This window comes from Tabrizicola caldifontis (assembly GCF_004762095.1).
Lineage (GTDB): Bacteria > Pseudomonadota > Alphaproteobacteria > Rhodobacterales > Rhodobacteraceae > Tabrizicola > Tabrizicola caldifontis.
Genome location: NZ_SIJH01000007.1, coordinates 54781 through 110432 on the forward strand (window position 1 = coordinate 54781; position 55652 = coordinate 110432).

Annotated in this window: 56 protein-coding genes (2 of these 56 only partly in view); 37 read left to right on the forward strand and 19 right to left on the reverse strand. The window is 66.0% G+C overall.

Features of this window, described 5'->3' with window-relative positions:
- The 3 genes from EYB42_RS07280 to EYB42_RS07290 all read right to left on the reverse strand — a co-directional run.
- Positions 1–328, reverse strand: partial view of a thymidine phosphorylase gene (locus EYB42_RS07280; protein WP_135449213.1) — the start only. It extends 983 nt beyond the left edge of the window; 328 of the gene's 1311 nt are visible here — the first part of the coding sequence; the start codon lies at positions 326–328; its stop codon lies off the left edge, out of view.
- On the reverse strand, positions 325–738 hold the full coding sequence (locus EYB42_RS07285) for a cytidine deaminase (protein ID WP_205909965.1): 414 nt from the start codon (positions 736–738) through the stop codon (positions 325–327). Before EYB42_RS07285 ends, EYB42_RS07280 begins: the two co-directional genes overlap by 4 nt.
- Before the next feature lie 114 nt (positions 739–852).
- Positions 853–1935 (reverse strand): cupin domain-containing protein, encoded by a 1083-nt coding sequence (locus EYB42_RS07290; RefSeq protein WP_135449214.1) that lies wholly within the window; start codon positions 1933–1935, stop codon positions 853–855.
- Between the two features lie 139 nt (positions 1936–2074).
- Between EYB42_RS07290 and EYB42_RS07295 the strand changes: the two genes are divergently transcribed.
- The 4 genes from EYB42_RS07295 to EYB42_RS07310 all read left to right on the forward strand — a co-directional run bounded on the left by EYB42_RS07295 (position 2075) and on the right by EYB42_RS07310 (position 8350).
- Positions 2075–4354, forward strand: a complete 2280-nt coding sequence (locus EYB42_RS07295) for an NADP-dependent malic enzyme (RefSeq protein WP_135449215.1) — start codon at positions 2075–2077, stop codon at positions 4352–4354.
- Positions 4355–4619: 265 nt separating this feature from the next.
- Entirely contained in the window at positions 4620–6506 is a 1887-nt protein-coding gene (locus EYB42_RS07300; RefSeq protein WP_135449216.1) for a propionyl-CoA synthetase, read from the forward strand.
- Between the two features lie 39 nt (positions 6507–6545).
- Positions 6546–6938, forward strand: a complete 393-nt coding sequence (locus tag EYB42_RS07305) for an Hpt domain-containing protein (protein ID WP_135449217.1) — start codon at positions 6546–6548, stop codon at positions 6936–6938.
- On the forward strand, positions 6935–8350 hold the full coding sequence (locus EYB42_RS07310) for a sigma-54-dependent transcriptional regulator (RefSeq protein ID WP_135449218.1): 1416 nt from the start codon (positions 6935–6937) through the stop codon (positions 8348–8350). The genes EYB42_RS07305 and EYB42_RS07310 overlap by 4 nt, the downstream gene beginning before the upstream one ends.
- Before the next feature lie 72 nt (positions 8351–8422).
- Here EYB42_RS07310 and EYB42_RS07315 read toward each other — a convergent pair whose 3' ends face one another.
- Positions 8423–9181 carry an NAD kinase gene (locus EYB42_RS07315; RefSeq protein ID WP_240784021.1) on the reverse strand — a complete coding sequence of 253 codons (759 nt, stop codon included), beginning with the start codon at positions 9179–9181 and terminating at the stop codon, positions 8423–8425.
- Between the two features lie 206 nt (positions 9182–9387).
- Between EYB42_RS07315 and glyA the strand changes: the two genes are divergently transcribed.
- Positions 9388–10683 carry a serine hydroxymethyltransferase gene (glyA, locus tag EYB42_RS07320; RefSeq protein WP_135449220.1) on the forward strand — a complete coding sequence of 432 codons (1296 nt, stop codon included), beginning with the start codon at positions 9388–9390 and terminating at the stop codon, positions 10681–10683.
- Between the two features lie 210 nt (positions 10684–10893).
- Here the strand turns inward: glyA and EYB42_RS07325 are convergent, their stop codons facing one another.
- Together EYB42_RS07325 and EYB42_RS07330 are read right to left on the reverse strand one after the other, a co-directional pair.
- The gene (locus EYB42_RS07325) at positions 10894–11385 is read right to left on the reverse strand and encodes a GNAT family N-acetyltransferase (protein ID WP_135449221.1); all 492 of its coding nucleotides are present in this window, start codon (positions 11383–11385) and stop codon (positions 10894–10896) included.
- A gap of 1 nt (position 11386) precedes the next feature.
- Positions 11387–11650: a YjhX family toxin gene (locus EYB42_RS07330; protein ID WP_135449222.1), complete on the reverse strand. Its 264-nt coding sequence runs from the start codon at positions 11648–11650 to the stop codon at positions 11387–11389.
- A 464-nt stretch (positions 11651–12114) separates the two neighbouring features.
- On the opposite strand from EYB42_RS07330, the gene hrpB reads away from it, so the two are divergent.
- Together hrpB and EYB42_RS07340 are read left to right on the forward strand one after the other, a co-directional pair.
- Complete coding sequence (gene hrpB, locus EYB42_RS07335; protein ID WP_135449223.1) at positions 12115–14649, forward strand: ATP-dependent helicase HrpB; 2535 nt, start codon at positions 12115–12117, stop codon at positions 14647–14649.
- Positions 14646–14918: a DUF167 domain-containing protein gene (locus tag EYB42_RS07340; RefSeq protein WP_135449224.1), complete on the forward strand. Its 273-nt coding sequence runs from the start codon at positions 14646–14648 to the stop codon at positions 14916–14918. Before hrpB ends, EYB42_RS07340 begins: the two co-directional genes overlap by 4 nt.
- Here EYB42_RS07340 and EYB42_RS07345 read toward each other — a convergent pair.
- On the reverse strand, positions 14891–15133 hold the full coding sequence (locus EYB42_RS07345; RefSeq protein ID WP_135449225.1) for a hypothetical protein: 243 nt from the start codon (positions 15131–15133) through the stop codon (positions 14891–14893). The genes EYB42_RS07340 and EYB42_RS07345 overlap by 28 nt on opposite strands.
- A 137-nt stretch (positions 15134–15270) precedes the next feature.
- Here EYB42_RS07345 and EYB42_RS07350 point away from each other — a divergent pair, with 137 nt between their 5' ends.
- From EYB42_RS07350 to EYB42_RS07365, 4 genes are all read left to right on the forward strand, one after another.
- Positions 15271–15978: a M48 family metallopeptidase gene (locus tag EYB42_RS07350; RefSeq protein ID WP_135449226.1), complete on the forward strand. Its 708-nt coding sequence runs from the start codon at positions 15271–15273 to the stop codon at positions 15976–15978.
- 66 nt (positions 15979–16044) lie between these two features.
- Positions 16045–16296: a DUF6455 family protein gene (locus tag EYB42_RS07355; RefSeq protein WP_135449227.1), complete on the forward strand. Its 252-nt coding sequence runs from the start codon at positions 16045–16047 to the stop codon at positions 16294–16296.
- A 132-nt stretch (positions 16297–16428) separates the two neighbouring features.
- Entirely contained in the window at positions 16429–16812 is a 384-nt protein-coding gene (locus tag EYB42_RS07360; RefSeq protein WP_135449228.1) for a YigZ family protein, read from the forward strand.
- A 29-nt stretch (positions 16813–16841) separates the two neighbouring features.
- A complete protein-coding gene (locus EYB42_RS07365) occupies positions 16842–17558 on the forward strand; it encodes a GNAT family N-acetyltransferase (RefSeq protein ID WP_135449229.1) in 717 nt (238 codons plus the stop codon).
- A 139-nt stretch (positions 17559–17697) separates the two neighbouring features.
- Here the strand turns inward: EYB42_RS07365 and EYB42_RS07370 are convergent, their stop codons facing one another.
- Positions 17698–17916, reverse strand: a complete 219-nt coding sequence (locus EYB42_RS07370; protein WP_167850956.1) for a hypothetical protein — start codon at positions 17914–17916, stop codon at positions 17698–17700.
- Positions 17917–18431: 515 nt separating this feature from the next.
- On the opposite strand from EYB42_RS07370, the gene mce reads away from it, so the two are divergent.
- Both mce and EYB42_RS07380 read left to right on the forward strand, forming a co-directional pair.
- The gene (mce, locus tag EYB42_RS07375) at positions 18432–18836 is read left to right on the forward strand and encodes a methylmalonyl-CoA epimerase (protein ID WP_135449231.1); all 405 of its coding nucleotides are present in this window, start codon (positions 18432–18434) and stop codon (positions 18834–18836) included.
- Positions 18833–19102 carry a DUF1467 family protein gene (locus EYB42_RS07380; RefSeq protein ID WP_135449232.1) on the forward strand — a complete coding sequence of 90 codons (270 nt, stop codon included), beginning with the start codon at positions 18833–18835 and terminating at the stop codon, positions 19100–19102. The genes mce and EYB42_RS07380 overlap by 4 nt, the downstream gene beginning before the upstream one ends.
- 53 nt (positions 19103–19155) lie before the next feature.
- On the opposite strand, the gene EYB42_RS07385 is transcribed toward EYB42_RS07380, so the two are convergent.
- Complete coding sequence (locus EYB42_RS07385; protein WP_135449233.1) at positions 19156–19752, reverse strand: GcrA family cell cycle regulator; 597 nt, start codon at positions 19750–19752, stop codon at positions 19156–19158.
- 77 nt (positions 19753–19829) lie between these two features.
- The gene (locus EYB42_RS07390; protein WP_167850957.1) at positions 19830–20927 is read right to left on the reverse strand and encodes a Hint domain-containing protein; all 1098 of its coding nucleotides are present in this window, start codon (positions 20925–20927) and stop codon (positions 19830–19832) included.
- Between the two features lie 386 nt (positions 20928–21313).
- Here EYB42_RS07390 and EYB42_RS07395 point away from each other — a divergent pair, with 386 nt between their 5' ends.
- From EYB42_RS07395 to EYB42_RS07405, 3 genes are all read left to right on the forward strand, one after another.
- Positions 21314–22504, forward strand: a complete 1191-nt coding sequence (locus tag EYB42_RS07395) for an aspartate aminotransferase family protein (protein WP_135449235.1) — start codon at positions 21314–21316, stop codon at positions 22502–22504.
- Positions 22505–22581: 77 nt separating this feature from the next.
- Entirely contained in the window at positions 22582–23508 is a 927-nt protein-coding gene (gene argF, locus EYB42_RS07400; protein WP_135449236.1) for an ornithine carbamoyltransferase, read from the forward strand.
- Positions 23509–23649: 141 nt separating this feature from the next.
- Positions 23650–24144, forward strand: coding sequence for a DUF1993 domain-containing protein (locus tag EYB42_RS07405; protein ID WP_135449237.1), 495 nt, complete (start codon positions 23650–23652; stop codon positions 24142–24144).
- Positions 24145–24240: 96 nt separating this feature from the next.
- On the opposite strand, the gene EYB42_RS07410 is transcribed toward EYB42_RS07405, so the two are convergent.
- The 4 genes from EYB42_RS07410 to EYB42_RS07425 form a co-directional block, all read right to left on the reverse strand.
- Entirely contained in the window at positions 24241–25437 is a 1197-nt protein-coding gene (locus tag EYB42_RS07410) for an MFS transporter (RefSeq protein WP_135449238.1), read from the reverse strand.
- Positions 25438–25542: 105 nt separating this feature from the next.
- Positions 25543–26256: a sirohydrochlorin chelatase gene (locus EYB42_RS07415; RefSeq protein ID WP_135449239.1), complete on the reverse strand. Its 714-nt coding sequence runs from the start codon at positions 26254–26256 to the stop codon at positions 25543–25545.
- Between the two features lie 93 nt (positions 26257–26349).
- Positions 26350–27498 (reverse strand): aromatic ring-hydroxylating oxygenase subunit alpha, encoded by a 1149-nt coding sequence (locus EYB42_RS07420; RefSeq protein ID WP_135449240.1) that lies wholly within the window; start codon positions 27496–27498, stop codon positions 26350–26352.
- Between the two features lie 61 nt (positions 27499–27559).
- Positions 27560–28201 carry an SGNH/GDSL hydrolase family protein gene (locus EYB42_RS07425; protein ID WP_135449241.1) on the reverse strand — a complete coding sequence of 214 codons (642 nt, stop codon included), beginning with the start codon at positions 28199–28201 and terminating at the stop codon, positions 27560–27562.
- A 149-nt stretch (positions 28202–28350) separates the two neighbouring features.
- On the opposite strand from EYB42_RS07425, the gene EYB42_RS07430 reads away from it, so the two are divergent.
- The 10 genes from EYB42_RS07430 (at position 28351) to EYB42_RS07475 (ending at position 38369) form a co-directional block, all read left to right on the forward strand.
- Positions 28351–29418: a LacI family DNA-binding transcriptional regulator gene (locus EYB42_RS07430; protein ID WP_135449242.1), complete on the forward strand. Its 1068-nt coding sequence runs from the start codon at positions 28351–28353 to the stop codon at positions 29416–29418.
- Between the two features lie 159 nt (positions 29419–29577).
- On the forward strand, positions 29578–30894 hold the full coding sequence (locus tag EYB42_RS07435) for an ABC transporter substrate-binding protein (protein ID WP_135449243.1): 1317 nt from the start codon (positions 29578–29580) through the stop codon (positions 30892–30894).
- 159 nt (positions 30895–31053) lie between these two features.
- Positions 31054–31998 carry a carbohydrate ABC transporter permease gene (locus EYB42_RS07440; protein WP_135449244.1) on the forward strand — a complete coding sequence of 315 codons (945 nt, stop codon included), beginning with the start codon at positions 31054–31056 and terminating at the stop codon, positions 31996–31998.
- Between the two features lie 175 nt (positions 31999–32173).
- Complete coding sequence (locus EYB42_RS07445; RefSeq protein WP_135449245.1) at positions 32174–33115, forward strand: carbohydrate ABC transporter permease; 942 nt, start codon at positions 32174–32176, stop codon at positions 33113–33115.
- Entirely contained in the window at positions 33112–33300 is a 189-nt protein-coding gene (locus EYB42_RS07450) for a hypothetical protein (protein WP_135449246.1), read from the forward strand. The genes EYB42_RS07445 and EYB42_RS07450 overlap by 4 nt, the downstream gene beginning before the upstream one ends.
- 3 nt (positions 33301–33303) lie before the next feature.
- Entirely contained in the window at positions 33304–34398 is a 1095-nt protein-coding gene (locus EYB42_RS07455; protein ID WP_135449247.1) for an ABC transporter ATP-binding protein, read from the forward strand.
- Entirely contained in the window at positions 34391–35383 is a 993-nt protein-coding gene (locus tag EYB42_RS07460; protein WP_135449248.1) for an ABC transporter ATP-binding protein, read from the forward strand. Before EYB42_RS07455 ends, EYB42_RS07460 begins: the two co-directional genes overlap by 8 nt.
- A 12-nt stretch (positions 35384–35395) precedes the next feature.
- Positions 35396–37018, forward strand: a complete 1623-nt coding sequence (locus EYB42_RS07465; protein ID WP_135449249.1) for a dihydroxyacetone kinase subunit DhaK — start codon at positions 35396–35398, stop codon at positions 37016–37018.
- 57 nt (positions 37019–37075) lie between these two features.
- Complete coding sequence (locus tag EYB42_RS07470) at positions 37076–37351, forward strand: hypothetical protein (protein ID WP_135449250.1); 276 nt, start codon at positions 37076–37078, stop codon at positions 37349–37351.
- A gap of 49 nt (positions 37352–37400) precedes the next feature.
- A complete protein-coding gene (locus tag EYB42_RS07475) occupies positions 37401–38369 on the forward strand; it encodes a phosphoribosylaminoimidazolesuccinocarboxamide synthase (RefSeq protein ID WP_135449251.1) in 969 nt (322 codons plus the stop codon).
- On the opposite strand, the gene EYB42_RS07480 is transcribed toward EYB42_RS07475, so the two are convergent.
- Positions 38356–38769, reverse strand: a complete 414-nt coding sequence (locus EYB42_RS07480) for an Hsp20/alpha crystallin family protein (RefSeq protein ID WP_135449252.1) — start codon at positions 38767–38769, stop codon at positions 38356–38358. The genes EYB42_RS07475 and EYB42_RS07480 overlap by 14 nt on opposite strands.
- A gap of 190 nt (positions 38770–38959) precedes the next feature.
- Here EYB42_RS07480 and EYB42_RS07485 point away from each other — a divergent pair, with 190 nt between their 5' ends.
- Positions 38960–39883 carry a carbohydrate kinase family protein gene (locus tag EYB42_RS07485; RefSeq protein ID WP_135449253.1) on the forward strand — a complete coding sequence of 308 codons (924 nt, stop codon included), beginning with the start codon at positions 38960–38962 and terminating at the stop codon, positions 39881–39883.
- Entirely contained in the window at positions 39880–40323 is a 444-nt protein-coding gene (gene dtd, locus EYB42_RS07490) for a D-aminoacyl-tRNA deacylase (RefSeq protein WP_135449254.1), read from the forward strand. The genes EYB42_RS07485 and dtd overlap by 4 nt, the downstream gene beginning before the upstream one ends.
- Before the next feature lie 4 nt (positions 40324–40327).
- On the opposite strand, the gene EYB42_RS07495 is transcribed toward dtd, so the two are convergent.
- From EYB42_RS07495 to EYB42_RS07510, 4 genes are all read right to left on the reverse strand, one after another.
- The gene (locus EYB42_RS07495; protein ID WP_135449255.1) at positions 40328–40852 is read right to left on the reverse strand and encodes a DUF1176 domain-containing protein; all 525 of its coding nucleotides are present in this window, start codon (positions 40850–40852) and stop codon (positions 40328–40330) included.
- A 132-nt stretch (positions 40853–40984) separates the two neighbouring features.
- On the reverse strand, positions 40985–42877 hold the full coding sequence (locus EYB42_RS07500) for an acyl-CoA synthetase (RefSeq protein ID WP_135449256.1): 1893 nt from the start codon (positions 42875–42877) through the stop codon (positions 40985–40987).
- A 114-nt stretch (positions 42878–42991) separates the two neighbouring features.
- Positions 42992–44776: an ABC transporter transmembrane domain-containing protein gene (locus EYB42_RS07505; RefSeq protein WP_167850958.1), complete on the reverse strand. Its 1785-nt coding sequence runs from the start codon at positions 44774–44776 to the stop codon at positions 42992–42994.
- Positions 44777–44846: 70 nt separating this feature from the next.
- Complete coding sequence (locus EYB42_RS07510; protein ID WP_135449258.1) at positions 44847–45608, reverse strand: DeoR/GlpR family DNA-binding transcription regulator; 762 nt, start codon at positions 45606–45608, stop codon at positions 44847–44849.
- A 246-nt stretch (positions 45609–45854) separates the two neighbouring features.
- On the opposite strand from EYB42_RS07510, the gene glpD reads away from it, so the two are divergent.
- The 9 genes from glpD to EYB42_RS07555 all read left to right on the forward strand — a co-directional run.
- Positions 45855–47459, forward strand: a complete 1605-nt coding sequence (gene glpD, locus EYB42_RS07515; RefSeq protein ID WP_135449260.1) for a glycerol-3-phosphate dehydrogenase — start codon at positions 45855–45857, stop codon at positions 47457–47459.
- Between the two features lie 9 nt (positions 47460–47468).
- The gene (locus EYB42_RS07520; RefSeq protein ID WP_135449262.1) at positions 47469–48557 is read left to right on the forward strand and encodes an ABC transporter ATP-binding protein; all 1089 of its coding nucleotides are present in this window, start codon (positions 47469–47471) and stop codon (positions 48555–48557) included.
- 1 nt (position 48558) lies between these two features.
- Positions 48559–49629 carry an ABC transporter ATP-binding protein gene (locus EYB42_RS07525; protein ID WP_135449264.1) on the forward strand — a complete coding sequence of 357 codons (1071 nt, stop codon included), beginning with the start codon at positions 48559–48561 and terminating at the stop codon, positions 49627–49629.
- A gap of 3 nt (positions 49630–49632) precedes the next feature.
- Complete coding sequence (locus tag EYB42_RS07530; protein WP_135449267.1) at positions 49633–50505, forward strand: carbohydrate ABC transporter permease; 873 nt, start codon at positions 49633–49635, stop codon at positions 50503–50505.
- Positions 50505–51308, forward strand: a complete 804-nt coding sequence (locus EYB42_RS07535) for a carbohydrate ABC transporter permease (protein ID WP_135449269.1) — start codon at positions 50505–50507, stop codon at positions 51306–51308. Before EYB42_RS07530 ends, EYB42_RS07535 begins: the two co-directional genes overlap by 1 nt.
- A 2-nt stretch (positions 51309–51310) precedes the next feature.
- The gene (locus EYB42_RS07540) at positions 51311–51715 is read left to right on the forward strand and encodes a DUF2160 domain-containing protein (protein ID WP_205909966.1); all 405 of its coding nucleotides are present in this window, start codon (positions 51311–51313) and stop codon (positions 51713–51715) included.
- 85 nt (positions 51716–51800) lie between these two features.
- Entirely contained in the window at positions 51801–53522 is a 1722-nt protein-coding gene (locus tag EYB42_RS07545) for an ABC transporter substrate-binding protein (RefSeq protein WP_135449271.1), read from the forward strand.
- A 211-nt stretch (positions 53523–53733) separates the two neighbouring features.
- On the forward strand, positions 53734–55218 hold the full coding sequence (gene glpK / locus EYB42_RS07550; protein ID WP_135449273.1) for a glycerol kinase GlpK: 1485 nt from the start codon (positions 53734–53736) through the stop codon (positions 55216–55218).
- Positions 55215–55652, forward strand: partial view of an iron-containing alcohol dehydrogenase gene (locus tag EYB42_RS07555; RefSeq protein ID WP_135449275.1) — the start only. It continues 690 nt past the right edge of the window; only the first 438 of its 1128 coding nucleotides appear in the window; its start codon is at positions 55215–55217; its stop codon lies off the right edge, out of view. Before glpK ends, EYB42_RS07555 begins: the two co-directional genes overlap by 4 nt.

Consider the following 55652-nt stretch of genomic DNA (forward strand, 5'->3'; position numbering starts at 1 on the left):
AGATCATCGGCACATAGGCCCCGCAGGCCGCCAGCGCCGGGGCGAGCAGAAGCGAGGTGCAATCGCCGATCCCGCCGGTAGAATGCTTGTCCACCACCGGGCCGGGCAGGTGCCAGGACAGAACCTTTCCGCTGTCGCGCATGCCCAGGGTCAGCGCGACCCGGCCTTGCTCTGACAGCCCCTTCAGAAGTACCGCCATAGCGAAGGCCCCGGCCTGGGCATCCGTCACCTCGCCCGAGGCAAGCCCCGCCGCGAACCAGCGCAGGTCGTCGGCCGAAGGCTCACCCCCGTCGCGGACCTTTGCGATGATCGAACGCGCGTCTGTCACGTCCGCTCCATGTGCGCGGCGGTAAACAGGCCAGGCAGAAGTTCGGCCACGGTCATCACTTTCTGCTTTCCATCGGTCGTGCACATTGTAACCCTCACTTCGGGGGCCGCGAATTCGGCAATCTTCTGCCGGCAGCCGCCGCAGGGGGGCACCGGGTCGGGGCTGTCGGCGATGACCAGAATCTCGGCGATCCGGTTATCCCCCGCCGCGACCATCGCGGCGATGGCGCCAGCCTCGGCACAGGTGCCTTCGGGATAGGCTACGTTCTCGACATTGCAGCCGACATGCACCGCGCCGCTTGTCGCGCGCAGCGCCGCCCCCACCTTGAAGCGCGAATAGGGCGCATAGGCCCTTTCCCGCACCGCCGTTGCGGCCTCAAGCAGCGTCATCGCCATCCCCTGTTTGACCATTTGGTCAGAGTGTGAGCCGAAGGCGCGCTTTCCGCAAGCGGGGTGTGCTTCGCATACGTCTCTGGCGTCTCGTCGCGGGTCGGCGATGGGAAGCCGAAGGCGCACGCAGAGGCGTCACATCGCCACCACCCGCGTCGGCGGATTGCCGGGCAGCGTTACCTCCAGGAGTTCCAGGTCCGGTGTCGGGTCGGCATAGCGCGTGGCCATGCCCGGCGGGATCACGAAGGCATCGCCCGGCTCCAGCCGGTAGGGGTCTTTCCCTTCGCCCTCCAGGGTCATGGCCCCCTTCATGACGAAGCTGAACAGGATGTCACCGTCATGCACCGTCCACGGCGTGGGCTCTCCTGCAGGCCGCGCCACCATGACCGAGGCCACGCCCTTCGTCGCCGCGTGGATCGTCGTGTCACGCGCCTCGAAGCCCGGGATCCGGAAGGGACGGAAGATGCCCTCTGCCCCGATGTTGTGAACGAAACGCTGCCCCTCCCATTCCCGCTCGGGCCGGTAATGCGGGGTGGGCAGGGTCATCTCGTGGTCGATCTCGGTGATGTGTTCGGCCGGGACGCCGATCTCCACCACCTGCACCCCCTCGGAATGCAGCACCTTGTGGCGGATGCCCGGCGGCTGGATGAAGCAGTCGCCGGCATGGATACGGCGAACATCCCCCTGATCTTCATACAGAACATCCACCCAGCCCGCGACGCAGAAGATCAGCTGGAAGCCGACCTTGTGGAAATGCACCATGTCGGGCACCGGGCCGTCCGGGACGCGGATGTGGCTGGCGATCATCGCCCCGCCGAGGCGCGAGGGAATCAAGTCGCGATATTCCATCCCGGCCCGCCCGATCACCCAGGGCGCCTGATCGGCCAGGCGGCGCACCACGAAGGCATGTTCCGTTGCCGGCGTGACAACCGGGGGGTTCAGCTCGTCGATCTCCACCCGCGTGCCGTTTGGCGCGACCAGTTCCTTCGCGCCCCCGGCAAAGGTCGGATCGTCGGTCAGGATGCGGATCGTGCCTGGCGCCTCGGGCGCGCCCTTCTGGATGCGGATGCGCAGGCCATGGCCCGACAGAACCGCCACCTCGGGGTTGTCGGCGGGAAAGATCATGTCCAGCCGCATGCCCAGGGTCTTTGTGTAGAAGGGCAGATCCTCCCGCAGTTCATGCGTTGGCAGCCTGACTTCGGCGCGTATTTCCGTCATGGTCATCCCCGTGCTATGGCGGCATCGTGTCTGGCGCGGCTGTGATTTGCAAGCCGGGCGCGAATGGGCTTCAACCGATGCCGCATTGGCGAAAGCATAAAGATGGTTTAACGCTGAACCATCTTCGCGGGAGGAACGGATGGACGAGGCACGGCACGACGGCGCGCGACAGGCGGCACTGGACTACCATGAATTTCCCAAGCCCGGAAAACTGGAAATCCGTGCGACCAAGCCCCTTGCCAACGGCCGCGACCTGGCCCGCGCCTATTCCCCGGGCGTGGCCGAGGCCTGCCTCGAGATCAAGGGCGATCCGGCGACGGCCAGCCGTTACACCTCCAAGGGCAACCTCGTCGCCGTGATTTCGAACGGCACTGCGGTCCTTGGCCTCGGCAACATCGGGGCGCTCGCGTCCAAGCCGGTGATGGAGGGCAAGGCGGTCCTGTTCAAGAAGTTCGCCAACATCGACTGCTTCGACATCGAGGTGAACGAACCCGACCCGGTGAAGCTGGCCGAAATCGTCTGCGCGCTGGAACCCACCTTCGGTGCGGTGAACCTGGAGGACATCAAGGCGCCCGACTGCTTCATCGTGGAAAAGCTGTGTCGCGAGAGGATGAAAATTCCGGTCTTCCACGACGACCAGCATGGCACGGCGATCGTGGTTGGCGCTGCAGCAACGAATGCGATGATCGTCGCGGGCAAGCGGTTCCAGGACATCAAGGTGGTTTCCACCGGCGGCGGCGCGGCGGGCATTGCCTGCCTGGAAATGCTGGTAAAACTGGGGGTCCGTCGCGAGAACATCTGGCTTTGCGATCTGGAGGGTCTGGTCTATCGCGGCCGCGAGGCGCAGATGACCCCGCAGAAAGAGGCCTTCGCCCAGGGCGACCGTCCGGCAACCCTTTCCGATGTGATCGCGGGCGCCGACCTGTTCCTCGGTCTGTCCGGCCCCGGCGTGCTGACTCCCGAGATGGTGGCGAAGATGGCGCCGAACCCGATCATCTTCGCGCTTGCCAACCCCACCCCGGAAATCCTGCCAGACGAGGCTCGCAAGGTCGCCCCCGGCGCTATCATCGCCACCGGGCGCAGCGACTTCCCGAACCAGGTCAACAATGTCCTGTGCTTCCCGTTCATCTTCCGGGGCGCACTGGACGTGGGCGCGACCACGATCAACGCCGCGATGGAACTGGCCTGCATCGAGGGCATCGCCGCGCTGGCCCGCGCCACCACCTCGGCCGAGGCCGCCGCCGCCTACCGGGGCGAGACCATGGCCTTCGGCCCCGACTATCTGATCCCGAAGCCCTTCGATCCCCGTCTGATCGGCACCGTGGCAAGTGCCGTGGCCCGTGCGGCGATGGAAACCGGCGTTGCAACACGGCCCATCGAGGATCTCGACGCCTACAAGCGCAAGCTTGATGGTTCGGTGTTCAAGTCGGCCCTTCTGATGCGGCCGGTGTTCGAGGCCGCCCGCACTGCCGCCCGCCGCATAGTCTTTGCCGAAGGCGAGGACGAGCGCGTGCTGCGCGCGGCCAATGCGATCCTGGAAGAGACGACCGAGGTGCCAATCCTGATCGGACGGCCCGAGGTGGTAGAGGCGCGCTGCGAACGTTTCGGCCTGCCGATCCGGCCGGGGCGCGACTTCCACCTGGTCAACCCGGAAAACGACCACCGCTACCGCGATTACTGGGGCACCTATCACGAATTGATGGCCCGCCGCGGCGTCACACCCGACATCGCCCGCGCGGTGATGCGCACCAACACCACTGCAATCGCCGCGATCATGGTGCACCGCGAGGAAGCCGACAGCATGATTTGCGGCACCTTCGGCCAGTACAACTGGCACCTCGGCTATGTGCGCCAGATCCTCGCGCGCGGCGGCCTGCACCCGGTAGGCGCCCTGTCGATGATGATCCTGGAAGACGGTCCACTTTTCATCGCCGACACCCATGTGCATTCGGAACCCACCCCGCAGCAGATCATGGAAACCGTGATCGGCGCGGCTCGCCATGTCCGCCGGTTCGGCATCACCCCGAAGATCGCGCTCTGCACCCAGTCGCAGTTCGGCAACATGGACAATGCCTCTGCCCGCCGGATGCGCGAGGCGCTGGAACTGCTGGACGTCCGCGAGCCCGATTTCGCATATGAGGGCGAAATGAATATCGACGCCGCGCTGGACCAGTCGATCCGCGACCGGCTTCTGCCCAATTCGCGCTATGACGGAGCGGCAAACGTGCTGGTCTTCGCCTCGTCGGAAGTGGCCTCGGGCGTGCGCAACATCCTGAAGGTCAAGGCAGGCGGGCTGGAGGTCGGGCCGATCCTGATGGGCATGGGCAACAAGGCGCATGTGGTGACCCCGGCGATCACCGCGCGGGGCCTTCTGAACATGTCGGCGATCGCCGGCACACCGGTCGCGCATTACGGCTGACCGTTCGCCGATTTCTTCGAAGAAGTCGGCCCGAAGCCTTCAAGGGCTCCGGTGCGGAGCTTTCGAAAACTCCGCCCCCTTTGCAAATCTTTCGCGCAACGGATCAGGTGATTTGCAGGCGGCCATTGGTTTGCAAATATTTGTCCCGTTACGCCGCAAATTCTGCAAATCTGTCGCACTCCGCTAACGGTAACACCGTTGCGCCCCGGGCATCCCATGGCATACCACCATCACGAGGAGACATCGGCAGGGGGGGGAGATCGCGATGGGCTATGCGCAGGTTTATGACCAGTGGCGGAACGACCCGGAGGGGTTCTGGCTCTCGGCAGCGGGGGGCATCGACTGGGTGAAGAAGCCCGCAAAGGCGCTGGATGACAGCCGCGCCCCCCTTTTCGAATGGTTCACCGACGCCGAGGTAAACACCTGCTGGAATGCCGTCGATCGCCACGTTGCCGCCGGCCGTGGCAAGCAGCCCGCGATCATTCACGACAGCCCCGTCACCGGAACGAAACACGTCATCACCTATGCCGAATTGCAGGACCGCGTCGCCCGTCTTGCGGGCGCGCTGAAGGCCCGCGGCATCGAAAAGGGCGACCGGGTCATCATCTACATGCCCATGGTCCCCGAGGCGCTGGAGGCGATGCTTGCCTGCGGGCGGATCGGCGCGATCCATTCGGTGGTCTTCGGCGGCTTCGCGGCACATGAACTTGCCGTCCGCATCGACGACTGCACGCCCAAGGCGATCATCGCCGCCTCCTGTGGGATCGAGCCCTCTCGAGTGGTCCACTACAAGCCGCTCCTCGACGCGGCCATCGACCAGGCCGCCCACAAGCCCGACTTCTGCGTGATCTTCCAGCGCGAGCAGGAGGTGGCCGCCCTCACCCCCGGCCGCGATCTAGACTGGCACGCCTTCCAGCACGGGGTGACGCCCGCCGACTGCGTGCCCGTCGCGGGCAACCATCCGGCCTATATCCTCTACACCTCGGGTACCACGGGGGCGCCGAAGGGCGTGGTGCGGCCCACCGCCGGGCATCTCGTGGCGCTGAACTGGACCATGCGCGCGATCTACAACGTCGGCGCGGGCGACGTGTTCTGGGCCGCCTCGGACGTGGGCTGGGTCGTCGGCCACAGCTACATCTGCTACGGCCCCCTGATCGCCGGCTGCACCACCGTCGTCTACGAAGGCAAGCCCGTCGGCACCCCAGACGCCGCCGCCTTCTGGCGCGTCATCAACGAACACAAGGTGCGCAGCTTCTTCACCGCGCCCACCGCCCTTCGCGCCATCAAGCGCGACGACCCGGACGGCAAGCTGGTCCCCCCGCTGCCGACGCTCCAGGCGCTCTATCTGGCGGGCGAACGCGCGGACCCCGACACGATCCACTGGGCGCAGACCCACCTGAAGGTGCCGGTGATCGACCACTGGTGGCAGACAGAGACCGGCTATGCCATCGCCGCCAACCCGCTTGGCATCGAACATCTGCCGGTCAAGATCGGCAGCCCTTCCGTGCCCATGCCCGGATTCGACGTGCAGGTGCTGGACGAGGGCGGCCACCCGGTTTCCCCCGGCACGCTCGGCGCCATCGCAATCAAGTTGCCACTACCGCCCGGCACCCTTCCGACGCTGTGGAATGCCGAGGACCGCTTCCGCAAGAGCTACCTCGACCACTTCCCCGGCTACTACGAGACCGGCGACGCGGGCTATGTCGATGAGGACGGCTATCTCTACATCATGGCCCGCACCGACGATGTCATCAACGTCGCCGGCCACCGACTGTCCACCGGCGCGATGGAGGAGGTGCTTGCATCGCACAAGGACGTGGCCGAATGCGCCGTGATCGGCGTGGCCGACGAGCTGAAGGGTCAGTCGCCGCTGGGCTTCCTCTGCCTCAACAAGGGTTCGAACCGCCCGCATGACGAGGTGGTGAAGGAATGCGTGCAACTGGTCCGCGACCAGATCGGCCCCGTCGCCGATTTCAAGCGCGCCGTGGTGGTGGACCGCCTGCCCAAGACCCGCTCGGGCAAGATCCTGCGCGGCACCATGGTCAAGATCGCCGACGGCCAGCCTTGGAAGATGCCCGCCACCATCGACGACCCCGCGATCCTGGACGAGATCACGCTGGCGCTGCGCTCGATCGGCCTGGCCAAGGACTGAGACTGGACAGACCTGCCGTGCTCGGGCAATCTTTGCATTATGCAAAGACCCCTGCACCCCCGCCCTGAGGTTCCGGCCCTGCCCGGCGGCTTTGACGCAGCCCGGCTGCGGCACCTTCTGCGCCTGGTCGGCCCGGAAGAGGCCCCGGCGCTGCTGGCACAGCTTCGGCTTGATCTCGCAGGCTGCGCCGAGGGCATCGCGCGGGCTGCTGCTGGCCCTGACTGGGACAACCTGCGCGAGGCCAGCCATGTGCTGATCTCGCTGGCCGGTTCGGCGGGCGCTGTGACCCTGCACGAACAGGCGCAGGCACTGAACGTGGCAGCGCATGCCCGTGACCCGGCGACGCTTGCCGACCTTCTGCCCCTGCTTCAGGCCGACCTCGCCGCCCTGATCGCCGTGGTCGATACCACCGCCGCCGAGGCACAGGAATGAAGACCCCGACAACTTCTCGCCCGCCGCTGCTGCTGATCGAGGATACCAGCTCGCTTCAGATGGTCTATCGCTCGATCCTTTCCGGGGCGGGGTTCCGCGTCTCGGTCGCGGGATCGGCTGCAGAAGGGCTTGCCCAGTTCCAGGCCCTGCGTCCCTCGGTGGTGCTGCTGGACCTGGTGCTGCCGGACCGTGACGGTTTGCAGCTGATGCAGGAATTCCTTGCCATGCAACCCGAAACCGCAATCATTGCCATTACCGCCAACGGATCGGTCAACCGCGCGGTCGAGGCGATGCGGGCGGGTGCGCATGACTTCCTTGTGAAACCATTCGATGAAAACCGCCTGCTCGGCGCGGTGCAGAACCTGCTCAAAGAACGCGGAGAGCGCCGGGCCGAAGAGTCAGGCATCGTGCCCTCGGTCGAGAGCGCAACCTTGCCCGATACCTCCGGCTTCATCGGCTCTTCCGAGGCGATGAAACGCATCCATGCCACCATCGCCTCGGTCGCGCGCTCCATGGCCACCGTTTTCATCACCGGCGAAAGTGGCACCGGGAAAGAACTTTGCGCTCTGGCCGTCCATGCCAATTCGGCCCGCGCCTCGGGCCCCTTCATCGCACTCAACTGCGGCGCCATCCCGCAGGACCTGCTGGAAAGTGAAGTATTCGGTCACATGAAGGGCAGCTTCACCGGCGCAATCTCTGACAAGCCGGGCGCGGCGGCGGCGGCCGACGGGGGAACGCTGTTCCTCGACGAGATCTGCGAAATGGCGCCCGCGCTGCAGACCAAGCTCCTGCGTTTCCTGCAGACCTCTACCGTCCAGCCCGTGGGGGCCACCCGGCCCCGCAAGGTGAACGTCCGCATCGTCTGTGCCACCAACCGCGACCCGCTGGATGCCGTCCGCCGCGGCCAGTTCCGCGAGGATCTATACTACCGCCTGTTCGTCGTGCCGATCCACATGCCGCCTCTGCGCGAGCGCGGCCATGACGTGATCGAAATCGCCGAGGCCGCGCTCCAGCGCTTTGCCGAGGAAGAAGGGCGACGGTTTCATGGCCTGACCCCGGAGACCCGCGCGTTGCTGCTGCAACTGCCTTGGCCGGGGAACGTGCGGCAACTGCTGAACGTGATCCGCAACGTCGTCGTGCTGAACAGGGGGGGCTGGGTGACGCCCGAGATGCTGCCTCCCGGACTGGCCGACGACCTTCCTGCCCGCGCGACATCCGGTCCGCAGCCGGACCCCGACCTGCCCACGACCGACAGCCTGGTCGGCTTGACCCTGGCCGAGGCAGAGCGGCTGCTGATCGAGGCAACACTTGCCCGCCACGGCAATTCGATCCCGCGGGCCGCGCGCGTGCTGGATGTCTCGCCCTCCACGCTATACCGGAAGATCGAGGGCTGGAAGGCGCGCGCCTCCTGACGACTGCCTGGCACGTCTTTGGCACACGGGCAGCCAAGATCCGGTCACACAAGCAACGCGCGTGCTACGGCGTCAGGTGAACTGCTCGCCGATCAGGCGTTCCTCCAGTCCGTGGCCCGGATCGAACAGCAGCCTGTGCGTGACCGAAGGCTCGGTCCTGACCTCGACGCTTGCGACATTGCGCACCGAGGACCGGCTGTCGGCATCCGCCATCACCGGCCGCTTTTCGGCCTCCAGCACCTCGAACCGCACCACGGCGGATGACGGCAAGAGCGCCCCCCGCCAGCGTCGGGGCCGGAAGGCCGACATCGCCGTCAGCGCCAGCACGTCCGATCCGATGGGCAGGATCGGCCCATGCGCCGAATAATTGTAGGCGGTGGATCCCGCGGGCGTTGCCACCAACGCCCCGTCGCAGACCAGTTCTTCCAGTCGCACCCGCCCGTCGACCGAGATGCGCAGCTTTGCCGCCTGCGGCCCCTGGCGCAGAAGCGAGACCTCGTTGATCGCAAGCGCCTCGGTCACCCTGCCCTTTGCATTCACTGCCCGCATCGCCAGAGGATGGATCACCGTCTCTTCGGCCGCGCGCAGGCGCTCGATCAGGCCGTCTTCGGCATAGGCGTTCATCAGAAAGCCGATCGTGCCACAGTTCATGCCATAGACCGGCAGCCGGCGCCCATGCGCCGCGTGCAGCGTTTCCAGCATGAAGCCGTCACCGCCCAGCGCCACGATCACCTCGGCCGTCCGGGGCTCGGCCTGGCCATAGCGCGCGGTCAGCGCCGCCAGCGCCGCCACGGCGGCAGGGGCCCTCGATGCCGTGAACCTGATGCGCACCCTCGCCCCCCTTCCCGCCCGGCTGTTTCGAACCTTGACCCCGCGTGCCGGGAAACTCAAGCCTGCGCCAGCGGAGGCGATGGCCCTTCCTGTTCCGTGCGGCAAGAATATTTCGCCCCCGATCCGGATCATGTCGGATTCTTGCCTTTCCCGATGTGCCGCCATGCTCTAGATAGCGCGCACATCCACGCCCGGAGGACCTGACGATGAATGCACCCCACCGCGATACCGGCTTCTTCACCGAACCCCTGTCCTCCCGCGACCCGGAGCTGTTCGGGGCCATCACCCAGGAACTGGGCCGCCAGCGGCACGAGATCGAGCTGATCGCCTCGGAAAACATCGTGTCCCGCGCGGTGATGGAGGCGCAGGGCTCGGTGATGACCAACAAGTATGCCGAAGGCTACCCGGGCAAGCGTTATTACGGCGGCTGCCAGTATGTGGACATCGCTGAAAACCTGGCGATCGAGCGCGCCTGCAAGCTGTTCGGGTGCAGCTTCGCCAATGTTCAGCCGAATTCGGGCAGCCAGGCCAATCAGGGCGTCTTCCAGGCGCTGATCAAGCCCGGTGACACCATCCTCGGCATGTCGCTCGACGCCGGCGGCCACCTCACCCATGGCGCTGCGCCGAACCAGTCGGGCAAATGGTTCCACGCCGTCCAGTATGGCGTGCGCAAGCAGGACCTCGAACTGAACTACGACCAGGTTCAGGAACTGGCCACCGAACACAAGCCGAAGCTCATCATCGCCGGCGGCTCGGCCATTCCCCGCATCATCGACTTCAGGCGGATGCGCGAGATCGCCGACAGCGTGGGCGCCTACCTTCTGGTGGACATGGCGCATTTCGCGGGCCTCGTGGCGGCGGGCCTCTACCCCAGCCCCTTCCCGCATGCCCATGTGGCGACCACGACGACGCACAAGACCCTGCGCGGCCCCCGTGGCGGCATGATCCTCACGAACGACGAGGACATCGCGAAGAAGGTCAACTCGGCGATCTTCCCCGGCATCCAGGGCGGCCCGCTGATGCATGTCATCGCCGCCAAGGCCGTCGCCTTCGGCGAGGCGCTGCGGCCCGAGTTCAAGACCTACCAGCAGCAGGTGATCGCCAACGCCAAGGCGCTCGCGGACGAGCTGATGAAGGGCGGGCTCGACATCGTGACGGGCGGCACCGACACGCATCTGATGCTCGTGGACCTGCGCCCCAAGGGCGTGAAGGGTAACGCCACCGAAAAGGCCTTGGGCCGCGCCCACATCACCTGCAACAAGAACGGCATCCCCTTCGACACCGAAAAGCCGACGATCACCTCCGGCGTCCGCCTTGGCACCCCCGCAGGCACCACCCGCGGCTTCGGTGAGCCCGAGTTCCGCCAGATCGCCCGCTGGATCATCGAGGTTGTGGATGGTCTGGCAGCCAACGGCGAAGACGGCAACGCGGCGGTGGAGGCCAAGGTGAAAGCCGAAGTCGAGGCCCTCTGCCAGCGCTTCCCGATCTACCCGGAGCTTTGAACGGCGCAGGGTGCGCTACAGCGCACCACGCCGGGCACGCCACCGGGGGGCACCCGAGTGCGGGTTCAACCCGGTGGCCCCCTCCCCTTCAGTGCAGGGCTTGAGTGACAACGCCGAACCTCAGGTCATGGCCCTTGACGACCAGCAGCAGGCGAGACGGTTGTCCCGCCGGTCCTGGCGGCCGTGACAAGGGGGCCTCGGTCACTCCGATCACTGCAGGCCGAACGCGGGATGATGGATCAGATCGCCTTGGGGGTAACTGTCATCGAACGGCAGGGCCTGCACGAACCGTGGCGGGACAACGCCCAGCCGCAAGCCTGGAAAAGCCCTGAACGCGAGCCGGGCATTGTAGTCGGGATCGCCGACAAGGGCCGCCCCCCTGCAGCGTCTCCGCAACAGGAGGATCGCTTCGGCCATGAGGGCGCTTCCGATCCCCTGGCCGCGCCGCATGGGCAGGACGGTAACAGGACCGATCAGGCCACAGCCCGACACCGCACCGATCCGCGCATCCGAGGCGGCCAGATAACCCACGACCTGGCCCCGGTCCTCGGCTACGAGCGACAGGCTCAGGGCATTGTCTGCCCTGAGCCTGTCCACGATCGCAGCCTCTGTTCCGGTGGATTGTGGCAATAGCTTCATGGCCTCGGTCACGACCGCACGGATCGCCGGGGCATCACTGTCGATTTCATTGCGGATCAACATGTCATGCTCCCTGATTGTCGAGCTGCGCCCTTACGGAAAGGCGACCGCGTTTCGAGATGAGATAGGGCCCGCCGGACCGCGATTCGATCAGCCGCTTACGTCGAAGCTTGTTGAAGACAGTCATGTCCAGGTCGGACAGGATCATGCCTTCGCGCGTGATGCACATGACAGAGGTGATCTTGGGGCCATTCTCCCGCTCGTGCAGGATACGGCCGCCCAGCGCCAGAACGTGCAGCGCACGTTGTTCGTTTCTTGAGATGTTCATGGAAGTCTCGTGTGACAATGCAAACCAGGTCAGGCGCAAAGGCACCCGGCGGCCTTGGCCTCACGCGGCTCTCTGAAACTCAGAGAGCCGTGTCACACAAGCTCTGACATCCAGTCTCCATTGTCCGGGTGAAGAATGTTCTTCGCACCCCGTGTCTCGGGATAGACCATTCAGCATCTCATCTCAACCCCGCACGACGGCGCCCGTGCAGGGGTCTGCTGCGCCTGCCGCCAGCCCGGCCAATCGCCGGACCGCCCCAGCCCCGGCAAACCACCCGCCCCCCGGCGGCCTGCCGACTGCCGCAGCGTTGCGCGAGGTTGGCGCGTCACGGGCCCGGGAGCACCCGGCTGCTGGGAAGTCGTGCCACGCCTTCCCGACGAGGTCACAGGACAGGATTCCAACCCCATCCCCTCTCCCGCACAAATGCCCTTCCGGAGACGCCACCCGCGCGCCATAAGCGGGGCATGTCGGACCTGCCCGTGACATCGATCCTGCCAGACCTGGCCAACGCCCTTGCCACCCGGGGCATGGCCGTCCTCCAGGCCCCGCCCGGCGCGGGAAAGACCACGGTCGTGCCGCTTGATCTTCTGGCGCGGGGGCTGGTCACGGGCCGGATGATCATGCTGGAACCCCGTCGCCTGGCCGCCCGGGCAGCGGCCGAGCGGATGGCGGAAACCCTTGGCGAACGGGTCGGCCAGACGGTTGGCTACCGTATCCGGGGCGAAGCGAAGATTTCGTCCGCCACCCGGATCGAGGTGGTGACCGAAGGCATCCTGACCCGGATGATCCAATCGGATCCGGAACTTGCAGGCACGGGCCTCGTCATCTTCGACGAGTTTCACGAACGCAGCCTGAATGCCGATCTCGGCCTGGCGCTGTGCCTCGAAGTGCGGGGCGCATTGCGCGAGGATCTGAAGCTTCTGGTCATGTCGGCGACGCTGGACGCCGCGCCGGTGGCAGCCCTGATGGGCGGGGCCCCGGTGGTGACATCCGAGGGGCGCGCCTTTCCGGTGGATACGCGCTGGCTGCCCCGACCGCCCGACCCCTCGATGCGGCTGGAGGCGGTCGTCGCGGACGCCGTGAAGGCGGCGCTGGCTGAAACGGAAGGCGGGATGCTGGTCTTCCTTCCCGGCGAGGCAGAGATCCGGCGGGTCGAAGCGATGCTTGCGGGCCTTCCCGGCGTGGCAGTGCGCCCCCTTTTCGGGGCCATGGACTTCACCGCGCAGCGGGCTGCCCTGGCGCCGGTCGAGGGGCGCAAGGTGGTGTTGGCCACCTCGATCGCCGAAACCTCGCTCACACTGCCCGACATCCGGGTGGTGGTGGACTCGGGGCGCGCGCGCCGGGCGCGGTTCGACCCGAATTCCGGCATGTCGCGTCTGGTGACCGAGCGGGTGACCAGGGCCGAGGCAGAACAGCGCCGGGGCCGTGCCGGGCGGGTCTGGCCGGGGGTATGCTACCGACTGTGGACGAAGGGCGAAGAGGGCGGGCTGGCCCCCTTCCCCCCGGCCGAGATCGAGGTGGCCGACCTTGCCGGGCTGGCGTTGGAACTGGCGCTCTGGGGCGGGGCCGACCTGCCCTTCCTCACCCCGCCGCCCGCGGGGCCTCTGGCCGAGGCGCGCAGCCTGCTGATGGGGCTGGGGGCGCTGGACGAACGGGGGCACATTACCGCGCACGGTCGGACGCTGGCCGGCCTGCCCCTGCATCCGCGGTTGGCGCACATGCTGGCAGTGGCAGGGCCGGAGGCGGCTACGCTGGCCGCCCTGCTGGCCGAACGCGACCCCTTGCGCGGGGCGCCGCCCGATCTGACCTTGCGCATGCAGGCGGTGGCGCGACCGGGGCCCGAAGCCGACCGGGGCGTGATCGAGCGCATCCGGGCCGAGGCAAGGCGCCTGGCGGCAGCGGCGCGCTCGATAGAGGGCGCGCCCCCTCGCCCATCCCTTCCTCACGAGGGGGAGGGGAGGCGCGCAATGGAACGGGGCGGGACAGCGGATCCGGGTGCCTCTCTCCCCCCGCGTGGGGGAGGGACGGAGAGGGGTGGCGATGCCGCAGGCTACAGCCTGGCCGAGATGGCTGCGCTGGCCTACCCCGACCGCATAGGCCTGCGCCGCAAGGGCGAGGCTCCGCGCTGGGTGCTGTCGGGCGGCAAGGGGGCGGCGATGGCGCCCGGCTTGCCCCTGTCGGGCGCGCGGCTGATCGTGGCAACCGATCTTGGCGGCGACGCGCGCGAGACAACGATCCGCCAGGCCGTGGCAATTTCCGAGGCCGAGGTCCGCAGACTTCATGGCGACCGCATCCGATGGGTCGAGGTCTGCGAATGGTCGCGCCGCGAAGGTCGGGTTCTGGCGCGGCGTCAGGAACGACTGGGTGCGCTGGTGCTGGACGACCGGCCCTGGGATGCGCCCCCCGAAGCCGTGGCAAGGGCGGCGCTCGATGGGGTGCGGCTTCTGGGTCTGCCCTGGACACCGGCCGCACGGCGGCTTCGGGCACGCGCCAGGCTTGCCCGCGGTGCCGACTGGCCAGGGGTGGAGGATGCCGACCTACTGGCCAGCGCCGAGGATTGGCTTCTTCCGCATCTGACCGGCATCAGGACCGAGGCCGATCTCCGGGGGTTCGACCTTCTGCCCGCGCTTCAGGCCCATCTTGGCTGGGACCGGCTGGCCGAGATGGACCGGCTGGTTCCCGGTCATTTCGAGACACCTCTGGGGCGGAAGATCCCGATCGACTATGAAGGGGAGGTGCCGTCGATCGAGGTCCGGTTGCAGGAAATGTTCGGGGTGACGGTTCACCCCGCGGTCGGGCAGGACCGGATGCCGCTTCGCATCACGCTTCTGTCCCCGGCGCAGCGCCCGGTGCAAGTGACGACCGACCTGCCACGCTTCTGGGCAACATCCTATGCCGATGTCAGAAAGGACATGCGCGGCGCCTACCCGCGCCACCCCTGGCCCGAGGATCCGACACAGGCGGAACCCACGCTGCGCGCCAAGCCGAGGGGGACATGACCGATCTTTCGCACCTCGCCCAACCGGGGGCGACCTTTGCCGTCCGTGTCACGCCGGGTGCCCGTCGTGCGGCGCTGGAACTGGCCGAAGGCGTCATCCGCATCAGCGTCACCGCCCCGCCCGAGGATGGCCGGGCAACCGAGGCAGCCCGTGCCGCACTTGCTGACGCGCTTGGCGTCGCCAAGACGCGGCTCACACTGATCCGGGGAGCGAAGTCGCGCGACAAGCTGTTCCGGCTGGATCAGCCGGGCGAACGCTCCAGCCGGTAGCTGCCTTCCGGCAGGTTCAGCGCGGCGGCGAGGTCACGCACCTGCCCCATCGACAGGGTGATGCGCATCACCTCGTCGGTGCGGGGATCGAGCTGATCGATCGTCACGCAATCCTCGAAGGCGGTAATGGTGACGTCCTCGGTCAGGGGCAGATCCTCACCCTCATCGACAAGGGTGATGACGGTCGAGTCGAATTCGTGCTCGATGGTGAACATACGCTCAGCCTATCCGCAGCCATCGCCCCCGGCAACGGGATTTGCGGCCTGACACATGCGTGATCCGGCCCCAGGGCAGGCTTTCCCCTGCCCTGCGTTTTGCTACCCTTCGCGGAACCACCCAGCGAGGACCTTCGATGCGCCTGCCCCTTCTTGCCGCCCTGATCCTGTCGCTTGGCGGGTGCGTCGCGACTGCGCCCACGCCACCACCGGTGCAGACGGTGGCGGCCTCCCCGGCGCAGCCGCCACACGCAGCTGCCGAAACCTTCCTGCGCGTCGTCGCCGCGGTAGAGCCGGTGGCGGAACAGGTCTGTCGCACGCGGGGCTTCGTTCCGAATTGCGACTTCCGGATCGTGGTGGACGACCGACCGCGCCAGCCGCCGAATGCCTTCCAGACGCTTGACCGCCAGGGGCGGCCGGTGGTGGGTTTCACGCTGGCACTGATCGCCGATGCCCGCAATGCCGACGAGCTGGCCTTCGTCCTTGGGCACGAGGCCGCGCATCATATCGCGGGCCACATCCCCCGGCGGCAGGATCAGGCCCTGACCGGGGCCCTGGTGGCCGGCGTGCTGGCCCAGGCCAGTGGCCTGCCGCCAGATGAGGTGCGCGCCGCACAGAACCTGGGGGCAGAAGTCGCCGCCCGCAGCTACAGCCGAGAGTTCGAATTGGAGGCCGATGCCCTGGGCGCCGAGATCGCATTGCTTGCCGGCTTCGACCCGATGCTCGGCGCGGGCTTCTTCGATCGCCTTCCCGACCCGGGCGACCGCTTCCTGGGCAGTCACCCGCCGAACGCACAGCGCAAGGCTGTCGTTGCCGCGACGGTACGGCGCCTGCGCGGCTATTGATCTGCGTCAAGGCAGTTGATCGGAGGCTTCTGCATTCTGATTGTGATGGGTCAGGAGGGCCTGGCGATGATCGGATATGCGGATTCCCCGAAGGCATGGTGGCTGACACGCGGCATGGCGCGTATCAGCGGGGTGAACCTGCCGCGGGCTGTGGTCGAGGGCTGGTTGCAGCGATCCGAGCTTGAAAGGCTGGTCGCGCGCTGCGCCGCCTGCACCCGTGGCGAACTTTGCGAGACCTGGCTGATGAAGTCAGGAAACGCCAGGTCGATGCCGGATTTCTGCCCGAACAAGGCCGAGATCGAGGCCCTGAGCGCCTGAGCCTTCCCGCGCGCGGAGATCTGGCCTCTTCCCCTTGGCCCCGCGCTTTCCTGCGGCGCCTGACCATCCTCCCGGTCGGGCGCCGTCTTTTTTTCGCTGCCAAGGGCGCCCGGTCCGTGCGATGCTGGCGCCATGATCGTTCTGGAAGATGTGCTGCGCGACCGTGGCTCGCGCTATGCTGCCTCGGCCGGCCCGGTGACCACCCGCGCCGGCATCGAGAGCTTTCTCGCCGAATTGCGCCAGCGCCGCCGCTTTGCCAAGGCCACCCATCACAGCTGGGCTGCCGTGCTTTCGAATGGTGGCCCCCTGAAGGGCGACGATGGCGAGGCGGGTGCCGGAGCGGTGATTCTGAAGATGCTCGAACGCGAGGGGCTGACTGATCACATCGTTGTCGTCACACGCTGGTATGGCGGAGTGAACCTTGGGGGTGACCGCTTTGCGCATGTGGTCACCTGCACGCGTGCGGCCCTTGCCGCGCTGCGCGACAGCTTGCAGGCAAAGGGTGCCCGGACATAGCCTCGCATGACATCGGCAGGGGGGCAGAAGTGAACGATCGGAAACTTGGCAGACCGGTGCCGGACTGGACCCCACCGCCCCGGCCAGACCGCGAAAGGCTGGAAGGCCGGCTGGTGCGACTGGAACCGCTTGTGGCCGATGCCCATGCCCTGGCGCTGCATGATGCTTTCGAGGGCCACGATGACCTGTGGGATTACATGCCCTACGGGCCTTTCACCTCGGGCACGGCTTATCATCGCTGGGCCAGGCAGCGCGAAGCGGGCGATGATCCGCAGTTCCTTGTTCTTGTCGATCAGGCAAGCGGGCTGCCGGGCGGCATCGCCAGCTATCTGCGGATCACGCCAGAGGCCGGTTCGATCGAGGCGGGGCACATCTGCATCGCGCCCCGGATGCAGCGTGGTGCAGCGGCGACAGAAGCCATGTTCCTGATGATGGACTGGGCATTCCACGCAGGCTATCGGCGCTACGAATGGAAATGCAACGCGCTGAATCTTGCCTCGCGCCGGGCGGCACAGCGGCTGGGCTTCAGCTTCGAGGGTGTGTTCCGCAACCACCTGATCGTCAAGGGCCGGAACCGCGACACGGCCTGGTTCAGCGTGATCGACAGCGAATGGCCCGCCCTGCAAGAGGCCTTCCGTGTCTGGCTGGACCCCACGAATTTCGATGCCATGGGACGGCAGCGCGAACGGCTTTCCGATCTGACGCGGCTGGTGCGTGCCGCAAGCGACCCCGCGCTGGAGAGATGAGGGCTGCAAATGCCTGCACATGGCCACCGCCGGCTGCGCAATCAGACCACCCGGTGCAGGGCACGAAACCGTTCCCCCAGCGTCGCAGCATCGCCGCATGTGCCCGGCGCCCGACCCTGGTTGCTGCAATCGGCGCAGGCTACTCCATCACCTCGTCGCCAGCCGTCCGGGCAAGACTGCGGGCAAAACCCGTTTCATGGGCAGGATCGGCCACGCCGGCTCTGATCAGGGCTGCCGCCCGGGCCAGATCGTCGCAATGCGCGATCGGATCACTGCATACGATGGCCGGTTCCGCGCCTTGGGGTTCGGGCCCGACCCCGGCCAGATGTTGCCCGATCCGGTTGCACAATGCCGGCAATCGACGGGATCAGTTTATCGAACCGGGCCGGTGCACTGGCACCCGGCGCCGCATCGCCCCCGCAGGATCGTTGCCGATTGCCAGAACCGGCAGGCCCCGGGCGGCCACTGCCGCAATCAGCGCCTGACCGCGGCCGTCCGGCAGGCCAGCGATCCACGATCACCAGGTTCCGCCGATGGCAGGCCGGAAAAAAAGGCGCGGGGGCAAGGGTTTCTGCCCGGCGCAGCCGCGCGCCAAAGCGCTGGCAGCTCAGCCTTGGCACCTCGCACACCAGACGGCTGTCTTCCGCCGCAAACCGGGTAAGCCCGCGCCAGGGCTATGCAGTGCCCTCCGCAACATCGGCAGTCGCCGGGCAGCCATCAGGGAAAGGGCAGGATCGCTCTCCTTCAGCATGGGGCGAACTGCGCCCGCTCCGGCAAGCGCGCGGCAAACGCCGCTGCGACCGACTGACGCTTGCATGGGGCGCCCCGCCCCCGCATAAGCCGGGTCAGAGAGCTTGCGAGGGATGAAGCCCCATGATCGGACGCCTGAACCATGTCGCCATCGCCGTGCCCGACCTGACGGCTGCGGCAGAGCAGTATCGCCATGCCCTTGGCGCCAAGGTCGGAGAGCCCCAACCCGAGCCCGACCACGGCGTGACGGTGGTCTTCATCGAGCTGCCGAACACGAAGATCGAACTTCTGCACCCCTTGGGCGAAAACTCCCCCATTGCCGGATTCCTGGAAAAGAACCCGGCCGGCGGCATCCACCACATCTGTTATGAGGTTGACGACATCCTTGCCGCACGCGACCACCTGAAGGCGACCGGTGCGCGTGTCCTGGGAACGGGCGAACCGAAGATCGGTGCGCATGGCAAGCCGGTTCTGTTCCTGCACCCAAAGGATTTCAACGGCTGTCTCGTGGAGCTTGAACAGGCATGAACATCACCGCCGCCATCGTGATGTATGCAGTCACCTGGTTCATGACCTTCTTTGTCGTGCTGCCGATCCGTACGGTAAGCCAGGCAGAAAGCAGAAAGGTCGAGCCCGGCACCCCCCCAGGCGCTCCGGCCCAGGAAATCGTCGGTCGCAAGGCCTGGCTGACCACCCTGATCGCCACACCCATCTGGGCGGTGATCTGCGGCATCATCCTGTCGGGCTGGATCACGGTGGCCGACCTTGACTGGTTCGGCCGGATGGGGCGCTGACAAAGAAGGGGGCCCTGCCCCCCACCTTGTCTTGTCGGACCGTTTGTCCCGCCTCAGCGGCGGCGGTCGCGACGGGCGCTCATCGGCTGGAAAGCCACGCCGACATGGGCCTCGCAATAGGGTTTGCCGGGCAGAGACGGCAGGCCGCAGAACCAGAAGTCGTCCGTCGCCGGGTCGCCGATCGGCCATTTGCAGGTGCGTTCGGTCAGCTCCATCAGGGTCAGCTTGCGGGCGCGCTTTTCCACCTCGCGCACCGAAGCCAGGGCCTCGGGGCTGATCTCGTTCAGGCTGGGCTGCGGCGGCAGCGGCTGACCAGCCGGGATGATCGCCTTGCGCACCGGAAGGGGCGTCACGTTCGTCGCCGGCGCCGCACCGGCCGGTGCGGCAGGACGCTGCGCCTCGCTCCGCGGTGCGGCGGGTGCGGGTTCGGGGCGGGCGGCAGGTTCGGCGCGGGGCGGGGCAGCAGCCGGCGCGGGTGCCTCGTCCTCGTCATCCTTGCCGCCGACACGGTTTGACAGACCCAGCCGATGGACCTTGCCGATCACCGCGTTACGGGTGACCCCGCCCAGCTCCTTGGCGATCTGGCTGGCCGACTGGCCCTCGCTCCACATGCGCTTGAGCGTTTCGACGCGCTCGTCGGTCCAGGACATCCCGTTCTCCACCTGTCATGTTGACGGGCCATTCTATCCGCGCCAGGCCGGTGGCTGCAAGGGCAGCCACGCAAGGCTCATCCGGGAAGGGCAAGCATACGTGCTTCTGCCGGCCCAACGATCGGGAAGGCCGCCCTTCGGCGTTCCAGGGGCATGTGCGGAAAGAGCGCCGCGATCTCCTGCCGCTGGGCAGCATCCAGCGCCAAAAGGCCGGCCTTGCCCGGATGGAAGCTTTCGAACAGCGCACCCTCGGCCAGGATCACCTCATGCCGGTCGAACAGCAGGTGGCAGAAGGTCACCTGCGCCTGCGCCTGCGGCACCACCTGGCGGATCGTATTGCCGTTCACCAGCGCCTTCGCTGCAATCAGGACCTGTTCCTCGCCGAAGAAGACTTCGGCCCGCCAGTCGTGCAACAGCATCCGGTGGCCCGGCAAGACCAGAAGCGGCCGGATGTTGCCGCAGGCCGCGGCCTCGAAAAGCACGGGCCGAAGTTCGGGCCGGTGCAGGAAGACCTCCCTCGGGATGGCACGGCTTCCGATCCAGCGCAGCGGCTGCGAGCCGTTGTCCAGCGTCGTGACCAGATCGCCCACCCGCAGCTCCTCGATCTTGCGCGGGCCGTCCGGCGTGTCGATCAGCGTGCCCTGGGCGAGACCGAACAGGCTTGCCCAGCCAGCCGGGCCGACGGGCGCATCATCTGGCGCGATCGGGCCGTTCAATCCAAGAAGCCGCAGGGCATCGCCGGGCAGCGGGTCGATGGCCGCGACGATCGTGTAGTGCAGGTCCGGGTCGGGCGGGATCTCGCCGATCACGCCGACCTTCACATCGTCGATGCTGACCATGTGGAAGACATGGTCCTGATCCGGCACCCGGTTCGACCGCGCGATGATCCGGCAGTCCAGACCGACGCGGGCGCCCGACGTGCCGAACGGGCTTGCGGCAGCGACCACCGGCTGCACCCGGCCATCGTCGGCCGCGGCATGGGTCATGGCGGGCTCACCATGCCGCACCCAGACGGTCGTTGTTGCCGGGCCTCCGGGGTTAAGCCAGAACCGCGCGCCCGGGACGCAGAAGCCCCGGGCCGCGCCAGCCCCGACCCGTTCAACCCCGGACTGACCTGTGTCGTCGGCAAAACTGAACTGGTCGAAGGCAAGGAATCCGAACTGGTAGACCGGCACTGCTGCTCTGTCCTTGTCTTCCCGGGCATTCGGCACGCACCGCGGCCTTCTTGAAGGTTCCATAGAAGATCGCACAAGCGGTTCACAAGCGCGATGCCAAACCTTCCGGCACGGGTGGCACCCGATCTCTGCTGCGAATCCGGCAGCAGGGCGAACGCACCGGGCAGATTCCGGTTTACCCGGATGCGCCTGCGCGCTAATCGGGCAACCATGACCGCAGGAACACGCCCGCTTCTCGCCACGCACCGACGCCGCTGCGTCTGAACCCATCCTGCCGTCGCCGGATGGCCTTTCTGCATGTGCGCCCTCCGGTCAAACCTCCAGAGACGTTGACTAGGCCACCGCCCTCGGGCACCCATTGGCCTTGCATTGCAAAGGACCCTGCCATGATCCCGTCCGTTCTGCCGACCTACAACCGCGCTCCCCTGGCCTTTGTCCGGGGTGCGGGAAGCTGGCTCGAGGCCGAGGACGGGCGCCGATATCTCGATCTCGGCGCCGGGATTGCGGTGAACGCCCTGGGCCACGCCCATCCCGACCTTGTCAGGACGCTGACGGACCAGGCCGCCAGGCTCTGGCACGTCTCGAACGTCTACCGCATCCCGGAACAGGAACGGCTGGCCGATCTTCTGGTGGAGCGCACCTTCGCCGATACCGTCTTCTTCACCAATTCCGGCACCGAGACGACCGAGCTTGCCATCAAGATGGCACGCAAGTTCCATTACGAGAACGGCCACCCGGAACGGGTGGAGATCGTGGCCTTCGAAGGTGCCTTCCACGGCCGGTCGACCGGCGCGATCGCGGCGGCCGGATCGGAAAAGATGGTCAAGGGCTACGGTCCGCTGATGCCCGGCTTCGTCCACCTCAAATGGCCTGCGGGCGAGGCCGACCACGCTGCCATCCGCGCCGCCATCACCGAACGGACCTGCGCCGTCATCATCGAACCGATCCAGGGCGAGGGCGGCATCCGTGTCGTGCCCGATCAGTGCCTCAAGGGCCTGCGCGACCTGTGCGACGCGACCGGCACGCTTCTTGTCTTCGACGAGGTACAGTGCGGCATGGGTCGCACCGGGCGCCTTTTCGCACATGAATGGGCCGGCATGACCCCGGACATCATGCTCGTCGCCAAAGGCATCGGTGGCGGCTTCCCGCTGGGCGCGGTGCTGGCCACCGAACGCGCGGCCAGCGGAATGACCGCAGGCACGCACGGCTCTACCTACGGCGGCAATCCGCTGGCCTGTGCGGTGGGAGCAAAGGTCGTTGAGCTGGTCTCCGACCCTGCCTTCCTTTCCGAGGTCGCCCGCAAGGGCGCCATGTTCCGGCAGGGTCTCGAAAGCCTGGTCGCGTGCCATCCGTCCGTGTTCGAGGCCGTCCGCGGCGAGGGCCTGATGCTTGGCCTCAAGTGCAGGGTTGCGCCTGCGGACGTGGTGAAGGCGGGCTACGATGCAGGCGTCCTGACGGTAGCTGCGGCCGATAATGTCCTGCGCATCCTGCCAGCGCTGAACATCCCCGATGAAGACATCGCCGAGGCGCTCATCCGCCTCGACCAGGCGGCCGGCTATTTCGAGAAAGCCGCCTGACTTACTCTTTTCCCAAATACTCACGGGGGTCCGGGGGTGTGAACCCTCCGGCACCCGGGTCCAACAAGCGAAATGACATGAACCACTTCCTCGACATCCACAAGACCTCCCCCGCCGATCTGCGGGCAATGATCGACAACGCGCGGGCGATGAAGGCCGCCAGGAACGGACGCCCGAAAGGGGCGCCCGACGACCATCAGCCGCTGAAAGGCCACATGGTTGCGCTGATCTTCGAGAAACCTTCGACCCGCACCCGCGTCTCTTTCGACGTGGGTGTGCGGCAGATGGGCGGCGAGACCATGGTGCTGTCGGGCAAGGAAATGCAGCTTGGCCATGGCGAGACCATCGCCGATACGGCCCGGGTTCTCAGCCGCTATGTCGATCTCATCATGATCCGCACCTTCGAGGAGGCGACGCTCCTCGAGATGGCCGAACATGCCACCGTTCCGGTGATCAACGGGCTTACGAACCGCACCCATCCCTGTCAGATCATGGCCGACGTGATGACCTACGAGGAACACCGCGGGCCCATCGCCGGAAAGAAGGTCGTCTGGTGCGGCGACGGCAACAACGTGTGCGCCAGTTTCCTTCATGCCGCGGGACAGTTCGGCTTCGACTTCACCTTCACCGGGCCGGAAACACTGGACCCGGAAGAGAAGTTCATCCAGTTCGCCCGTGACAAGGGATCCAGGGTCACCATCCAGCGCGACCCCTTCACCGCGGTCGAGGGTGCCGATCTGGTGGTGACGGATACCTGGGTCAGCATGCACGATCCCGAATCCGCCAAGGAGCGCCGCCACAACCAGTTGCGACCATATCAGGTCAACGAACAGCTGATGTCGCGCGCCAAGCCCGACGCACTGTTCATGCACTGCCTGCCCGCGCACCGCAACGACGAGGCAACCAGCGCGGTGATGGACGGCCCGCATTCGGTGATCTTCGACGAGGCCGAGAACCGCCTGCACGCCCAGAAGGCCATCATGCGCTGGTGCCTTGGCGTATGACTTTGGGCGCGCCATGGCGCGTTCCGGTCTGCGTTGCGGCAAAGGGGCCGGGATTCCTTCCGAATTCCGGTGCCCTGCCCCGGCCCGTGGCTTGACAGTCTGCCCGCGCCGCCCGACCCTGAATCCGAAAGGAGACCCGCCATGCATCGCCGTTCCGTCGCTGTCTTCGACCGCTTCCTTGCCGCCCTGTCCGCCATCCTCGCCAAGGCCGAGGCGCATTGCGAGGCGCGGAAGATCAAGCCCGAAGTCATCCTGTCGGCCCGCCTGTTTCCCGACATGTTCCCGCTTGTGAAACAGGTGCAGCTGGCGTGCGACTTCGCTGCCCGCGGCACCGCCCGCCTTGCCGGAGCCGAGCCGAAGTGCTTCCCCGACACCGAGACCACCTTCCCCGAACTGAAGGACCGCATCGCCGCTGCGCGGGGCTACATGGGCGGCTTCCAGCCCGAGGACTTCGCCCATGCCGCCGAGCGGGAGATTCACTTCAAGGCCGGGGGCCATGACATGGTGCTGAAGGGCGAGGATTTCCTGTCCTTCTACGCCCTGCCGCAATTCTTTTTCCACGTCGCCACCGCCTACGACATCCTGCGCCATAACGGAGTGGAACTGGGCAAACGCGACTACATGGGTGGGCCCTGATCGGCAGCGCCCGCGCGATTCGGATCTGGCCGCGCGGATCGGACCACAGCGGCACCTCGATGGAGCGCATTGTGCCCCGTGCCGCCGCGCTGAATTTCAGGCGGGCCTGGCTTCGGCGGGCGGTAGGCGGCGCGCACCGTCGGCATCGGCCGCCCGCGCGGCCAGAAGGGCCACGATCACCAACAGAACCGACAGGCCCGCATAGGTCGGTCTGAAGCCTGCATGTTCGGCCAGGAAGCCGATCGTCGAGGGCGCGACCAGGATGCCGCAATAGCCGACCATGGTGACGATGGAAATCGCACTGGCCGAGGGCAGTCGCGGATGATTGCCGGCGGCCGAAAACAGGATCGGCACCATGTTGGCGATGCCCAAACCTGTCACCGCGAAGCTGGCGATCGCCAGCCAGTCCCAGGGCGCCAGGGCCCCGCCCATCATCCCGGCCGCGCCCAGCAGGCCGGAAACCCGCAGGGTCCGCACCGCGCCGAAACGGTTGCGTACGCCGTCGCCGGCAAAGCGCATCACCGCCATCGCGCCTGCGAAGAAGGCGAAGCCCAGTCCCGAGACGAAGACATCGGAACCCAGCTCCTTCTGCAGATAGATTGCCGCCCAATCCAGCACCGCGCCCTCCGGCACCATGGCGAACAGCGCAAGGAAGCCCAACAGCCAGACATGGACATCCTTCGGAAACAGCCGCGGACCTTTCGGCGCGTTCGCAGGAATCCGCGCAGCCCGATCAGAGGGCAGCAGGAAGGGCATCGCACCGAATACGATCACCGCAACCACGGCGGCCGTCAGCAACGACTGCTCATCGGACCCGCGATGCGCGATGACCCAGGCCCCGGCCGAGCCGCCGAAGAAACCGCCAAGGCTCCAGAATCCGTGGCTGGACGACATGATCGCGCGGTTCAGGCGGCGTTCTATCTCGACCGCCTGGGCGTTCATCGCCACATCCATGCAGCCGACCATCGCGCCGAAGATCGCCATGAAGGCGGCCAGCAGCCAAAGATTTGGCGAAAAGACCACCATCGGCAGAACCGGGATCAGTGCGAGCGAAAAGACCGATAGCACCAGCCGCCCCCCGAAACGCGCAATAAGCCTGCCGGCGAACAGCATCGCTGTGACAGCCCCCAGGCCAAGGACCAGAATCAGCAGGCCCAGAACCGATTCAGTCACATTATGGCGCGGCATCAGCAGTGGAATCTGTGGTGCCCAGGCGCCCATGACGAAGCCGTTCGCCAGGAACATCGCCGCCACCGCCCAGCGCGCCCGCGCCGCCTGCCTGTCTGTCCGCATGACCTGCCCCTTCGGATGTTAGCGCCTGTCATATGCCTGCGCACATCCGGGCGTAAGGGGTGCCGGGTCACATCGGGTTACAGGGTTGCAACGGAAGGCAGGCGATCAGCCCGCCGGACGCGCCCATCGGCAGGATCGGGCGCAGACCGGGGTGCAGCGCATCAGCGCCGCAGCAATGATGCCCGGAACGCGCGGATCGACCCCCACGGGTGGAAGGATACGGCCTCGGAACCCGGCGGCATCAAGCGCGGCGGGAATGTCATCGGCAACATGCCCGCCTTCGGCGGCAAAGAAGGGCAGGCAGATGTCGCCGAAGCCGGCAAGCGTGGACAGCTGCGGCGCCTGGTCGATGAAACCGGCGCGGACCCGAGCGCCGGTTTCCTGTGCGATGCGGTCAGCCACGTGACAGGCGATGTCGGATGGCGCCGAGGACTTGAACGACCCGTGTGCGGCAAGGATCACCTCTTCCCCGCCGGCCTCCTGCACCAGCCGGACGCAAAGATCGTGGACCGCCGGATCGCAACCGAAGGGCTCCAGCACCGTCCAGCCCCCCGGACCGACCTTCGCGCCAGCCTCGGCCAGCTTTCCCGGAATGTTGACCCGGGTGAACCACCCCCCGGCCATGAACAGCGGGAAGACCAGCCCTGCGGCGGAGCCTTCGACCGCCCGCGACAGGGCGCCCGGTTCGGCAAGCGTCGCCGAGCTGATCTGCCAGCCCGGAAGCAGCCCCGCCACACGCCGGGCCAGCCCCTCCAGCGTACGGGCGGCAGGGCCGGGGTCGGAGGGCTGGCCATGGGCGACGATCAGGGCGTTCTGCATGGGCCAAGGGTGAACCGCCGCGCCCTGCCGTCAAGACCGGGCGCAACAGATTTCCGCGCAGGCATTGGCCGGAATTGTCTGATTCCCTGCCGCTCAGGGCATCCGCGAGGCGATGTATCGCGCAAATTCGAAATTCGGCCGTTCCAGATGGCTCAGCGCACCCGGAGCCGACATGTTGGCGCACAATCCGCGATAGACCCGTTCGACGCAGCCCTTGTCCTCGATGTTGACCTCATCGAGCAGCGCCTTGAGCGCGGCCAGATGCTTTTCGGCCTCGGGGTCGGCGCACCAGTCGGCACTCATCCCGCCACCGAAAAGCACGTTGACCGAACCGGGGCCATCGGGCGTCAGGCTGAGATACCAGAAATAGCCCGGCGTCAGCGTGATCAGCAGCGCCGGATAGATCGACAACAGCCAGGTGATGCGGCGCTGGTCGCCCTGCAGCGTGGTGTTCGACGGGTGCGCCAGCGACAAAGGCAGCGTGTCGTTCTTGACGATGTAGTGATAGTTGAAGCTGGGATAGCCTTCCGGGCAGGTCATCTTCAGAAGATCCACCGTGCCACCGATTGTGCCCTGATGGCAGACGGGAAGGTGGTAGCTTTCCATGAAGTTCTCGGCCAGCACCTTCCAGTTCGTCGCCCAGCGGAATTCCTCGCGGAAGGTTTCGCGGTAACTGGCCATGTCAAGATAACCGACAAGGCTTTCGACATCCTTGAGCGCCTCGTGCGGGCTTGGCGCGTCCGGGTTCAGCGTGACCATGATCCAGCCAAGCCAGTCCTCGACGCGCACCGTCGGCAACCTGACGTCTTCCTTGCAGAAGCCTTCGTTCAGCGCCATCGCAGGCGCCCCGCGCAAGGATCCGTCAAGATTGTAGGTCCAGGCATGGTAGGGGCAGACGATGCTGCGCACGTTGCCCCGCCCTTCCAGAAGCGTGCTCATCCGGTGGCGGCAGACATTCGACATGGCGCGCAGCGTGCCGTCCCGGTCACGCAGGATGATGATCGGCTCGCCCGAGATATCCATCGTCAGATAATCACCGGGGTTGGCCAGAGCATCTGCCCGGCCCGCACACAGCCATTCCTTCGCGAAGATGTGGCGCTGTTCGGCCTCGGCGAATTCGGACGAGGTATAGACCGATTTCGGCATGGCATGAGCGCGCTCGAACGGCACGGAGACATTCGCGCGCAACTCGGACAGGGCAGAGAGGGCGGGGGCGGACAAGGCGGGGTCGTGGCGGGTCATGGGAACACCTTTTCAGTCATCCTGCAACGGGCGCGGCAGGCCGGAAAGCGGGAAGTCGACATCAGGCGGGAAAATTCCGCCGGATCGCCTCGGCAAAGGCTTCGGCCAGGGGGGCATTCGCGCCGGCCTCGTAATGGATGCCGTCCACGGGCGAGACGCGCACCACCTGACCGGCATCAAGGAAGGGCACATCCAGCCGCTGTGCCGCGGCCTCGATCTCTCGGGCCAGCGCCCGCGACTTGGCTGCACCTCCGGCGAACATGCCGGCAAGGCACCCGGCCTCCTCGATCGGCGGCGGCGCGACCAGAAGCACCCCCGGCGCGGACCCTTCGGGCCCGCAGCCCGAGGCCCGGATCACGCGCACCAGCCGCTCCAGCGACAGCGCGATGTCGCCCGCATTGACCGAAAAGCGTTCCTTCAGGTCATTGGTTCCCAGCATCAGCAGAACCACATCCACCGGCCGGTGGCTTTCCAGGATCGCGGGCAACACCGTAAGGCCGTTACGGTGCGCGCCTTCCACCGGGTCATCGTGCACCGTCGTCCGGCCTGGCTGACCTTCGGCAATCACTTCCCAGTCGGGCAGAAGCCGCGCCAGCCGCCCCGTCCAGCGTTCTTCCCGGCTGTAGCGGGCGGTGAAGCCCAGATAGGGCGCGGGCAGCGTGCCGTGGGTATTGCTATCGCCGTAACAAAGCAGGGTGCGCATGGGATCCTCCGGTTTCGGGCTGGGTGTATCCCATGTGACGGGGAATTGCAGCGGAATCCGCAGCCGGCGCGGATGCTCTGCACGGAAATCGTGATTGACGTACCTCAGGCCGCGCCCGATAGTCGGGGAAAGGGTTTCGGGAGCAGTCCGTGCGACCTACCGTGAATGACATCGCGCGCGAAGCGGGCGTCAGCCTTGCCACCGTGGACCGGGTTCTCAACGCGCGCCCCGGCGTGCGGGAAAAGACGATCAGGGCAGTGAACGAAGCCATCGCCCGGCTGGGCTATGTTCGGGATCTCACCGCAGCCAATCTGGCGCGAAGCCGCAGTTACCGCATGGCGGTGCTGCTGCCAGATACGGAAAGCCAATTTGTTCAAAGCCTTGCCGATGCGCTGATCGAGGCCGGCTCGCAGGCGGCGACCGCCAGGATCGAACTGAAGTTGCTGCGTTTTCCGGCCGAAGATCCGCACGCGCTGGCGGCGCTACTGGCGGGCCTGCCAGGGCGCGGCTACGCCGGGGTCGCGCTGATGGCGCCGGAAACCCCGGTCCTGCGCGATGCGGTGCGTGGCTTGCGCGTCAGGGGACTGCCGGTCGTGGCACTGGTCTCGGACCTGCCGAATACAGGCCGTGATCACTTTGTCGGCATCGACAACCGCGCCGCAGGCCGGACGGCCGGTGTGCTGATGGGCCGGTTCCTGGGTGGAGGGCCGGCCCAGGTCATGGTGATCGGCCAGTCGCTGCTGGCCCGCGACATGATCGAACGCCGCCGCGGCTTTGACGAGGTGATGCTGCGCGATTTTCCGGCCATCGAGGTGCTGCCTTCGCTGGAAACCCACGGATCGGAACGGCTTCTGCGGCAGGTCGTGGCAGAAACGCTGCTCCATGCGCCGGATGTGCGCGGCATCTACGCCATGGGAAACGGTCATCGTTCTCTGACCCAGATTGTTGAAGAAATGGGGCTCTCCGGCCGGTTGACCGTCATCTGCCACGAACTGACACCACACATGCGGGGGGCGCTGGAGGCCGGAACGGTCACAGCCGTCATCACGCAGAACCTAGGCCACCTTGCGCGCTCGACCCTGCGCGTGCTGCGCGCCAAGGCCGACAATCTGCCGCTGGACGAGGGGCAGGAACAGATCCGCATCGAGATCGTCCTGCGCGAGAACCTGCCGCCGGCCCCCGATTCGGTCCGCCAGAACCCGGCCGCCGCTGCCTGACACGCCCTCGGATCGTTCCGGCCGAATCCTGCGCGACAAAATGAGGTACGTTCCTCAAAAATGCTTTACAGAAGGCCTGCCCCGTGCCTATCGTCACGTCAATCCAAAGAAGGCCCGGCATCCGCACGGGCACGCCACAACCTTGATCGGGAGGATTGCATGAAACGGACCACTCTTGCCGCCTCGGCGGCCCTTGCCTTGGCATGGGCGGCACAGGCCAATGCGCAGGCCAACGAACTGACGCTTTGCTGGGCCGCCTGGGATCCGGCAAACGCGCTGGTCGAGCTGTCGAAGGACTTCGAGGCCCAGTCCGGCATCAAGATGAAGTTCGAATTCGTGCCCTGGCCGAACTTCGCCGACCGCATCCTGAACGAGCTGAACTCCGGCGGCCAGCTCTGCGACCTCTTGATCGGCGACAGCCAGTGGATCGGGGGCGCGGCCGAGAACGGCTGGTATGTCAAGCTGAACGACTTCTTCGACAAGGAAGGCATCAGCATGGACGACTTCGCCCCGGCGACCGTCTATGCCTATTCGACCTGGCCGAAGGGTACGCCGAACTACTACGCGCTGCCTGCCATGGGTGATGCGAACGGCTGGTTCTATCGCAAGGACTGGTTCAACCGCGACGACATCAAGGCCGCCTACAAGGAGGCCACCGGCCAGGACCTGCGCGAACCGCAAAGCCAGAAGGAGCTTCTCCAGATCGCCCAGTTCTTCCAGGGCCGCGAGATCGACGGCAAGACGGTCTATGGCGCCTCGATCTTCACCGAGCGCGGCTCGGAAGGCATCACCATGGGCGCGACTGGCGCGCTCTATGCCTGGGGCTTCAAGTATGAAAACACCCCAGGCAGCTATGACATGGAAGGTGCGGTGAACAGCCCCGAGGCGGTGGAAGCCCTTGAATTCTACAAGGAGCTTTACAAGACCGCGACACCTCCGGGTTATGACAACGCCTACATGGAACAGTCGCTGGATGCCTTCAAGTCGGGCCAGGTCGCGATGGCGATGAACTGGTTCGCCTTCTTCCCCGGCCTCTATGCCGATCCGAACGTGGGCGGCGACAAGATCGACTTCTTCGTGAACCCGCCGCAGAATGTGGCCGCCTCCACCCTGGGCGGCCAGGGCATCAGCGTGGTGGCCAACACCGACAACATGGATGGTGCGCTGGCCTACATCAAATGGTTCGCCGACCCGGAAGTGCAGAAGAAATGGTGGGCGGCGGGTGGCTATTCCTGCCACAAGGCGGTGCTGGAGGATCCGAACTTCGTCAACACCGCACCCTTCGCGGGCGACTTCCTCGAGGCGATGAACGGCGTGCAGGACTTCTGGCAGGAACCGGCCTATGCCCAGCTCCTGCTGGCCATGCAGGCCAGGCTGCACAATTACATCGTCGCCGACCAGGGCACTGCGAAAGAGGCCCTGGACGGCCTGATCGCCGACTGGACCGAAGTCTTCCAGGACGAAGGCAAGCTCTAGTCCGCCACTGCGCGACGCCTCCCGCCCGGCTGCTCCCCTCCCCCTCGTGGGGAGGGGATGGGGGCGGGGGGCACCCCCTCCCTCTCCCTCCCCCATGCAGGGGAAGGGGAAGCGCGCAGCCGCCCCGTTGCGCCAACATTTTCTGCACCGGATCACCCGATGACCAACCCCATCGAAGCCGCTGCCCGGGCCACGCCCGCCCCCATAGCCCGCCGTGTCCGGGGCTTGTCCGACCGCACCATCGCCTGGCTCTTCGTAGCGCCCACGATCTTCCTGCTCCTGGCAATCAACATCTTCCCGCTGATCTGGACGGTGCGGCTTTCCTTCACGAACTACGCCGCCAACCGCCCGAACCGCGAGGTGGAATGGGTCGGCCTGCGCAACTACACCCGGATCCTGACCGACGACGGCATCTGGGCCAACATGCAGACCACGGCGCATTTCCTGGTCTGGACCATCTTCTTGCAGGTGGTGATCGGCTTCACCCTGGCCTGGCTGATCAACCGGAAATTCAGGGGCAACGACCTTCTGACTACGCTGATCGTGCTGCCGATGATGCTGTCGCCCGCTGTGGTCGGCAACTTCTGGACCTTCCTCTACCAGCCGCAGATCGGGCTGGTGAACTATGCGGTAGAGCTGGTTACCGGCATTCCGGCCTCCAGCTTTTCCATGCTTGGCCCTGGCGGGCTGGCGAAATGGTCGATCATCATCGTCGACACCTGGATGTGGACGCCCTTCGTGATGCTGATCTGCCTTGCCGGCCTGCGGTCGATTCCCGATTACATATATGAAGCGGCCGAAGTGGACCGTGCCTCGAAATGGCGGCAGTTCTGGACGATCACCGTGCCGATGGTGCTGCCGTTCCTGATGCTGGCGGTGCTTTTCCGTGGCATCGAGAACTTCAAGATGTTCGACATGGTGGTGCTGCTGACCGGCGGCGGGCCGGGGAACGAGACACTGCTCGCCTCGATCGACCTGAAACGCGAGGCCTTCGAGAAATGGCGCACCGGCTATTCCAGCGCCTATGCGATCATCCTGTTCGTCACGGTCTTCGGCCTGGCCTCGATCTACGTCAAGGCCCTGAACAAGGTGAAGGAGCGGTGACGCCCATGGTCACACCAGTGCCCCAGCCCCCCCACCCCCATCCCCTCCCCGCCAGGGGGAGGGGAGCCGCCCGGCCCGGCCGTGTCGCGCCAGCGCATCCATCCCGCGCCTCCCTCCCCCCTAAGTGGGGGAGGGATGGGGTGGGGGGGCACCCCGTCAGATCAGGAGCGCATCGATGAGCGCCTATTCCGTCACCGAACCTTCGAAGGCTTCGAAATGGCTCGCCGGCCTGCTGGTTGCCCTTTACACGCTCATCACGCTGCTGCCGCTGGTCTGGATCATCTCCACCAGCTTCAAGACCGGACCGGACAGCATCTCCTACCCGCCGAAGGTGATCTTCGAACCTTCGCTCGAAGGCTACGTCAACCTCTTCACCACCCGCACCCGCATCGCGGCCGAGGATTTTGCCGCCCTGCCCCCGCCCGAGACCTGGTATGACCGGATCGTCCGCGACCAGGGCATGGTCATCGCCGGGCAGTCGCGGTTTGGCGAAAGGTTCATGAACTCGGTCATCATCGGGTTTGGCTCCACGTTTCTGTCGATCTTCCTCGGCACGCTGGCGGCCTATGCCTTCAGCCGGTTCAAGGTGCCGCTGAAGGATGACCTTCTGTTCTTCATCCTCTCGACCCGGATGATGCCCCCCATCGCCGTCGCGATCCCGATCTACCTGATGTATCGGGAACTTGGGCTATCCGACACGCATCTGGGGATGATCCTGCTCTACACGGCGGTGAACATTTCGCTCGCCGTCTGGCTGCTGAAGGGGTTCATCGACGAGATCCCGCGCGAATATGAAGAGGCCGCGCTGATCGACGGCTACACCCGCTTCCAGGCCTTCCGGAAGGTCGTCCTGCCCCAGGCAGCAACCGGCATCGCCTCGACCGCGATCTTCTGCCTGATCTTCGCCTGGAACGAATACGCCTTCGCCGTGCTCCTGACCTCGGGCAACGCCCAGACCGCGCCGCCATTCATTCCCACGATCATCGGCGTCGGCGGCCAGGATTGGCCCGCCGTGGCTGCCGGGGCGACCCTGTTCCTGTTGCCGGTGATGATCTTCACCATCCTGCTGCGCAAGCACCTGCTGCGCGGGATCACTTTCGGAGCCGTGCGCAAATGACCGCCTTCCTCTCCGGCCTTCTGCGCCTGCGTCGCGGCCCCTGGGAGATGCTGGCCACGATCCTGATCGCGCTGGGCGTGGTGATGCTGATGCAGCCCTTCTTCCTGTGGGCCTATACCTGGTCCTTCCTCGTGACGCTGGTCGGGACGGTGATGTTCATCATCGTCTCGCATTTCCCGGAGTAAGCCTTGTCCGAGATCGTCATCAAGAACCTCCGCAAGGAATTCGGCGCCTTCACCGCGGTGCAGGGCTCGACCTTCACCATCCGGGATGGCGAATTCTTCATGCTGCTCGGCCCCTCGGGCTGCGGCAAGACCACGACCCTGCGCATGATCGCAGGGCTGGAGCTGCCGACCAGCGGCCAGATCCTGATCGACGGCGAGGATGTCAGCCAGAAGCCCGCCAGCCAGCGCGACATCGCCATGGTGTTCCAGATGTTCGCGCTCTATCCGCACATGAACGTGCGCAAGAACATCGCCTATCCGCTGGTCAGCCAGGGGGTGCCAAAGGCCGAGGTTCAGCGCAAGGTGGCTGAAGTCGCCCGCATTCTGCGGATCGAGCACCTGCTCGACAAAGGCGTGGGCGGGCTTTCCGGCGGCGACCGCCAGCGTGTCGCCCTGGGCCGCGCGATCGTCAGGAACCCCAAGGCCTTCATGATGGACGAACCGCTTGGCGCGCTGGACGCCGAGTTCCGCGAGATCATGGCCGAGGAGCTGCGCGCGCTGCACGACCGGATGGGGGCGACCACCGTCTATGTCACCCACGACCAGCTGGAGGCGATGCAGATGGGCGACAAGATCGTGGTGATGAACCACGGCGTCGTCGAACAGTTCGGCACGCCGCAAGAAATCTACGACCATCCCGCCACGCTGTTCGTGGCCGATTTCATCGGCAGCCCGGCGATGAACTTCCTGCGCTTCGAAGGGGCGGTGGCTGCGGGCGGCACAACGGTCACGCTGGGCGATACGCCCATCGACCTGCCCGCCCTTCAGGAGGATGCGGCAGGCAAGCTGGTGCTTGGCGTGCGGCCCGAACATGTCACGCTGTCGGACGTTGCACCTCTGCGGGCCCGCATCGAGGCGGTAGAATACCTGGGCACAACCCAGATCGTCACGCTTTCCACGCCGCATGGCACTGTGAAGGCGCGCACACCCTCGACCCTGCCGGCGAGGGTCGGCGACCTGACCGGCCTTGCCCTTAACACGCCGCGCCTCTCGCTTTTCGACGCCACCAGCGGCCGCGCCTTCCGTACCGCCGCCAATGCCGGGGTGTTTCATGGCTGAGGTCACGCTTTCCGACCTGTCAAAATCCTTCGGCGCAACACAGGCGCTGAGGGGTGTCTCGATGACCATTCCCGATGGCGCCTTTGTCGTGCTCCTCGGACCTACCGGCGCGGGCAAGACCACGACGCTGCGACTGATCGCGGGGCTGGAGAAACCTGACACCGGAGATGTCCGCATCGCCGGCGCGTCTGTGGTCAACGACACCCCCGCCCAGCGCGACGTGGCGATGGTCTTCCAGCAGTATTCGCTCTACCCCCATCTCAGCGTGCGCGACAACCTGGCCTTCCCGCTCCGCTCGCCCATGATCCGCATGCCCGAGGACCAGATCGCCCGCCGTGTGCGGGAAGTGGCCGAGGTGCTGAGGATACCGCACAAGCTGGACAACAGGGCCACCGCGCTTTCTGGCGGCGAGATGCAGCGCGTCTCGATCGGCCGCGCGCTGGTGCGCAACCCCCGCATCTACCTGATGGACGAACCGCTTTCGTCGCTGGACGCCAAGCTGCGCGCCGATCTGCGGGTGGAGCTGAAGCGCATCCACCAGGATCTGGGCGCAACCTTCCTTTACGTCACCCACGACCAGATCGAGGCGATGACCATGGCGACCCATGTCGGCGTTCTCGACCAAGGCCGCGTCGTCCAGTTCGGAACGCCCCGCGAAATCTACGAAAACCCCGTCTCGACCTATGTCGCCTCACGCCTTGGCCAGCCGCACATCAACCTGTTGCCCGCTGATGCCTTCCCCGGCGCACCACATGGCGCCGCGACGATCGGCTTGCGCCCGGAACACATCATCACCGGCGAGGGCAAGGCGGCCATCATCCAGCGCATCGAACATCTGGGCGATCAGACCCGCCTGCACCTGACACTTGGCCCCCATGCGCTGGTGACGCTGACCGACCCGCACAGCACCCTGACCCCGGGCGAAACCCTGCACATCCGCCCGCTGAGCCCCCTCTGGTTCGACCGCGACGGCAACCGCATCTGAAAGGCCGCAGCCATGAAGCAGTTCATCAACTCCCGCGACACGCTTGTAACCGAGGCCATCGACGGCCTTCTGCGCACCTCCGGCGGCAAGCTGGCGCGGCTCGACGGGTACCCGCATATCAAGGTCGTTGTCCGCACCGACTGGGACCGGTCGAAGGTGGCGCTGGTCTCGGGTGGCGGGTCGGGGCATGAACCTAGCCACGCCGGTTTCGTCGGGCAGGGGATGCTCACGGCCGCGGTATGCGGCGATGTCTTCGCCTCGCCTTCGGTGGATGCCGTGCTGGCGGGCATTCTTGCGGTCACCGGTAAGGCCGGCTGCCTGCTGATCGTCAAGAACTACACCGGCGACAGGCTGAACTTTGGCCTGGCCGCCGAACGCGCCCGGGCCTTCGGGCTGAAGGTTTCCATGGTCATCGTCGATGACGACGTGGCGCTGCCCGACCTGCCCCAGGCGCGCGGGGTCGCCGGCACGCTTTTCGTCCACAAGATCGCCGGTGCCATGGCCGAATCCGGCGCAGACCTCGACACGATCACCGAGGCCGCCCAGACGGTGATCAAGGGCGCCATCTCCATCGGCATGTCGCTAGACACCTGTACCGTCCCCGGCTCGCCGAAAGAAGAGCGCATCGGCGCCGGCAAGGCCGAGCTGGGCCTTGGCATCCATGGCGAGGCCGGGATCGAACAGGTCGATTTCGACGGTGCGCGTTCGGCCATGCAGATGGTGACCGAGAAGCTGCTGCCCCATACCGGGCCGGGCGACCATGTGGCGCTTCTGAACAACCTCGGCTCCACCACGCCCCTGGAAATGTCGGTCCTGGCCGAGGAACTTGCCCGTTCGCCCCTGGGCGCCAAGGTCAAGTGGATGATCGGCCCCGCGCCGCTGATGACCTCGCTCGACATGCACGGCTTCTCGGTCTCGCTGCTGCCGGTGGACCACGCACAGGTCACCAGTCTTGCTGCGCCCGTGGCCCCTCATGCCTGGCCGGGCCTTTCCCCGTTCGGGCAGGTCGCCGTGCGCCCCCTGCCCGACGGGCTTGCCCCGATCCAGCCAGTGCCCTCCGCCCACCCCGCCCGCCGGGCGCTGATCGAGCGGTGCTGCAAGGCGCTCATCGCCTGCGAGGCCGACCTGAACCAGCTGGATGCCAAGTCCGGCGACGGTGACACAGGCAGCACCCTTGCCGGGGCCGCAAGGGCGCTTCTGGCGGCCTTGGACCGCCTGCCCCTGGCCGACCCCACGCAGCTTTACCGTGCCATCGGCATGGAACTGTCGCAGACGATGGGCGGCTCGTCCGGCGTCCTGCTTGCGATCTTCTTCGCCGCAGCGGGCGATGCCTCGGCCTCGGGCAAGCCCTGGATCGGCGCCCTGTCCGCGGGACTTGACCGCGTGATGCAGGTGGGCGGCGCCGCCCCCGGCCACCGCACGATGATCGACGCGCTTGCCCCGGCGCTGGCGGCCATGCCGGACGGACTGGCCGCTGCGGCAAGGGCAGCGCGTGAAGGGGCCAACGCCACAGCCGCAATGACCCGCGCCAAGGCGGGCCGGGCAAGCTATCTGGCGGCCGACAAGCTGAAGGGTCACAACGACCCCGGCGCAGAAGGCGTGGCGCGTCTGTTCGAGGATCTGGCAAAGGGGTGACTTAACCGGCTGTTAACCAGTCCCGTCCATGCTGGCGGCATGAGATGGACCTTTCCAATGATGTTCCTTGCCGCCTGCGGCGCCTCACCGGCGGTAGAGTTCATGGGGGCGACCCCCACCGATGTCACGGTGGCGGGGCGCAACTACACCGTCTTTCAGAAGGGTGAACGGGTCGAGGTCATCCGCCTTGGCCATGCCCGGCGTGGGGAACATCAGGCAATCCGTGCCACCATGATCGAACTGATCCCGCGTGTCACCGGATGTCGCCTGCTTGAACACAGCCTCAGGGGCGACAGCGGCGAAATGCGCGGCAGCCTCGACTGCCCGGCTTGACTTGGGGGCGTGAAAGCCCAAGAAGCAGGCAGCTTACCGGGGGCCTGCCATGCCGAAGATCGACCTTTCCCGCCGCTTGCCCGAAGCGCGGATCCCCGAATTGCCGAACCCCTATTACGGCAAGGTGCGCGACTGCTACGACCTGCCTGACGGCACGCGCCTTCTGATCTCGTCCGACCGGATTTCCGCCTTTGACCGCATCCTTGCGGTGATACCGTGGAAGGGCCAGGTCCTGACCCAGCTTGCGCGCTACTGGTTCGACCGGACCGCCGACATCGCCCCGAACCACGTCATCGGCTACCCCGACCCGAACGTGGTGCACTGCAAGCGGGTGACGATCCTGCCGGTGGAAATCGTCGTGCGCGGCTATCTGGCCGGCACCACCTCGACCTCCATCCTGACGCAATACCGGGCAGGCAAGCGCGAGATGTATGGCCACCGCCTGCCCGACGGGCTGCGCGACAACGAGGCCCTGCCGCAGCCGATCATCACTCCCACCTCCAAGGCCTTCGACGGCGGCCACGACGAGCCGCTGACGGCGGCAGAGATCGTCGGAACAGGTCTGCTGACGCAGGCGCAGTGGAACGAGGTCAGCGCAAAGGCGCTGGCGCTGTTCGCGCGCGGCCAGCAGATGGCGGCCGAACGCGGGTTGATCCTTGTGGACACAAAATACGAATTTGGCACCGATGCCCAGGGCAACATCCTGCTGGCCGATGAGATCCACACCCCTGATTCGAGCCGCTACTGGATCGCCGAGGGCTATGCCAAGGCGTTCGAGGCCGGCACCCGCCCGCCCAGCTTCGACAAGGACGTGATCCGCTCATGGGTGGTGGCGCGCTGCGATCCCTACCGCGACCCGATTCCCGCGATTCCCGAGGAGATGATCGAAAAGACCGCGATGGTCTATATCGACGCCTACGAACGCATCACCGGCCAACCCTTCATCCCCGATGCAAGCGGGGAAACCCCGCTTGCCCGGGTGAGGGCCAATCTTGCCCGGTTCTTCAGCCCTTCGTGATCGGCACGCGCGCGGCGGCCTTCTTCTCGGGCTTCTTGGGGACGGTCACGGTCAGGACTCCATCCTTCATCTCGGCCTTCACACCGGCCGAATCTGCATCGGACGGCAGGCGGAAGCTGCGGCTGAAGCTGCCGAACTGGCGTTCCGAGAAATACCAGGTATCGCCCTTTTCTTCGCGTTCGCTCTTCTTTTCGCCCTTCACCTGCAGGACGCCATCCTCGACCGTCACCTGGACATCGTCCTCGCCCACACCCGGCAGCTCCATCGCGATCCTGTAGCTGTCGCCGCTCTGGCTGGCTTCGGCGGCAAGCGACAGCCAGTCTGCCAGACGGGAGCCCATCATGCGGAACGGCTCGTAAAGGCTGGGCCAGAAGCTGCCCGGTGCTGACTTCTCTACCATGGAATCCTCCCATTCTTTTGCTGAATGCGGGCATTCTGGTGCGTTGACCGGCTTGCGCCATGACCTTGATCAAGGCGAAAAGCTTCTGGCATCAGGGAATCACGAACGCTATGTGCAACCGGGGCTTCGGCACGCTGTTTGCGCTAACGGCCACGGCACCCTATCCTGCCGAGGGCCAAGGGAGGGGACGATGATTCTGAGTTGCGGCGAAGCCCTGATCGACATGCTGCCCCGGACATCGACCGAGGGCGAGGCCTGCTTTGCCCCTTACGCCGGGGGCGCCGTGTTCAACACGGCCATCGCGCTTGGGCGGCTTGGGGCGCCGTCGGCGTTCTTTTCCGGTGTCTCGACCGACATGCTTGGCGAAATCCTGGCGGATGCGCTGGTCGCCTCGAAGGTGGATACCCGTTTCCTCGCGCGGTCGGACCGCCCCACGACCGTGGCCTTCGTCAAGCTGGTGAACGGTCAGGCAACCTATGCGTTCTATGACGAGGCGACGGCGGGCAGGATGCTTTCCACCGCCGATCTGCCCGACCTTCCGCCCGATGTGCAGGCCCTGTTCTTCGGAGGCATCAGCCTGGTGAACGACCCGGCCGCCTCGACCTACGAAGCGTTCCAGGCGCGCGAATGCGGCACCCGTGTAACCATGATCGACCCCAACATCCGCCCCGGCTTCATCGCCGGCAAGGAAGCCGCCTACCGCGACCGCATCGGGCGGATGATCGCTCGGGCCGATATCGTGAAGCTTTCGGACGAGGACCTGCACTGGCTGGAAGGCCCGGGAGACCCAACGGAGCTTGCGCGCGGCATCCTGTCAAGGGGTCCGAAAGTCGTGTTCGTCACCGAAGGTGCAAGGGGCGCGCGCGCGGTGACTGCAACACAGACCCGGTTTGTGGCGGCCCAGAAGGTTGCGGTCGTAGATACGGTCGGCGCGGGCGATACGTTCAACGCGGGCGTGCTTGCGGCCCTGCATCGCGCCCGGGTGCTGACGAAAGCCGGGGTGGCAGCTTTGCCGGATGCCACGCTGGATGCGGCTCTTGACCTTGGCACGCGGGCGGCTGCGGTCACGGTCAGCCGTGCGGGGGCCAATCCCCCCTGGGAGGTAGAACTGTGAGGGCGGTTCTCCAGCGCGTCACCCATGCCGAGGTGCGTGTGGACGGCGAGCTGGTCGGCGCGACTGGCACGGGGTTCCTGATCCTTGTCTGCGCCATGGCCGGCGACACCGAGGCGCAGGCGGAACGGCTGGCGGCAAAGGTCGCGAAGCTGCGGGTGTTCCGGGACGAATTCGGCAAGATGAACCTCTCCATCCGTGACATCGGCGGCGGCGCGCTGGTTGTCAGCCAGTTCACGCTTGCCGCCGACCTGCGCGGCAACCGGCCAGGCTTTTCCACCGCCGCACCGCCCGATCTGGGCGAGCGGCTCTATCACCATTTCAGCGACAGGCTGCGGGCCGAGGGTGTGCCCGTCGCCAATGGCCGATTCGGCGCCGACATGGCCGTAAGTCTTGTGAACGACGGGCCGGTGACCATCTGGATGGACACCGACCAGCTTTAGGCCGTCAGTTGAACGGGTTGCCCGGCGTCTGCCGCTGGATCACGTTGCCGCATTCGACAAGCGCATCAATCGAAGCCCGCGATCCGGCCAGCGAATAGTTCTGCACATCCGAACCGGCGGCCGTGCGCAGATACAGCCGGTTGCCTCTGGCGACCTCGACAATGAAATCGACCCCCGCCTTGTCATCCGGAAGAAAGAACAGAACCGAATTCTTGTAAAGCTCGGCATTGGTCAGGTTCCACGGCGCGCGGCGGTCGATCTGAACCTGCAGGTCGGCCCTGTCCCCCTCGCCGAACTGCCAGGCGGTCGAATAGAACTGCAGCTGCACCGACCCATCCGGGAAGGTCCAGATCGAGAAACTTTCGCCGGGCGCCGAGACCTGGGCCACGCAGCCCAGTGACCCGTCATCCCAGCCGACGATTTCGACCTGCCAATGCTTGTGGGAAAACAGGACCTCGGATTGCTGTGCCGAGGCAGCCCCCCCGACAACCGCCAGCGCCGCGGCGGCAGCGAACATGTGCAGTCCCATCTTTCCCGTCCCGTCTGTTTCGTTCCCAGATCGCTTTTCGCCCCTGGTCACGATTCAGGCAAATGAATCTTTTAGTCATCTTCGGGGCAGGTCTCGGGAGAGTTCGGGACAACCCCAGATCAGGGGGGCGGGTCAGGAATTCCATTCCCACGGGTTGCTGAACTGGCCCAGAACGGCTGCTACTGCCGCATCCTCGACCGGGGCGAGGCGATCCAGCCTGGCGACAAGGCCGCGCTTCTTGTCCTCGACGACCACGCCCACGCGGGCGGGGATCCCTGCCTCGGACAGTGCCGCATCGAATACGCGCGCGATCGCCAGCCGCCGCAGATCAGGCTTGAAGACCTTGCCGACAGCTGTCTTGGGCAGTTCGCGCAGCACCTCCAGATACTTGGGCAGGGCTGCGCGTTCGTGGATGTGCTGGCTGGCATAGGCCATCAGATCGTCAACCGTGGCCGAGGCCCCCTTGACCAGTTCGACATAGACGCAGGGCAGTTCGCCCGCGTGGGCATCGGGCTGGCCGACCGCACCGACGAAGGCCACCGCCTCATGCCCCATCAGCGCCTCTTCGATAACCGCCGGGTCGATGTTGTGCCCGCCCCGGATGATCAGATCCTTCGCCCGTCCGGTGATGAACAGATAGCCGTCGGCGTCGATCCGGCCCAGGTCGCCGGTGCGCAGGAAACGGCCTTCGGCGAACAATTCGTGGTTCTTGTCGGCCTCGGTATAGGTCGAGCCCTCGTAGACGCCGGGGTTCGAAATGCAGATCTCGCCCACCTCGTCAACCGCGCATTCGCGAAAGCCGATGGCGCCCTGACTGGTCAGGATGCGGACATGGGTATAGGGAAACGGCAGGCCGACGGACCCGATCTTCTTCACGCCCTCTGGCGGGTTGATCGAGACAAGGCAGGTCGCTTCGGTCAGGCCGTAGCCTTCGACGATCTCGATACCGGTTTCCTTCCTGAAGCGGTTGTAAAGCTCGACCGGCAGGGGCGAGGAACCGGAGAAGGCGTTCTTAAGGCTGGAGATGTCGGCATTGACCGGGCGCTGCATCAGCGCGGCAAGCGCCGTCGGGACGGTGATGAGGTAGGTCACGCGATAGCGTTCGATCAGCTTCCACAGGTTGTCGAACACCCCCTCGCCCCGATAGCCCTGCGGGGTGGGAAAGACCACATGCGCACCGCTGGCGATCATCGACATCAGGATCGGATAGCAGGCGAAGACGTGGAACAGGGGCAGAGGGCACATCACCACGTCGGTCGGCTTGAACAGCAGGCTGGCCCCAAGCCAGCCATTGTAGACCATGCCGGAAACCTTGTGCTGCGCGACCTTGGGCATGCCGGTGGTGCCGCCGGTGTGGAAATAGGCGGCAACGCGGTCATGGTGGCTGTCCCTGAAGGTCAGCCGGTCGGCCGGCATTTTCGCCATCTCGACGGCGAAATCCTTGATGTTGGCAGTATGCTGCGGCGGATTCTTCGGCCGGATCCAGGGCACGATGACCTTCTTCAGCCCGGACAGATAGGGCACCAGGTCCACCTCCAGCACCGTCCGCACGTTCGGCGCGAACTGGACCGCTTCCGAAACCTTCTGGGGCAGGTCGGTCTTGGGGAAGGCCTTCAGCGTGACCACGACCTTGGCATTCGTCTCGCGCAGGATGGCGCTTATCTTTTCCGGTTCAAGCAAGGGGTTGATCGGATTCACGATCCCCGCCACCGCCCCCCCCAACAGGGTGACGGCAGTCTCCGGCGCATTTGGCAGGATGTAGGCGACCACGTCCTTTTCCCCCACACCGAGAGATCGGAACAGGTTCGCAGCCCGAGTGACCTGGCCATGCAGTTCCGACCATGTCAGCGTGACCTTCTTCGTCCCCGGCCCCGAAAGTAGCTGATAGCTGATCGCCGGCCGGTCGCCATGGGCATCCCGTGCGCGGCTCAGGAATTCGTACATGCTGCGCGCCTGGCCGCGGTCTTCCCAGGCGGCCTCGGCCTCAATGGCCTTTACATCCGCGGGCGTTGCGAATCTGGTCATCGGTTCCTCCCCTGTGCTGCCCGCTGTTGATCCGCAGGCTGCAGGGCAGGTTGCGGGAACGGGGCGGGTTTGTGAAGCTGCTTTGTCCCCGCTTCCCGGCCGGGAAACGCAACGTCAGGCCGCGCCGTCGGTGAACTGAAGCCGCGCCAGCCGCGCGTAAAGCCCGCCTTCGGCTACCAGGGCGTCATGCGTGCCCTGGGCCACGATACGGCCGCCCTCGAAGACCACGATCCGGTCTGCCCGCTTGACCGTGGCAAGCCGGTGCGCCACCACCAGCGTCGTCCTGCCTTCGGAAAGTCTTTCGACCGCCGCCTGCACCAGGCGTTCGCTTTCCGCATCCAGGGCGCTGGTCGCCTCGTCCAGAAGCAGGATCGGCGCGTCGCGCAGGATGGCGCGGGCGATGGCCACCCGCTGCTTCTGCCCGCCCGAAAGCATCACGCCGCGTTCGCCCAGCCAGGTGTCATAGCCCTGCGGCAGCGCGGTCAGGAAGTCATGCGCAGCGGCGGCGCGGGCGGCGGCCTCGACCTCGGCATCCGTGGCATCGGGACGGCCGAAGCGGATGTTCTCGCGCGCCGACGCGGCAAAGATCACCGGGTCCTGCGGCACCAGCGCGATGGCCTGGCGGAAATCGGCGCGGGCCAAGTCGGTCAGGGGTATGCCGTCCAGCGTGATCTGGCCCGACTGCGGATCGTAGAACCGCATCAGCAATTGCAGGATCGTGGTCTTGCCAGCCCCGGAAGGCCCGACCAGCGCGACCGTCTCGCCCGGGCGCACATGCAGGCTGACCCCGTTCAGCGCGCTGGCCTCGGGCCGGGCGGGATAGCGGAAAGTCACATCCTGAAAGGCGATCTCGCCGCGCACCGGCCGGGGCAAAGGCACCGGGCGCACCGGATCGCGCACGGTGTCCTCGGCGTTCAGCAATTCGACAAGGCGTTCCGTCGCACCCGCCGCCCGCTGCAATTCGCCCCAGATTTCCGACAGTGCCCCCACGGCACCGGCCACCATCACCGCGTAGATCACGAACTGGATCAGCTCGCCCACGCTCATGGCCCCGGCCCGGACGTCGCGCGCACCGACCCACAGGACACCGACGATTCCCGCAAAGGTCAGGAAGATCACGATCACAGTCATCACCGCGCGTGTCCTGATCCGCGTCTTCGCGCTCACGAAGCTTTTTTCGGTCACATCGGCGAAGGTGGCCCGGGTGGGCCCCTCATGGGTGAAGGCCTGCACCGTCTGCACCGACAGAAGCGCCTCGGAAGCCGCGCCCGAAGAGTTGGCGATCCAGTCCTGGTTTTCGCGCGACAGCCGGCGCAGCCGGCGGCCCAGCACGATGATCGGCACCACGATCGCCGGCACGATCAGCAGGACCAGCCCCGTCAGCTTGGCCGAGGTCAGGAACAGCAGGACCAGCCCGCCGATCAGGATCAGCAGGTTGCGCAAGGCGACCGAGACGGAAGAACCGATGACCGACAGGATCAGCGTGGTGTCGGTGGTGATCCGGCTCAGCACCTCGCCGGTCAGGATGCGTTCGAAGAAGGCGGGCGACATGCCCAGCACCCGATCGAACAGCGCCTTGCGGATGTCGGCCACCACCCGTTCACCCAGCCGCGTGACCAGGTAGTAGCGCAGCCCCGTTCCCAGCGCGAGAAGCGCCGCAATGACCAGCGCGGCGCCGAAATACTGGTCCAGCAGGGCGGCATCGCCGTCGTTGAACCCGTCCACCACCCGGCGCACGGCCAGGGGCAGGATCAGGCTGATCGCCGCCGTCAGGATCAGCGCGACCACGGCCAGCGCCGCCAGCCCGCGATAGGGCCGCAGGAAGGGGGCCAACCCCCGCAACGCGCCCAGCCGCTTCGACTTCGGCCGTTCCTCGACCGCTTGCGAGGTATCAGTCATCCACCCGCCTCTTGCCGTTTCGGCAACGGGTTTAGTCCGCACCGCCGCCGCCTACAAGCATGAGGGGGCTTCAGCCGGCAACCTGAACCTCGGTTCCCCAGGCTTCGCACTTGCGCATGAGGTCCTGCGGCAGGGGCTGGTCGGTGAACAGCGTGGTGATTTCCGACAGGGATGCCAGCCGCGCAGGGGCGGACCGGTCCAGCTTGGAATGATCCGCCACCAGAAACACCTTGCGCGATTGTCGGATGATCGCCTTCGAGACCCTTACCTCGGCCAGGTCGAAATCCAGCAGGTCGCCGTCACGGTCCAGGGCCGACACCCCGATGACGGCATAATCGACCTTGAACTGTTCGAAGAACTGGGTGGTCAGCTCGCCCACCAGCCCGCCATCAGTGCGCCGCAGCGCACCGCCTGCCACAACGATCTCGCAGCCCGGATTGGCGACCAGCGTGTTCGCCACGTTCATGTTGTTGGTGATGACGGTAATGTTGCGATGGCTCAGCAGCTCACGCGCCACCGCCTCGGTCGTGGTGCCGAGGTTCAGGATCAGGCTGCAATTGTCCGGGATCGCCGCCGCGCAGGCCTTGGCAATGGCGGCCTTGGCGCCCTCGTTCATCCGCCGCCGCGCCTCGTAGCCGATGTTCGCCACGCCCGTTCGCAGCACCGCCCCGCCATGCACCCGGTCCAGATGCCCCGCATCGGCCAGGTCGGACAGATCGCGCCGGATGGTCTGCAAGGTCACATCAAAGCGCTGGGCAAGATCCTCGACCATGACGCGCCCCTCGGCCCGGGCGAGTTCCAGGATTTCCGTCTGACGGAAGTTGAGAGCCACGTTCCCTTCCCTTCGTATCCCGCGCTTTTGCTTTCTGCCACGTCCCGGCGCACCTGTCAGCGGCTTTGTTGGGCTGCGACATTTTCGTTTTCTTGCGTTTGCAGAAGAATCTCGCTGCACTTGCAGCATTTTCCACAATAGTTTGCGCGTAGATGTTCGTTTTGGAAAAAAGCGCGCGTAAACGAAAAATTCTGGGTTGACGGAATCGTGACGATCGGCACAGGTTGTGCCCGGGGAGGAACCCACGTGACAGACGTATCGGCAGGGGTCGCAAGCGATCTCTTCATCATCGGGGGCGGAATCAACGGCTGCGGCATCGCGCGCGACGCGACTGGCCGCGGGTTGACGGTGACGTTGGCCGAACAGGGTGATCTGGCCCAGGGCACCTCTTCTGCTTCGACCAAGCTTTTCCACGGGGGCCTGCGCTATCTGGAATATTTCGAGTTCCGCCTGGTGCGCGAGGCGCTGGAGGAACGCGAGACGCTGCTGGTCGCCATGCCGCACATCAGCTGGCCCATGCGCTTCGTCCTGCCCCTGTCGCCGGACATGCGCTTCGACAGCGACACGCCTACATCGCGGCTTCTGGGCTGGGTGATGCCCTGGGCCAGGGGGCGTCGGCCCGACTGGCTGATCCGGCTGGGGCTCTTCCTCTACGACACGATGGGCGGACGGAAGATCCTGCCACCGACCCGCACGCTGGACCTGACGCGGGATCCGGCCGGCAGGCCCCTGAAACCCGGGTTTCGCAAGGCGTTCGAATATTCCGACTGCTGGGTGGAGGATTCGCGCCTTGTTGTGCTGAACGCCCGCGACGCGGCCATGCGTGGGGCGCGGATCCTGACCCGGACCCGCGTGGTCAGCGCGGAACGCCGGGACGATCTGTGGCACGTCACCACCGAAGGCCCGCACGGTCGGCAGGAGCACATGGCGCGCGTCCTGGTCAATGCCGGCGGGCCGTGGGTCGAAGAGGTGATCCGCAATGTTGCCCGGATCAATTCGTCGGAAGGCGTACGGCTGGTGCGCGGCTCGCACATCGTGACGCGCCGGCTTTTCGACCATGACCGCTGCTATTTTTTCCAGGGAACCGACGGGCGGATCATCTTTGCCATCCCCTACGAGCAGGACTTCACCCTGATCGGCACGACCGACAAGGACCATCAGGGCGCGCCCGGGGATGCCCGCTGCACCGACGAAGAGCGCGACTACCTTCTGGCCTTCGCCAGCCAGTACTTCGCCAATCCCGTGACGAAGGAGGATGTGGTCTGGACCTATTCCGGTGTCCGACCGCTGTACAACGACGGGGCCAAATCGGCCACCGCGGCCACGCGCGACTATGTGCTCAGCCTCGACCGCAACGGCGCGCCCCTTCTGAACGTGTTCGGCGGCAAGATCACCACATACCGCCGTCTGGCCGAATCTGCCCTGGCGAAGCTTGCACCCTTCTTCCCGAAGGCGACTTCCGCCTGGACCGCCCGCATGGCGCTTCCGGGCGGCGATTTTCCGCATGACGGGGTGGCCGCACTGACCGCAAAGCTGAAGGGGCGGTATCCGTTCCTGACCGATTACTGGGCAGGCCGGATGATCCGTGCCTACGGGACCGAAGCCTTCACCATCCTGGGCAACGCGGGCAGCGCCGAGGCGCTGGGCCGGGATTTCGGCGCCACCCTGACCGAAGCCGAGGTTCGATGGCTGATGGCGCAGGAATGGGCGGTGACCGCCGCCGACGTCGTCTGGCGCCGCTCGAAGCTGGGGCTGCGGATGACGGCCGAACAGATCGAAGAACTCGACCGTTTCATGGCCGGACAGGTCGGGGCGGACGCGGGCCGGGCAGTCAGCCCGGCGGCGGAATAGGGGACTGGAATGACGCTTGAACTGAAAGGGGTCTCACGGTCGGTGGCGGGCAGGGTGCATATCCACCCGACCGATCTGACCCTGCAGAACGGCACGATGAACGTGCTGCTTGGTCCGACCCTGTCCGGCAAGACCAGCCTGATGCGGCTGATGGCCGGGCTCGACCAGCCGACCACGGGACGTGTCCACTGGGAAGGCCGCGACGTGACCGGCGTGCGCGTGCAAGACCGCAAGGTGGCGATGGTTTACCAGCAGTTCATCAACTATCCGGCGATGACGGTCTACGACAACATAGCCTCGCCCCTGCGGCTGATGGGCCGGCCCAAGGACCAGATCGACCGCGCGGTGCGCGAAACGGCGGAAATGCTGCGCCTGACCCCCATGCTGACCCGCAAGCCGCTGGAACTGTCCGGGGGCCAGCAACAACGCTGCGCCCTGGCGCGGGCGCTGGTCAAGGGCGCGGGTCTGGTGCTGCTGGATGAACCACTGGCGAACCTGGACTACAAGCTGCGCGAGGAACTGCGGGTCGAGATCCCGCGCATCTTCGAGGCCTCGGGCGCGATCTTCGTCTATGCCACGACCGAGCCGGAAGAAGCGCTGCTCCTTGGCGGCAACACCGCCACCCTTTGGGAAGGCCGGGTCACACAGTTCGGGCCGACGCCGCAGGTCTACAGGCTGCCGGGCGATTCCACCACGGCGCGCGTCTTCAGCGACCCACCCATGAACTTCGTCTCCTGCCGGAAGGAAGCCTCCCGCCTGACCTTTGGCGAGACTGCCCATGCCCCGGCCACAGGTGCCGCGCGTGACCTTGCCGACGGCAGCTATCTGGCCGGCTTCCGGGCGAACCATGTCACGCTGAACCGCCATTCCGGCGACGCGGTGGAATTCCGCTGCACGATCGGCGCAACCGAGATCACCGGGTCCGAAACCTTCCTGCATCTGGACCATGGCGCGGACCGCTGGGTCGGGCTTGTGCACGGAGTGCATCCGATGGACGCAGGCACCCGGGCCTCGGTCTATGTCGATCCGGCGCATGTCTATCTGTTCGACCAAACGGGCCGCCTTGCGGCGCCAGCCCCTTACGCGATGGCGGTGTGACATGTCCCGGATCACGCTTTCGAACCTTGCGCACAGTTACCTGCCGAACCCGGCCAGCGAGGCCGATTTCGCGCTGAAGGAAATGGACCATGTCTGGGAGGACGGCGGGGCCTATGCGCTCCTGGGCGCCTCGGGCTGTGGCAAGACCACACTTCTGAACATCATTTCGGGCCTGCTGCGCCCCAGTCAGGGCCGGGTGCTGTTCGGCGACCGCGACGTGACCGACGCGCCGACGACCGAACGCAACATCGCCCAGGTGTTCCAGTTCCCGGTCGTCTACGACACGATGACCGTGCGCGACAACCTTGCCTTCCCCCTGCGCAACCGGGGGATGGACGCGGCCTACATCGCCCGTCGGGTGGACCAGATCGCCCGCATGATCGGGATGGAGGACATGCTGACCCGCAAGGCGCGCGGGCTGACTGCGGATGCCAAGCAGAAGATCAGTCTCGGCCGCGGCATGGTGCGCGAGGACGTGAACGCGATCCTCTTCGACGAGCCGCTGACCGTCATCGACCCGCACATGAAATGGGAACTGCGCACCCAGCTGAAGTCGCTGCACCGCGAATTCGGCCATACGATGATCTACGTCACCCATGACCAGACCGAGGCGCTGACCTTCGCCGACAAGGTCGTGGTGATGCACGACGGCCGCGTGGTGCAGATGGGCACCCCCGAGGATCTGTTCGAGACCCCGGCGCATACCTTCGTGGGCTATTTCATCGGCTCGCCGGGGATGAACCTGCTGGACGCTGAGATTTCCGGATCCGAGGCGAGCGTGCAAGGCGCGAAGATCGCCCTTGGTGCGACCTATGGTCCAATGACGGGCCGTACCCAGATCGGCATTCGCCCGGACTATGTGACCATCTCTGACGAGGGGCTGCCGGTAAAGGTGAAACGTGTCGAGGACGTGGGTCGCCACCGGATCGTCCGGGCCGAGTTCCAGGGCCAGCCGCTGAACGCGATCCTGCCCGAAGGCATGAGCGTGCCAGCCGAGGCGCGCGCCGGCTTCCCGCCGGCAAAGATAAACGTCTACGCGAACGACTGGCGCGTTGCGCCGGCGGGGGGCTGAGCCATGGAAAAGACCCAGAACAACAAGGCCTGGCTCCTCGTCCTGCCGGTGCTGGTGCTGGTCGCGTTCTCGGCCGTGCTGCCGCTGATGACGGTGGTCAACTATGCCTTCAACGACACGTTCGGAAACAACCAGTTCTTCTGGACCGGCATCGAATGGTTCGATGACATGATCCATTCCGAACGCCTGCGCGCGGCGCTGGGCCGGCAGGTGATGTTCTCGCTCATCATCCTGGCGATCGAGGTGCCCCTTGGCATCTTCATCGCCCTGAACATGCCGAAGAAGGGCTTCTGGGCCAGCCTCTGCCTCGTCCTGATGGCCCTGCCGCTTCTGATCCCGTTCAACGTGGTCGGCACGATCTGGCAGATCTTCGGCCGGGTGGACATCGGCCTTCTCGGGCGGGCGCTGCAAGGCATGGGCATCGACTACAACTACACCAATGACCCGCTGGATGCCTGGATCACCGTCATCGTGATGGATGTCTGGCACTGGACCTCGCTGGTGGCGCTTCTGGCCTATGCCGGGCTGCAGTCGATTCCGCAGGCCTATTATCAGGCCGCCAGGATCGACCAGGCCACCCGCTGGTCCGTGTTCCGCTACATCGAGCTGCCGAAGATGAAGGGCGTCCTGCTCATCGCCATCCTGTTGCGCTTCATGGACAGTTTCATGATCTACACCGAGCCCTTCGTCGTCACCGGTGGCGGTCCGGGCAACTCGACCACCTTCCTGTCGATCGACTTGGCGAAGATGGCCACAGGCCAGTTCGACCTGGGCCCCGCCGCCGCCTTCTCGATCATGTACTTCCTGGTCATCCTGCTGATCTCGTGGGTTTTCTACACCGTGATGACCAACCTCGACCGCGAGGAGGCCCGCTGATGCGCATCCGGTCCAATGCCATCGTGATGACGATCTACCTGTTGTTCCTATTGGTGCCGATCTACTGGCTGGTGAACATGAGCCTGAAGACGAACACCGAGATCACCTCGTCCTTCACGCTCTGGCCGCAGAACCTGACCTTCCGCAACTACATGGTCATCCTGACCGACCCCAGCTGGTACATGGGCTATGTCAACAGCCTGATCTATGTCGTGCTGAACACGGTCATCTCGATCACCGTCGCGCTGCCTGCGGCCTACGCCTTCAGCCGCTACAGCTTCATGGGCGACAAGCACCTGTTCTTCTGGCTGCTGACAAACCGCATGGCGCCGCCGGCCGTCTTCGCGCTGCCCTTCTTCCAGCTCTATTCGGCGATGAACCTGATCGACACCCATATCGCCGTGGCCCTGGCGCACTGCCTGTTCAACGTGCCGCTGGCCGTCTGGATCCTGGAAGGCTTCATGCGCGGCGTCCCGAAGGAAATCGACGAGACCGCCTACATCGACGGCTACAGCTTCCCGACCTTCTTCGTGAAGATCTTCATGCCGCTCATCGCCAGCGGGATCGGCGTCGCCGCCTTCTTCTGCTTCATGTTCTCGTGGGTGGAACTGCTGCTTTCCCGCACGTTGACCACGACCTTCGCCAAGCCGATCGCCGCCACCATGACCCGCACGGTCTCTGCCTCTGGCATGGATTGGGGGGTGCTCGCAGCCGCCGGCGTCCTGACCATCGTGCCAGGCGCCTTGGTGATCTACTTCGTCCGCAACTACATCGCCAAGGGCTTCGCCCTGGGGAGGGTGTGACCATGACCGCATCCCGCTGGACTGTGATCTACCTTGTCATCGCGGCGATCATGCTGGCCATCCTTGCTGTGCTCTATGCCGCCGTGCCAGTGAAGGACGGGGCGAAGGAATGGACCGGCCAGCTGATCCCCGGCTTCTGGATGGCCTGGACCTTTCCGGTCGCCCTCTTCTTCTGGTGCATCGCGGCGCTGCTGATCGTGATGACGCTGCTTGCCATCCGCTTTCCGGAAACCCCGCGTGTCGGCATCCTGCGGATCGAGACAACGCGCGGCGACCGGCTGTTCATCACGCTTCTGGGTTCGGCCTTCATCCATCTTGGCTGGCTCTACGTTGCGGGCCCCGACGCACTGTGGGGCGCGCTCATCCTCTGCCTCGCCTATGCCGCAGCGGTTTTCCGCTGGGTCTAGTGGGGAAAGCAAGACCCTCGGGCGGAGGAGACAGAATCGCCCGGGGCCACAACCGAAACGTCTCAACATTCTGGGAGGAATCACGATGAGACTTCGCACAACCGCAACGGCCATGGCGCTTGCGCTCATGGCCATGCAGGCCCCCGCCTGGGCCGACATGGAGGCGGCGAAAGCCTTCCTCGATGCCGAGATCGGCGATCTGTCCAGCCTTTCCCGCGCCGAACAGGAAGCGGAGATGCAGTGGTTCATCGACGCCGCCAAGCCCTATGCGGGCATGGAGATCAAGGTGGTCTCGGAGACCATCACCACCCACGAATACGAATCCAAGGTGCTGGCCCCGGCCTTCACCGCGATCACCGGGATCAAGGTCACCCATGACCTGATCGGCGAAGGCGACGTGGTGGAAAAACTGCAGACGCAGATGCAGTCGGGCGAGAACATCTATGACGCCTACATCAACGACAGCGACCTGATCGGCACCCACTGGCGCTATCAGCAGGCCTACAACCTGACCGACTGGATGGCGAACGAGGGCAAGGCCGTCACCAACCCCAACCTCGACATCAACGACTTCATCGGCATCAAGTTCACCACCGGGCCGGACGGCAAGATCTACCAGCTGCCCGACCAGCAGTTCGCAAACCTCTACTGGTTCCGCTACGACTGGTTCACCGACCCCAAGACCATGGAGGACTTCAAGGCCAAGTATGGCTATGACCTTGGCGTGCCGCTGAACTGGTCGGCCTATGAGGACATCGCCGAATTCTTCACCGGCCGCGACATGTCCTACATCGGCGGTCCGGCGACCGGCGTCTATGGCAACATGGACTACGGCAAGAAGGATCCCAGCCTCGGCTGGCGCTACACCGATGCCTGGATGTCGATGGCCGGCATGGGCGACATCGGCGAGCCGAACGGCCTGCCGGTCGATGAATGGGGCATCCGCGTGGACGAGAATTCGCGTCCCGTCGGCTCCTGCGTGGCCCGCGGCGGCGCGACCAACGACGCGGCGGCGGTCTATGCCGTGACCAAGGCGATCGAGTGGCTGCAGAAGTACTCGCCGCCGGAAGCGCAAGGCATGACCTTCGGCGAGGCCGGTCCGGTTCCGGCGCAGGGCTCGATCGCGCAGCAGATGTTCTGGTACACCGCCTTCACCGCCGACATGGTCAAGCCCGGCCTGCCGGTGATGAACGAGGACGGCACGCCCAAGTGGCGCATGGCCCCCTCGCCGCATGGCGTGTACTGGAAGGAAGGCATGAAGGTCGGCTATCAGGACGCCGGGTCCTGGACCCTGCTCAAGTCCACCCCGGTGGACCGCGCCCAGGCGGCCTGGCTTTACGCCCAGTTCGTCACCTCGAAGACCGTGGACGTGAAGAAGTCCCATGTCGGCCTGACCTTCATCCGCGAATCGACCATCCAGCACCAGAGCTTCACCGACCGCGCACCACAGCTTGGCGGTCTGATCGAGTTCTACCGCTCTCCCGACCGGGTGCGCTGGTCGCCGACCGGGACGAACGTGCCGGACTATCCGAAGCTGGCCCAGCTGTGGTGGCAGAACATCGGCGACGCCATGTCGGGGGCCAAGACCCCGCAAGAGGCGCTGGATGCGCTCTGCGCCGAGCAGGAGAAGGTGCTGGAACGTCTGGAACGCTCTGGCGTGCAGGGCGACATCGGCCCGAAGCTGAACGAGCCGCAGGATCCGCAGGTCTGGCTTGATGCTCCCGGCGCCCCGGTCGCGAAGCTCGAGAACGAGGACGAAGAGCCCAAGACCATCAGCTATGACGAGCTGATCAAGTCCTGGCAGTAAGCCTTCCGGGGCGGGCGGTGCCGCATGGCGCCGCCCGCGCCAAGTTTCTTGCAAGAAATTTGGCAGGAATTTTCGAAAATTCTTGCCCAGGGCGCTGGCGCCGGGCATCGGAGAGCCGTTAAGGTTTTCTCGCTGCTTACGGGCAAGCGCTTGAAATCTCTGACCCGATCTGTCTGTCCCGCGTGGACGCTGCTTTCCGCAGGCTCGCCCCATGACCCATATCCTTGCCATCGATCAGGGCACCACCTCTTCCCGCGCGATCCTCTTCGATGCATCGCTGCGGCCGGTCGCGACCGCGCAGGAGGAATTCGCCCAGCACTACCCCAGCCCCGGCTGGGTGGAACATGCCCCGGCCGATCTCTGGTCCACCGTCGCGGCAACTGCACGGGCCGCGATCGAGAAGGCGGGGATCAAGGCCACCGACATTGCCGCCATCGGCATCACCAACCAGCGCGAGACGACCCTGATCTGGGATCGCGCCACCGGCCAGCCGATCCACCCCGCCATCGTCTGGCAGGACCGCCGAACCGCCGAGACCTGCGCCGATCTCAAGGCCGCCGGGCACGAGGCCATGATCACCGAACGCACGGGCTTGCTGCTTGACCCCTATTTCTCGGGCACCAAGGTCAAGTGGCTGCTTGACAATGTCGAAGACGCCCGCCCCCGGGCCGAGCGGGGCGAGCTTGCCTTCGGCACGGTGGACAGCTGGCTGATCTGGAACCTGACCGGCGGCAAGGTGCATGCTACCGACGCCACAAACGCCTCGCGGACCATGCTTTACAACATCGCCGAAGGCCGCTGGGACGCAGACATCTGCCGGCTTCTGGGAGTGCCCATGGCCCTCCTGCCCGAGGTGAAGGACTGCGCCGCCTATTTCGGCACCACCCGGCCCGATCTTTTCGGCCGCGAGATCCCGATCCTTGGCGTTGCGGGCGACCAGCAGGCGGCAACCGTGGGCCAGGCCTGCTTCAGCCCCGGCATGATGAAGTCAACCTACGGCACCGGCTGCTTTGCCCTGCTGAACACAGGGCGGGACAGGGTGCCCTCGAAAAACCGACTGCTGACCACCATCGCTTACCAGCTGAAGGGCAAGCCGACCTACGCGCTCGAAGGCTCGATCTTCATCGCCGGCGCCGTGGTCCAGTGGCTGCGCGACGGGCTGAAGATCATCCGAGAGGCGAAAGAGACCCAGCCCCTTGCCGAAGCCGCCGAAGAGGCGCAGGGCGTGATCCTTGTCCCCGCCTTCACCGGGCTTGGCGCGCCCTACTGGCGGCCCGACTGCCGGGGCGCTGTCTTCGGGCTGACACGCAACTCCGGCCCCGCAGAATTCGCGCGCGCAGCGCTGGAAAGCGTGGGCTACCAGACCCGCGACCTGCTGGAAGCGATGCGCGCCGACTGGGGCACCGAAGCGCAGGGCGTCCTGCGGGTTGATGGCGGGATGACCGCCAGCGACTGGACCATGCAGTTCCTGGCCGACATCCTGGGCGCCCCGGTGGACCGGCCGAAGGTGACCGAGACGACAGCCCTAGGCGCGGCCTACCTTGCCGCAATGCAGGCGGGCGTGGCAGGCGGGCCGGAGGAGTTCGCAAAATCCTGGGCGCTCGACCGCCGGTTCGAACCCGCGATGGACGCCGCCACCCGCGACGCTAAATACGCCCGCTGGCGCAAGGCCATCGCCGCCACGATGTCGGTATGACCCCCTTCGGCATCACAGCGCCCGGTCGCATCCTCTTTGGCCGGGGCGAGGCAGCGAAGGCCCCGAACCTGATCCGCGCCCTAGGCGCGCGCGTTCTGGTGATCCATGGCGCAAACCCTGCCCGGGCGGCCTGGCTGGTGACGGCCCTGGGGCCGGATACGCTGGCCCTGCCTTGTGCGGGCGAACCCACGCTGGCCGACCTTCAGACCGCCCTTGCCACCGCGCGCGCGCACCGGCCGGATTGTGTGGTCGCGCTGGGGGGCGGGGCGGCGCTGGACCTCGGCAAGGCGCTGGCGGCGCTGATCCCCGCCCCCGACGGGCCGATGGAGCATCTTGAGGTTGTGGGCAAGGGCCTGCCGCTGACCGCCAACCCCTTGCCCTACGTCGCGCTGCCTACCACGGCTGGAACCGGAGCCGAGGTAACGAAGAACGCG

What these genes read in the sequence shown, in the direction of transcription:
- EYB42_RS07535 (WP_135449269.1), top strand. Translation starts at nt 50,505, where the DNA reads ATGCGCATCCGGTCCAATGCCATCGTGATGACGATCTACCTGTTGTTC.
- EYB42_RS07350 (WP_135449226.1), top strand. Translation starts at nt 15,271, where the DNA reads ATGCGCCTGCCCCTTCTTGCCGCCCTGATCCTGTCGCTTGGCGGGTGC.
- EYB42_RS07410 (WP_135449238.1), bottom strand. Translation starts at nt 25,437, where the DNA reads ATGCGGACAGACAGGCAGGCGGCGCGGGCGCGCTGGGCGGTGGCGGCG.
- EYB42_RS07465 (WP_135449249.1), top strand. Translation starts at nt 35,396, where the DNA reads ATGAAGCAGTTCATCAACTCCCGCGACACGCTTGTAACCGAGGCCATC.
- EYB42_RS07440 (WP_135449244.1), top strand. Translation starts at nt 31,054, where the DNA reads ATGACCAACCCCATCGAAGCCGCTGCCCGGGCCACGCCCGCCCCCATA.
- EYB42_RS07285 (WP_205909965.1), bottom strand. Translation starts at nt 738, where the DNA reads ATGGTCAAACAGGGGATGGCGATGACGCTGCTTGAGGCCGCAACGGCG.
- EYB42_RS07495 (WP_135449255.1), bottom strand. Translation starts at nt 40,852, where the DNA reads ATGGGACTGCACATGTTCGCTGCCGCCGCGGCGCTGGCGGTTGTCGGG.
- EYB42_RS07505 (WP_167850958.1), bottom strand. Translation starts at nt 44,776, where the DNA reads ATGACTGATACCTCGCAAGCGGTCGAGGAACGGCCGAAGTCGAAGCGG.
- EYB42_RS07480 (WP_135449252.1), bottom strand. Translation starts at nt 38,769, where the DNA reads ATGGTAGAGAAGTCAGCACCGGGCAGCTTCTGGCCCAGCCTTTACGAG.
- EYB42_RS07485 (WP_135449253.1), top strand. Translation starts at nt 38,960, where the DNA reads ATGATTCTGAGTTGCGGCGAAGCCCTGATCGACATGCTGCCCCGGACA.
- EYB42_RS07290 (WP_135449214.1), bottom strand. Translation starts at nt 1,935, where the DNA reads ATGACGGAAATACGCGCCGAAGTCAGGCTGCCAACGCATGAACTGCGG.
- EYB42_RS07380 (WP_135449232.1), top strand. Translation starts at nt 18,833, where the DNA reads ATGAACATCACCGCCGCCATCGTGATGTATGCAGTCACCTGGTTCATG.
- EYB42_RS07520 (WP_135449262.1), top strand. Translation starts at nt 47,469, where the DNA reads ATGACGCTTGAACTGAAAGGGGTCTCACGGTCGGTGGCGGGCAGGGTG.
- EYB42_RS07345 (WP_135449225.1), bottom strand. Translation starts at nt 15,133, where the DNA reads ATGTTCACCATCGAGCACGAATTCGACTCGACCGTCATCACCCTTGTC.
- argF (WP_135449236.1), top strand. Translation starts at nt 22,582, where the DNA reads ATGAACCACTTCCTCGACATCCACAAGACCTCCCCCGCCGATCTGCGG.
- glyA (WP_135449220.1), top strand. Translation starts at nt 9,388, where the DNA reads ATGAATGCACCCCACCGCGATACCGGCTTCTTCACCGAACCCCTGTCC.
- EYB42_RS07340 (WP_135449224.1), top strand. Translation starts at nt 14,646, where the DNA reads ATGACCGATCTTTCGCACCTCGCCCAACCGGGGGCGACCTTTGCCGTC.
- EYB42_RS07405 (WP_135449237.1), top strand. Translation starts at nt 23,650, where the DNA reads ATGCATCGCCGTTCCGTCGCTGTCTTCGACCGCTTCCTTGCCGCCCTG.
- EYB42_RS07355 (WP_135449227.1), top strand. Translation starts at nt 16,045, where the DNA reads ATGATCGGATATGCGGATTCCCCGAAGGCATGGTGGCTGACACGCGGC.
- EYB42_RS07330 (WP_135449222.1), bottom strand. Translation starts at nt 11,650, where the DNA reads ATGAACATCTCAAGAAACGAACAACGTGCGCTGCACGTTCTGGCGCTG.
- EYB42_RS07500 (WP_135449256.1), bottom strand. Translation starts at nt 42,877, where the DNA reads ATGACCAGATTCGCAACGCCCGCGGATGTAAAGGCCATTGAGGCCGAG.
- EYB42_RS07460 (WP_135449248.1), top strand. Translation starts at nt 34,391, where the DNA reads ATGGCTGAGGTCACGCTTTCCGACCTGTCAAAATCCTTCGGCGCAACA.
- EYB42_RS07530 (WP_135449267.1), top strand. Translation starts at nt 49,633, where the DNA reads ATGGAAAAGACCCAGAACAACAAGGCCTGGCTCCTCGTCCTGCCGGTG.
- EYB42_RS07325 (WP_135449221.1), bottom strand. Translation starts at nt 11,385, where the DNA reads ATGTTGATCCGCAATGAAATCGACAGTGATGCCCCGGCGATCCGTGCG.
- EYB42_RS07295 (WP_135449215.1), top strand. Translation starts at nt 2,075, where the DNA reads ATGGACGAGGCACGGCACGACGGCGCGCGACAGGCGGCACTGGACTAC.
- mce (WP_135449231.1), top strand. Translation starts at nt 18,432, where the DNA reads ATGATCGGACGCCTGAACCATGTCGCCATCGCCGTGCCCGACCTGACG.
- EYB42_RS07300 (WP_135449216.1), top strand. Translation starts at nt 4,620, where the DNA reads ATGGGCTATGCGCAGGTTTATGACCAGTGGCGGAACGACCCGGAGGGG.
- EYB42_RS07525 (WP_135449264.1), top strand. Translation starts at nt 48,559, where the DNA reads ATGTCCCGGATCACGCTTTCGAACCTTGCGCACAGTTACCTGCCGAAC.
- EYB42_RS07305 (WP_135449217.1), top strand. Translation starts at nt 6,546, where the DNA reads ATGCAAAGACCCCTGCACCCCCGCCCTGAGGTTCCGGCCCTGCCCGGC.
- EYB42_RS07540 (WP_205909966.1), top strand. Translation starts at nt 51,311, where the DNA reads ATGACCGCATCCCGCTGGACTGTGATCTACCTTGTCATCGCGGCGATC.
- EYB42_RS07435 (WP_135449243.1), top strand. Translation starts at nt 29,578, where the DNA reads ATGAAACGGACCACTCTTGCCGCCTCGGCGGCCCTTGCCTTGGCATGG.
- EYB42_RS07470 (WP_135449250.1), top strand. Translation starts at nt 37,076, where the DNA reads ATGATGTTCCTTGCCGCCTGCGGCGCCTCACCGGCGGTAGAGTTCATG.
- EYB42_RS07310 (WP_135449218.1), top strand. Translation starts at nt 6,935, where the DNA reads ATGAAGACCCCGACAACTTCTCGCCCGCCGCTGCTGCTGATCGAGGAT.
- EYB42_RS07420 (WP_135449240.1), bottom strand. Translation starts at nt 27,498, where the DNA reads ATGACCCGCCACGACCCCGCCTTGTCCGCCCCCGCCCTCTCTGCCCTG.
- EYB42_RS07445 (WP_135449245.1), top strand. Translation starts at nt 32,174, where the DNA reads ATGAGCGCCTATTCCGTCACCGAACCTTCGAAGGCTTCGAAATGGCTC.
- EYB42_RS07450 (WP_135449246.1), top strand. Translation starts at nt 33,112, where the DNA reads ATGACCGCCTTCCTCTCCGGCCTTCTGCGCCTGCGTCGCGGCCCCTGG.
- EYB42_RS07545 (WP_135449271.1), top strand. Translation starts at nt 51,801, where the DNA reads ATGAGACTTCGCACAACCGCAACGGCCATGGCGCTTGCGCTCATGGCC.
- EYB42_RS07360 (WP_135449228.1), top strand. Translation starts at nt 16,429, where the DNA reads ATGATCGTTCTGGAAGATGTGCTGCGCGACCGTGGCTCGCGCTATGCT.
- EYB42_RS07425 (WP_135449241.1), bottom strand. Translation starts at nt 28,201, where the DNA reads ATGCGCACCCTGCTTTGTTACGGCGATAGCAATACCCACGGCACGCTG.
- EYB42_RS07415 (WP_135449239.1), bottom strand. Translation starts at nt 26,256, where the DNA reads ATGCAGAACGCCCTGATCGTCGCCCATGGCCAGCCCTCCGACCCCGGC.
- EYB42_RS07475 (WP_135449251.1), top strand. Translation starts at nt 37,401, where the DNA reads ATGCCGAAGATCGACCTTTCCCGCCGCTTGCCCGAAGCGCGGATCCCC.
- hrpB (WP_135449223.1), top strand. Translation starts at nt 12,115, where the DNA reads ATGTCGGACCTGCCCGTGACATCGATCCTGCCAGACCTGGCCAACGCC.
- glpK (WP_135449273.1), top strand. Translation starts at nt 53,734, where the DNA reads ATGACCCATATCCTTGCCATCGATCAGGGCACCACCTCTTCCCGCGCG.
- EYB42_RS07385 (WP_135449233.1), bottom strand. Translation starts at nt 19,752, where the DNA reads ATGTCCTGGACCGACGAGCGCGTCGAAACGCTCAAGCGCATGTGGAGC.
- EYB42_RS07395 (WP_135449235.1), top strand. Translation starts at nt 21,314, where the DNA reads ATGATCCCGTCCGTTCTGCCGACCTACAACCGCGCTCCCCTGGCCTTT.